At 65.5% G+C, this 57,042-nt stretch carries 50 protein-coding genes, 1 tRNA gene and 1 riboswitch (1 of these 52 only partly in view); of the genes, 23 read left to right on the plus strand and 28 right to left on the minus strand.

Annotation, left to right across the window (positions count from 1 at the left end):
• Both LDO54_RS31045 and bamC read left to right on the plus strand, forming a co-directional pair.
• A partial coding sequence (locus LDO54_RS31045) for a hypothetical protein (RefSeq protein ID WP_224015282.1) occupies positions 1-296 on the plus strand: 296 nt, incomplete at its 5' end.
• A gap of 184 nt (positions 297-480) precedes the next feature.
• Entirely contained in the window at positions 481-1,710 is a 1,230-nt protein-coding gene (gene bamC, locus LDO54_RS31050) for an outer membrane protein assembly factor BamC (RefSeq protein WP_224015284.1), read from the plus strand.
• Between the two features lie 130 nt (positions 1,711-1,840).
• Here bamC and LDO54_RS31055 read toward each other — a convergent pair whose 3' ends face one another.
• The 5 genes from LDO54_RS31055 to LDO54_RS31075 all read right to left on the minus strand — a co-directional run bounded on the left by LDO54_RS31055 (position 1,841) and on the right by LDO54_RS31075 (position 7,698).
• Positions 1,841-3,442 carry an L-lactate permease gene (locus LDO54_RS31055; protein ID WP_224015286.1) on the minus strand — a complete coding sequence of 534 codons (1,602 nt, stop codon included), beginning with the start codon at positions 3,440-3,442 and terminating at the stop codon, positions 1,841-1,843.
• 275 nt (positions 3,443-3,717) lie between these two features.
• The gene (locus tag LDO54_RS31060; protein WP_224015288.1) at positions 3,718-4,176 is read right to left on the minus strand and encodes a hypothetical protein; all 459 of its coding nucleotides are present in this window, start codon (positions 4,174-4,176) and stop codon (positions 3,718-3,720) included.
• A 270-nt stretch (positions 4,177-4,446) separates the two neighbouring features.
• The gene (locus LDO54_RS31065; RefSeq protein WP_224015290.1) at positions 4,447-4,668 is read right to left on the minus strand and encodes a glycine zipper 2TM domain-containing protein; all 222 of its coding nucleotides are present in this window, start codon (positions 4,666-4,668) and stop codon (positions 4,447-4,449) included.
• A gap of 239 nt (positions 4,669-4,907) precedes the next feature.
• A complete protein-coding gene (gene thiC, locus LDO54_RS31070; RefSeq protein WP_224015292.1) occupies positions 4,908-6,839 on the minus strand; it encodes a phosphomethylpyrimidine synthase ThiC in 1,932 nt (643 codons plus the stop codon).
• Positions 6,840-6,941: 102 nt separating this feature from the next.
• Positions 6,942-7,081, minus strand: a riboswitch (TPP riboswitch).
• Positions 7,082-7,290: 209 nt separating this feature from the next.
• Positions 7,291-7,698 carry a GreA/GreB family elongation factor gene (locus LDO54_RS31075; protein ID WP_224015294.1) on the minus strand — a complete coding sequence of 136 codons (408 nt, stop codon included), beginning with the start codon at positions 7,696-7,698 and terminating at the stop codon, positions 7,291-7,293.
• Positions 7,699-8,431: 733 nt separating this feature from the next.
• Here LDO54_RS31075 and LDO54_RS31080 point away from each other — a divergent pair.
• On the plus strand, positions 8,432-9,355 hold the full coding sequence (locus LDO54_RS31080) for an EamA family transporter (RefSeq protein WP_224015369.1): 924 nt from the start codon (positions 8,432-8,434) through the stop codon (positions 9,353-9,355).
• Positions 9,356-9,508: 153 nt separating this feature from the next.
• Here the strand turns inward: LDO54_RS31080 and LDO54_RS31085 are convergent, their stop codons facing one another.
• The gene (locus tag LDO54_RS31085; protein ID WP_074984383.1) at positions 9,509-9,646 is read right to left on the minus strand and encodes an entericidin A/B family lipoprotein; all 138 of its coding nucleotides are present in this window, start codon (positions 9,644-9,646) and stop codon (positions 9,509-9,511) included.
• 296 nt (positions 9,647-9,942) lie between these two features.
• Here LDO54_RS31085 and LDO54_RS31090 point away from each other — a divergent pair, with 296 nt between their 5' ends.
• A complete protein-coding gene (locus LDO54_RS31090) occupies positions 9,943-10,485 on the plus strand; it encodes a ferritin-like domain-containing protein (RefSeq protein ID WP_224015296.1) in 543 nt (180 codons plus the stop codon).
• A 35-nt stretch (positions 10,486-10,520) separates the two neighbouring features.
• Here the strand turns inward: LDO54_RS31090 and LDO54_RS31095 are convergent, their stop codons facing one another.
• From LDO54_RS31095 to LDO54_RS31125, 7 genes are all read right to left on the minus strand, one after another.
• Positions 10,521-11,732, minus strand: coding sequence for an MFS transporter (locus tag LDO54_RS31095; protein ID WP_224015298.1), 1,212 nt, complete (start codon positions 11,730-11,732; stop codon positions 10,521-10,523).
• 130 nt (positions 11,733-11,862) lie between these two features.
• On the minus strand, positions 11,863-12,696 hold the full coding sequence (locus LDO54_RS31100; protein ID WP_224015300.1) for a phosphodiesterase: 834 nt from the start codon (positions 12,694-12,696) through the stop codon (positions 11,863-11,865).
• Positions 12,697-12,717: 21 nt separating this feature from the next.
• Entirely contained in the window at positions 12,718-13,758 is a 1,041-nt protein-coding gene (locus LDO54_RS31105) for an ABC transporter ATP-binding protein (protein WP_224015302.1), read from the minus strand.
• Positions 13,755-14,660, minus strand: coding sequence for an ABC transporter permease (locus tag LDO54_RS31110; protein WP_224015304.1), 906 nt, complete (start codon positions 14,658-14,660; stop codon positions 13,755-13,757). The genes LDO54_RS31105 and LDO54_RS31110 overlap by 4 nt, the downstream gene beginning before the upstream one ends.
• Before the next feature lie 65 nt (positions 14,661-14,725).
• Positions 14,726-15,550: an ABC transporter permease gene (locus LDO54_RS31115; RefSeq protein WP_224015306.1), complete on the minus strand. Its 825-nt coding sequence runs from the start codon at positions 15,548-15,550 to the stop codon at positions 14,726-14,728.
• Between the two features lie 40 nt (positions 15,551-15,590).
• A complete protein-coding gene (locus LDO54_RS31120) occupies positions 15,591-16,652 on the minus strand; it encodes an ABC transporter substrate-binding protein (RefSeq protein WP_224015371.1) in 1,062 nt (353 codons plus the stop codon).
• Between the two features lie 236 nt (positions 16,653-16,888).
• Positions 16,889-17,944 (minus strand): substrate-binding domain-containing protein, encoded by a 1,056-nt coding sequence (locus LDO54_RS31125; RefSeq protein ID WP_224015308.1) that lies wholly within the window; start codon positions 17,942-17,944, stop codon positions 16,889-16,891.
• 584 nt (positions 17,945-18,528) lie between these two features.
• Between LDO54_RS31125 and LDO54_RS31130 the strand changes: the two genes are divergently transcribed.
• The gene (locus LDO54_RS31130; RefSeq protein WP_224015310.1) at positions 18,529-18,837 is read left to right on the plus strand and encodes a hypothetical protein; all 309 of its coding nucleotides are present in this window, start codon (positions 18,529-18,531) and stop codon (positions 18,835-18,837) included.
• A gap of 168 nt (positions 18,838-19,005) precedes the next feature.
• Here the strand turns inward: LDO54_RS31130 and LDO54_RS31135 are convergent, their stop codons facing one another.
• The 3 genes from LDO54_RS31135 to LDO54_RS31145 form a co-directional block, all read right to left on the minus strand.
• Positions 19,006-19,278: a hypothetical protein gene (locus tag LDO54_RS31135; protein ID WP_224015312.1), complete on the minus strand. Its 273-nt coding sequence runs from the start codon at positions 19,276-19,278 to the stop codon at positions 19,006-19,008.
• 382 nt (positions 19,279-19,660) lie between these two features.
• Positions 19,661-19,909, minus strand: a complete 249-nt coding sequence (locus LDO54_RS31140) for a hypothetical protein (protein WP_224015314.1) — start codon at positions 19,907-19,909, stop codon at positions 19,661-19,663.
• A 250-nt stretch (positions 19,910-20,159) separates the two neighbouring features.
• A complete protein-coding gene (locus tag LDO54_RS31145; protein WP_224015316.1) occupies positions 20,160-20,531 on the minus strand; it encodes a hypothetical protein in 372 nt (123 codons plus the stop codon).
• Here LDO54_RS31145 and LDO54_RS31150 point away from each other — a divergent pair.
• From LDO54_RS31150 to LDO54_RS31170, 5 genes are all read left to right on the plus strand, one after another.
• Positions 20,515-21,129, plus strand: a complete 615-nt coding sequence (locus LDO54_RS31150) for a glutathione S-transferase family protein (RefSeq protein WP_224015318.1) — start codon at positions 20,515-20,517, stop codon at positions 21,127-21,129. The genes LDO54_RS31145 and LDO54_RS31150 overlap by 17 nt on opposite strands.
• A 183-nt stretch (positions 21,130-21,312) precedes the next feature.
• The gene (locus LDO54_RS31155; protein ID WP_224015319.1) at positions 21,313-21,528 is read left to right on the plus strand and encodes a hypothetical protein; all 216 of its coding nucleotides are present in this window, start codon (positions 21,313-21,315) and stop codon (positions 21,526-21,528) included.
• Positions 21,529-21,811: 283 nt separating this feature from the next.
• On the plus strand, positions 21,812-23,230 hold the full coding sequence (locus LDO54_RS31160) for an FAD-containing oxidoreductase (RefSeq protein ID WP_224015322.1): 1,419 nt from the start codon (positions 21,812-21,814) through the stop codon (positions 23,228-23,230).
• Between the two features lie 32 nt (positions 23,231-23,262).
• A complete protein-coding gene (locus tag LDO54_RS31165) occupies positions 23,263-23,694 on the plus strand; it encodes a cupin domain-containing protein (protein ID WP_224015324.1) in 432 nt (143 codons plus the stop codon).
• 33 nt (positions 23,695-23,727) lie between these two features.
• A complete protein-coding gene (locus LDO54_RS31170) occupies positions 23,728-24,213 on the plus strand; it encodes a metallophosphoesterase family protein (RefSeq protein ID WP_224015326.1) in 486 nt (161 codons plus the stop codon).
• Between the two features lie 82 nt (positions 24,214-24,295).
• On the opposite strand, the gene proP is transcribed toward LDO54_RS31170, so the two are convergent.
• The 3 genes from proP to argA form a co-directional block, all read right to left on the minus strand.
• A complete protein-coding gene (gene proP, locus LDO54_RS31175) occupies positions 24,296-25,753 on the minus strand; it encodes a glycine betaine/L-proline transporter ProP (protein WP_405045035.1) in 1,458 nt (485 codons plus the stop codon).
• A gap of 665 nt (positions 25,754-26,418) precedes the next feature.
• Complete coding sequence (locus tag LDO54_RS31180; RefSeq protein ID WP_065060302.1) at positions 26,419-26,694, minus strand: oxidative damage protection protein; 276 nt, start codon at positions 26,692-26,694, stop codon at positions 26,419-26,421.
• A gap of 41 nt (positions 26,695-26,735) precedes the next feature.
• The gene (argA, locus tag LDO54_RS31185) at positions 26,736-28,139 is read right to left on the minus strand and encodes an amino-acid N-acetyltransferase (RefSeq protein ID WP_224015331.1); all 1,404 of its coding nucleotides are present in this window, start codon (positions 28,137-28,139) and stop codon (positions 26,736-26,738) included.
• Between the two features lie 23 nt (positions 28,140-28,162).
• Here argA and hrpA point away from each other — a divergent pair, with 23 nt between their 5' ends.
• From hrpA to LDO54_RS31210, 5 genes are all read left to right on the plus strand, one after another.
• Positions 28,163-32,950, plus strand: a complete 4,788-nt coding sequence (gene hrpA, locus LDO54_RS31190) for an ATP-dependent RNA helicase HrpA (RefSeq protein WP_224015333.1) — start codon at positions 28,163-28,165, stop codon at positions 32,948-32,950.
• Positions 32,951-33,156: 206 nt separating this feature from the next.
• On the plus strand, positions 33,157-34,197 hold the full coding sequence (locus LDO54_RS31195) for a beta-propeller fold lactonase family protein (RefSeq protein ID WP_356792140.1): 1,041 nt from the start codon (positions 33,157-33,159) through the stop codon (positions 34,195-34,197).
• Positions 34,198-34,227: 30 nt separating this feature from the next.
• On the plus strand, positions 34,228-35,253 hold the full coding sequence (locus LDO54_RS31200) for a sterol desaturase family protein (protein ID WP_224015335.1): 1,026 nt from the start codon (positions 34,228-34,230) through the stop codon (positions 35,251-35,253).
• 204 nt (positions 35,254-35,457) lie between these two features.
• The gene (locus tag LDO54_RS31205; protein WP_224015337.1) at positions 35,458-36,291 is read left to right on the plus strand and encodes an EI24 domain-containing protein; all 834 of its coding nucleotides are present in this window, start codon (positions 35,458-35,460) and stop codon (positions 36,289-36,291) included.
• Between the two features lie 34 nt (positions 36,292-36,325).
• Complete coding sequence (locus LDO54_RS31210; protein ID WP_224015339.1) at positions 36,326-37,183, plus strand: competence/damage-inducible protein A; 858 nt, start codon at positions 36,326-36,328, stop codon at positions 37,181-37,183.
• 185 nt (positions 37,184-37,368) lie between these two features.
• Here the strand turns inward: LDO54_RS31210 and LDO54_RS31215 are convergent, their stop codons facing one another.
• A complete protein-coding gene (locus tag LDO54_RS31215; RefSeq protein WP_224015341.1) occupies positions 37,369-37,836 on the minus strand; it encodes a rhodanese-like domain-containing protein in 468 nt (155 codons plus the stop codon).
• A 504-nt stretch (positions 37,837-38,340) separates the two neighbouring features.
• On the opposite strand from LDO54_RS31215, the gene glnA reads away from it, so the two are divergent.
• The 4 genes from glnA (at position 38,341) to LDO54_RS31235 (ending at position 44,906) form a co-directional block, all read left to right on the plus strand.
• Positions 38,341-39,756 carry a type I glutamate--ammonia ligase gene (glnA, locus tag LDO54_RS31220; protein WP_205994438.1) on the plus strand — a complete coding sequence of 472 codons (1,416 nt, stop codon included), beginning with the start codon at positions 38,341-38,343 and terminating at the stop codon, positions 39,754-39,756.
• 185 nt (positions 39,757-39,941) lie between these two features.
• Positions 39,942-41,084: a nitrogen regulation protein NR(II) gene (gene glnL / locus LDO54_RS31225; RefSeq protein ID WP_224015342.1), complete on the plus strand. Its 1,143-nt coding sequence runs from the start codon at positions 39,942-39,944 to the stop codon at positions 41,082-41,084.
• A 40-nt stretch (positions 41,085-41,124) separates the two neighbouring features.
• Positions 41,125-42,699 (plus strand): nitrogen regulation protein NR(I), encoded by a 1,575-nt coding sequence (gene ntrC, locus LDO54_RS31230; protein WP_224015344.1) that lies wholly within the window; start codon positions 41,125-41,127, stop codon positions 42,697-42,699.
• Between the two features lie 125 nt (positions 42,700-42,824).
• A complete protein-coding gene (locus tag LDO54_RS31235; RefSeq protein ID WP_224015346.1) occupies positions 42,825-44,906 on the plus strand; it encodes a prolyl oligopeptidase family serine peptidase in 2,082 nt (693 codons plus the stop codon).
• 100 nt (positions 44,907-45,006) lie between these two features.
• On the opposite strand, the gene xth is transcribed toward LDO54_RS31235, so the two are convergent.
• Positions 45,007-45,792 (minus strand): exodeoxyribonuclease III, encoded by a 786-nt coding sequence (xth, locus tag LDO54_RS31240; RefSeq protein WP_224015348.1) that lies wholly within the window; start codon positions 45,790-45,792, stop codon positions 45,007-45,009.
• Positions 45,793-45,964: 172 nt separating this feature from the next.
• The gene (locus LDO54_RS31245) at positions 45,965-46,693 is read right to left on the minus strand and encodes an SDR family oxidoreductase (RefSeq protein ID WP_224015350.1); all 729 of its coding nucleotides are present in this window, start codon (positions 46,691-46,693) and stop codon (positions 45,965-45,967) included.
• An 80-nt stretch (positions 46,694-46,773) separates the two neighbouring features.
• Between LDO54_RS31245 and LDO54_RS31250 the strand changes: the two genes are divergently transcribed.
• On the plus strand, positions 46,774-47,394 hold the full coding sequence (locus tag LDO54_RS31250) for a 2-hydroxychromene-2-carboxylate isomerase (protein WP_224015352.1): 621 nt from the start codon (positions 46,774-46,776) through the stop codon (positions 47,392-47,394).
• An 82-nt stretch (positions 47,395-47,476) separates the two neighbouring features.
• Here LDO54_RS31250 and LDO54_RS31255 read toward each other — a convergent pair whose 3' ends face one another.
• Entirely contained in the window at positions 47,477-48,466 is a 990-nt protein-coding gene (locus LDO54_RS31255) for an NAD(P)H-dependent flavin oxidoreductase (protein WP_224015354.1), read from the minus strand.
• A 213-nt stretch (positions 48,467-48,679) separates the two neighbouring features.
• On the opposite strand from LDO54_RS31255, the gene LDO54_RS31260 reads away from it, so the two are divergent.
• Both LDO54_RS31260 and LDO54_RS31265 read left to right on the plus strand, forming a co-directional pair.
• A complete protein-coding gene (locus LDO54_RS31260; protein ID WP_224015356.1) occupies positions 48,680-49,225 on the plus strand; it encodes a PadR family transcriptional regulator in 546 nt (181 codons plus the stop codon).
• A gap of 147 nt (positions 49,226-49,372) precedes the next feature.
• Positions 49,373-49,449 (plus strand) — tRNA-Met (locus tag LDO54_RS31265).
• Positions 49,450-49,571: 122 nt separating this feature from the next.
• Here LDO54_RS31265 and LDO54_RS31270 read toward each other — a convergent pair.
• Positions 49,572-50,270 carry an aspartate/glutamate racemase family protein gene (locus LDO54_RS31270; RefSeq protein ID WP_224015375.1) on the minus strand — a complete coding sequence of 233 codons (699 nt, stop codon included), beginning with the start codon at positions 50,268-50,270 and terminating at the stop codon, positions 49,572-49,574.
• A gap of 260 nt (positions 50,271-50,530) precedes the next feature.
• Between LDO54_RS31270 and LDO54_RS31275 the strand changes: the two genes are divergently transcribed.
• Positions 50,531-51,817 carry an amidohydrolase family protein gene (locus LDO54_RS31275; protein ID WP_224015358.1) on the plus strand — a complete coding sequence of 429 codons (1,287 nt, stop codon included), beginning with the start codon at positions 50,531-50,533 and terminating at the stop codon, positions 51,815-51,817.
• A 112-nt stretch (positions 51,818-51,929) separates the two neighbouring features.
• Here the strand turns inward: LDO54_RS31275 and LDO54_RS31280 are convergent, their stop codons facing one another.
• The 4 genes from LDO54_RS31280 to fixL all read right to left on the minus strand — a co-directional run.
• The gene (locus tag LDO54_RS31280; protein ID WP_224015360.1) at positions 51,930-54,029 is read right to left on the minus strand and encodes a M3 family metallopeptidase; all 2,100 of its coding nucleotides are present in this window, start codon (positions 54,027-54,029) and stop codon (positions 51,930-51,932) included.
• Positions 54,030-54,333: 304 nt separating this feature from the next.
• Positions 54,334-55,188 carry a bifunctional methylenetetrahydrofolate dehydrogenase/methenyltetrahydrofolate cyclohydrolase FolD gene (gene folD, locus LDO54_RS31285; RefSeq protein WP_224015362.1) on the minus strand — a complete coding sequence of 285 codons (855 nt, stop codon included), beginning with the start codon at positions 55,186-55,188 and terminating at the stop codon, positions 54,334-54,336.
• Between the two features lie 306 nt (positions 55,189-55,494).
• Positions 55,495-56,145, minus strand: coding sequence for an oxygen response regulator transcription factor FixJ (fixJ, locus tag LDO54_RS31290; protein WP_224015363.1), 651 nt, complete (start codon positions 56,143-56,145; stop codon positions 55,495-55,497).
• Positions 56,142-57,042, minus strand: partial view of an oxygen sensor histidine kinase FixL gene (gene fixL, locus LDO54_RS31295; protein ID WP_224015365.1) — the final stretch only. It continues 1,616 nt past the right edge of the window; 901 of the gene's 2,517 nt are visible here — the last part of the coding sequence; its start codon lies beyond the right edge, outside the window — the gene reads right to left on this strand; its stop codon occupies positions 56,142-56,144. The genes fixJ and fixL overlap by 4 nt, the downstream gene beginning before the upstream one ends.

The raw sequence follows: 57,042 nt of genomic DNA on the forward strand, positions 1-57,042 counted from the left end.
GCGGCGCGCGCCGCGCCGGGCAGAGCGGCAACGCACGCGACGACGCAGGCGGCGGCCGCGGCGCGACCCGCCTGGTTGAGGCTGCAAATTGTCATGATTCTCTCCGTTTGACTCTTTTTCGAGATGTTTTTCTTATTTTTGGGAAAAGTAGCACCGAGCCGTTCCGGGCAAGCCTGCCGCGCAGGCGACACCGCAGCGCGCAAACTCGAATCAATCTCGATAGGCGCCGCAGGCGATTGATTCGTAAGGAAAAGTCGACCGAATTGCGCGGATCGGCAAGCCTTACCGAATGTTGAGAAACGTTAATTTGATCGCACGAATGGCTCGCGCAGCCCGCGCGGACGGGCCGTGGCACGCGCAGAAAGCTTGTCGCGCGGCGTAGCCGCCTCCGGCTTTTTGCACAGCACGGCGACTCGCCGGTAAAATGTTTGGTTGATCCACGAAACCGGACGTGGCCTAAGCCGAAGGGATTACCCGAACATGAGTGATTTTCATCAACGTCTTGCCGCACGCGCCTTTGCGCTCCTGATGGCGGGCGGGTTGGTCGCCGGCTGCAGTTCGCCGTCGCCGAACAAGATCGATTACCGCAGCGACGCCAAGGCGAAGCAGGCGTCGCTGGCTGTACCGCCGAATCTGCTGGACGAAACGTCCGACCAGCGTTCGGTGCCGCCGCAGGGCGGCGAGGCCTCGCTGTCCACGCTCAAGCAGGTCCAGAGCGATGCGCCCGCGGCCGACCAGCAGACCCAGGTGCTGCCGCAGGTGCCGGGCATGCACATCCAGCGCGACGGTACGGAAAGCTGGCTCGTCATCGACAGCCGCACGCCCGCCGACGTCTGGGCCCAGGTGCGCCGCTTCTGGCAGGAACAGGGCTTCCTGCTGGTGGTCGACCAGCGCGACAAGGGCGTGATGGAAACGGACTGGAACGAAACCCATCCGAAGATCAACGACGGCCTGATCCGCAACACGCTGTCGTGGGCCACGGGCAACTCGTATGTCACGGCCGAGCGCAACAAGTACCGCACGCGTCTCGAAACGTCGCCCACCGGCGGCACCTACGTGTTCATCAGCCAGAAGGGCTTGAGCGAGCAGCTGTCGGGTACCAACAACGAGACCAGCAAGTGGGTGCCGAAGCCCAACGATCCGGCGCTCGAGCAGGAATACCTGAAGCGCCTGATGATGACGCTCGCCAACGCGAAGCCGGGCGTGCCCGACGCGCAGGTCGCGAAGGACGTCGACGCCAAGGCCAACGCCAAGGACGCGAAGTCGAAGGCGCCGGACGCGGCAGCGGCCGCCATCGCCGCGCAGAACGTGGCAGCGGTGGGCCAGAGCCAGCCGGGCAAGTCGTCGGCGAACACGTCGGGTCAGTACACGTCGACCGAGCTTACGCTCGGCGAGCCGTATGACCGCGCGTGGCTGCGTGTGGGCATCGCGCTCGACCGCGCCAACTTCACCGTGGACGACCGCGACCGCGCGAAGGGCATGTACTACGTGCGTTACGTCGATCCGCAGGATATGACGTCGGCGGAACAGGGCTTCTGGAACCAGATCTTCCATGGCCGCAAGGAAAAGATCGCCAAGCAGTACAAGGTGAACGTGCGCGCCGTGACCGAGAACCAGACCCGCATCGCCGTGGTCGACGACAACGGTCAGATCGACTCGTCGCGCCCGGCGCGCGAGATCATGGGCCTGATGGTCGAAGAACTGCACTAAGCCGCACGAAGGCGGATATTCGCCGCCTTCTGCTCACTGCCTTCGCCCGACGCGAATGCATTAAAAAAGCCCGCCTGCATCCAGCAGGCGGGCTTTTTCTTTGCTCCGCGATATCACGCAGAGGGCGCGCTCAATGCGGCGGAATCATCCACGTGAAGACGTTCTGCTGGAGCCACACGAGCAGGCCGAGCAGCACCGTCATCAGGATCGAATGCTTGAAGGTGCGCGCGAACACGTGGCCTTCCTTGCCCTTGAGTTCGGTGGTCGCGACGCCCGTCGCGATGTTTTGCGGCGAGATCATCTTGCCCATCACGCCGCCCGACGAGTTGGTCGCCGCCATCAGCACGGGATTGAGGTTGAGCTGCTGCGCGGCCACCACCTGCAGATTGCCGAACAGCGCGTTGCCCGACGTGTCGCTGCCCGAGAGGAACACGGCGACCCAGCCGAGGAACGCGGACACGAGCGGAAAGAACGCGCCCACTGACGCCACGCCCAGGCCGAGCGTGTAGGTGAGGCCCGAGTAGTTCATCAGAAACGCGAGCCCGACGATGGTCGCCACCGTGAGAATGGCGATGCGCGTCTGCACCCAGGTATCGACGATCGCGCCGCCGAAGTCCGCGGGCTTCAGGCGCACGACGAAGGCCGTGATGATCGCCGCGACCAGAATGGCGGTGCCCGTGGCGAGCGGCTGGAAGTCCCAGATCGCGCCGTACGGCGTCTTGTAGAGCGTGATGAAGACCGCCTTGTCGAGGCCCGGCCACGGCACCTTCACGTCGCCGATCGCGAACACCTTGGCGACGGTCCAGAGGATCACCACGACGGCCACGATGATCCACGGATACCAGCCCTGCGCGCCCGAGATGTCGCCGCGCACTTCCTTCGCGCGGTCGACCTTGATCTCGAAGGCAGGGTCGGGCGCGGGCTTCCAGACGCGCAGAAACACGATGGTGAGGATCAGCGAGACGAGCGAGGACAGCACGTCGGTCAGGCTGTAGTTGATGAAGTTGGCCGTGATGAACTGCGTGATCGCAAAGCTGCCGCCCGAGACCAGCAGCACCGGCCAGATGCGCAGCATGCCGCCCACACCCGCGTAGATGGCGATCACATAGAACGGCAGCAGCAGCGCGAAGAACGGCAGCTGGCGGCCGACCATCTGGCCGAGCACGTCGGCGGGCAGGTGCGTGACCGCGCCGAGCACCGTGATCGGCACGCCGAGCGCGCCGAACGCCACCGGCGCGGTGTTGAAGATCAGCGTGAAGGTGAGCGCTTCGAGCGTCGGGAAGCCGAGCATGATCAGCAGCGAACTCGTGATCGCGATCGGTGTGCCGAAGCCCGAAATGCCTTCGAACAGCGCGCCGAACGAGAAGCCCACCACCACGAGCACGATGCGCCGGTCGTTCGGCAGATTGTCGAGCAGCCACATGCGGAAGGCCGCGAAGCGCCCCGAGCGCAGCGCGATGTTGTAGAGCAGGATCGCCGTGACGACGATCCACATGACCGGCCACAGCGCGAACACCACGCCGTTGAGCACCGCGCTGACCGCCAGATTGACCGGGAACTGCCAGCCCGCGATGGCCACGATCAGCCCGACCACGAGGCCCGCGAGCGAAGCCTGCCACGCGGGGCGGCGCGCCCAGCCGAGCAGGACGAGCACCACGGCGATCGGCAGGACAGCCACGATGAACGACAGGAACAGCGAGTTGCCGATGGGTGTCAACAGCTGATGAAACATGACGTCTCCTTTGTGCTGGTTCGTATCGGCGCATCGATGCGCGGGCGCAAAGGTGGGCCGGGCGTGGCGTCGGCGGGGCGGGCGGCGCGCGGGCGTCGTCGCGGGTATCGTCGCGGAGGCGGGCGAATTTAGTAAGGCAGTGCTTCAATCCCCGATGCCCATAAGCAGGATAGAAAATGGGCGCGGAGCGTCAAGGAGGGAAAGTACGGTCGTGCGCGGGCGGGGCGGCGCGGGCCGGGCGGTGATGCCGGTCGGTGACGGGCGTTGCTGAGCGATCAGCGATGCCGGTGCCCGCTGCCGCCGCTCCAGTAGCCGAAGCCGAACGAGATCGCTGGCGCGCCCCAGCCCCAGGCGGGATACGGGTAGTACGCGGGATAGGCCGGGTAGGCAGGGTAATACGCCGGCCAGACCGGCCACACGGGCGCGGTGGCCGTGAGCGAACCCGGATACTGCGCGTCGGGAATCGCGGCGGGCGCGGGGTTGGGCGGCGCGGCGTAGGCTGCTTGAGCCGCATGTGTCGCTTGTGGCGATTGCGCGGTGGGATAGGGCGAGGTTTCCTGCTGCGTCCCTGCGGCGGGTACCGCGCCGTAGTAGTAAGGCGAGTACGGCGCATAGCCATACGGCGCGTAGTAATAGCAGCCCGACAGCGCGAGCAGCGCGGCGGCCGCACATGCCGCAGCGGCGGCGCGGCACAACGAAGACGAGTTCGAGGCGGATGCGGACGTGCGTGGCATGGCGGACTCCGTGCCGGTGCGGATCGCGGCGTAGTCGATTGAGCTTACTCGCGTTGTCCGCGTGGCGTATTGCACGCGCGTCACCGATTATTTCGGGCGATTGCTTCCACGATTGAATCCGCAATTGCCCCCGCGCATCACATCGCCCAAAACCAGCGCGGCGCATGCCCCGATGGGAACATGCGCCGCGCATCCTCTCTGAAACCGGCACTGCCGGCGTTTTGCCTGTCGATGGTGTTTTTGTTGTGGGCGTCCGCGGATTACACGCGCTTACTTGCCGACCTGATTGCCGATAATGCCGCCGACCGCCGCGCCGCCCACCGTCGACAGCGCGCTGCCACCGATCACGGCGCCCGCCGCGCCGCCGACACCCGCGCCGATGGCGGTGTCGCGATCGCGTCGGGACATGTTGTCGCAAGCGCTGAGGCTGCCGATCACGGCGACCAGCGCGGCGGCCGTGAGCAGGGTGCGGGTATGGGCGAACGTGTTCATTTTTCGACTCCCTGAGATCGCTGAGATCAGCTATGCGATGCCGATCTCGCCGCACATCCCAGGCCCGATCCGCACCTCCAGTACACCCATCCTAGCCACGCGCCGCGTATCAGGGTGTGTGCGCTTGTCAGCGAGTTGTCGGAGTCGTTAGAAAATGTATCGATGCGCCGCACGACGGTTGTGACGATCAATCGTCATCGTGCGGCGCAGCGAAGCAACGAACGTCGCTTCGATGGGGCTTACTGACGCTGATAAATCTCCGCGCCTTGCTTCACGAACTCGACGGCCTTCACTTCCATGCCTTTTTTCAGGGCCTCGTCGTCGCTCATGCCTTGCTTGGCCGCGAAGTCGCGCACGTCCTGCGTGATCTTCATCGAGCAGAAATGCGGGCCGCACATCGAGCAGAAATGCGCGACCTTCGCCGAGTCCTTCGGCAGCGTTTCGTCGTGGAATTCACGCGCCTTGTCCGGGTCGAGACCGAGATTGAACTGGTCTTCCCAACGGAACTCGAAACGCGCCTTCGAGAGCGCGTTGTCGCGCACCTGCGCGCCCGGATGACCCTTCGCGAGATCGGCCGCGTGCGCCGCGAGCTTGTACGTGATGATGCCTTCCTTCACGTCGTCCTTGTTCGGCAGGCCGAGGTGCTCCTTCGGCGTGACGTAGCAGAGCATCGCCGTGCCGAACCAGCCGATCATCGCCGCGCCGATGCCCGAGGTGATGTGGTCGTAGCCCGGCGCGATGTCGGTGGTCAGCGGCCCGAGCGTGTAGAAGGGCGCTTCCTTGCACCAGTCGAGCTGGAGATCCATGTTCTCCTTGATGAGCTGCATCGGCACGTGGCCGGGGCCTTCGATCATCACCTGCACGTCGTGCTTCCACGCGATCTGCGTGAGTTCGCCGAGCGTCTTCAGTTCGCCGAGCTGCGCTTCGTCGTTGGCGTCGTAGATCGAGCCCGGACGCAGGCCGTCGCCGAGCGAGAAGCTCACGTCGTATTCCTTCATGATTTCGCAGATCTCTTCGAAATGCTCATAAATGAAGGATTCCTTATGGTGTGCGAGGCACCACTTGGCCATGATCGAGCCGCCGCGCGAGACGATGCCCGTCATGCGGTTGGCCGTGAGCGGCACGTATTGCAGACGCACGCCCGCGTGAATCGTGAAGTAATCGACGCCCTGTTCGGCCTGCTCGATCAGCGTGTCGCGGAACATTTCCCACGTGAGGTCTTCGGCCTTGCCGTTGACCTTTTCGAGCGCCTGATAGATCGGCACCGTGCCGATCGGCACCGGCGAATTGCGGATGATCCACTCGCGCGTTTCGTGAATGTGCTTGCCCGTCGACAGATCCATGACCGTGTCGCCGCCCCAGCGAATCGCCCACGTCATTTTGTCGACTTCCTCGCCGATCGACGACGTGACCGCCGAATTGCCGATGTTCGCGTTGATCTTCACGAGGAAGTTGCGGCCGATGATCATCGGTTCGCTTTCCGGGTGGTTGATGTTCGCGGGGATGATCGCGCGGCCGCGTGCGATCTCGTCGCGCACGAATTCGGGCGTGATCTCCTTGAGCGCGTCGGCGCCGAATGCGGCTGCACCGAACGCCTGGCCCGGATGCTGGCGGCCCATCATCGCCGCGAGCTTCGCGCCGTTCGGGCCGCTCGACTTCAGGCTTTCGAGGTACTCGGCGCGGCGCTGGTTTTCGCGGATCGCGATGTACTCCATCTCGGGCGTGATGATGCCCTGACGCGCGTAGTGCATCTGCGTGACGTTCTTGCCGGCCTTGGCGCGGCGCGGCGTGCGGTGCAGGCCCGGGAAACGCAGTTCGGCCGTGGCCGGATCGGCGGCGCGCTCGCGGCCGAAGTCGGAGGAGAGGCCCGGCAGCGATTCGGTGTCGCCGCGCTTTTCGATCCATGCCTGGCGCAGCGCGGGCAGACCCGCGCGGATGTCGATCTTCGCTTCGGGATCGGTGTACGGACCCGAGGTGTCGTAGACATAGACCGGCGGATTCTTCTCGCCGCCGAAGCCCGTGGGCGTATCGGCCTGCGTGATCTCACGCATCGGCACGCGGATATCGGGCTGCGAGCCGGTGACGTAGATCTTGCGGGAATTGGGCAGCGGCGCGATCGCGGCTTCGTCGACGTGCGCGGTAGCGGAAATGAACTTGGGATTCGCGTTCATGCGTCTCTCTCTCCATGAAGCAGTGGGGGAACAACGGCTTAGCAGGAGACGAGACGGAACGTGGACGGACTTCGCTTTGATGGATGAAGCAAGGCGATGGTGCTGCGAAGTCCGGACGCTTCCCTGCGCTGGCATTATCCAGATCAGGTTCAAAGGGTATTTCTCACCCGCGAAATACGCAGCTCGACTCTTCGTATGAAGGATTCGAAGCGGCGCATGACGCAGGACCCCCGCGTAAGCAGGCCAAACGATACACCGCGCTGCGACGATCTGGCAAGTGCGAATTCGCACGCGATGCGCTAAGCGCGGCGGGTTTCGCGCGCGCGCTCATATAGCGATGCGCGCGCATTTCGCGTCGCGCGCAGTGGTGAAAAAGCAGCGAAAAAACGGTAAAAGGAACGACGGGAAGAGAGCGACGCGCCAGCGATGGACGGCAAAAATCCGTGCGCGATTACAGCGAAAAATTGTCGGCGGCTTCGGGCTGAAACAGGATGCGATCGATCTTGAGCGTTTCGACGGCGCCGCTCGGCGGCGTGAAGCGCACGGTGTCGCCGCGCTTCGCGCCGAGCAGCGCGAGACCGGCGGGCGAGAACACGTTCAGCCGTCCGGCTTCGACATTCGCGCCCGCCGGATAGACGACCGTGAACGTCACCGGCTCGCCCGTGCGTTCGCTCACGAGCGTGACCTGCGAGTTCATGGTGACGACGTTCGAGGCGACCTTGTGCGGGTCGACGATCTCGGCGCGTTCGAGCAGTTCGTCGAGCATCGCCTGGCGCGCGGGCGCGGCGCCCGGTTCGGCGGCGCATTTTTCGAGGCGGGCGAGATCGAGTTCGGTCAGGTAACGGATTTTCTTGGACATGGCGGTTCTCCCGGCGATCCGGAAAAGTGAAAGGATGAAGTCGAGGATCGTTCGGCCCGGAGCCTGGCCGAACGGCTCCAGAAGCGGAGGGGAGTTCAGCGCGGGCGCCGGGCGGTGGCGTGCGGGGCGCGGATGCCGGTGGGTTGACGCAGACGTCGTCGGGCCGATGGGCGGGCTTGCGCCGCATTGGCCTGCGCCGCCCGAACACGCGCGACCGCACCGCCCGCAGGGCGCGACGGCGGGCAGGCGGCGAGGATCGAGGGCGGCTGGCGCATCGGTTTCGACGAACAGAGAAAAGTGGATGAAAGTAAATCGAAAGGATTCATCATCCTAGCACGGTCTCAGAAAAGCGGGGCGAGGGCGGCCGGACCGATGCCGTTTTTCGCGCGGATACTCACACCGTTGCGCGCACGCAGCGCCCCCGCGCATAAAGCCGACGCGCGTCGTCCGCAATGAAGCACCTTGTTGCATAATGCGTGGCGCCCGTTCGAGCTTTCAATCGTGTTTCGGGCGCGTTCAGCTTCGCCCTCATCGGCACGCTCTCTCGCACTCTCGCTCCGTTCGCCGCCTCCATCATGCCGTCGCGCTTTGCTCGTCCCGTCCCACGTTCGGCGGGATGCCCGTGCTTCGTCCTTCCCCCCTTCAGCGCCGCCACGGAGCATTGACGATGATGCCCCGTTTGCCTTCCGGCCAGACTGCTTTGTCGCTCGCGCAAGGGCTCCTTCAGGCGTTGATGCGGGCCGGCGCCTGGTGCTGGCGCAGCGCGCGTGCCATGCGTCTGCCGCAGACGCGCAGCGGCCGCGTCGCGCTCTCGCTGGCCGTCGTCTACTTCGTCTGGGGTTCGACTTACCTCGGCGTGCATGTTGCGCTCGGCTCGTTTCCGCCGCTGCTGCTGTCGGGCCTGCGCAACCTGCTGGCGGGCATCGGCCTGTTCGTGTTCGCGATGCGGCGGCGTCCCGTCATGCCGACGCTCGCGCAGGTGCGCAACGCAGGCGTCGTCGGCACGCTGCTGGTCGGGCTGTCGAGCGGCATGCTGGCGTACGGCATGCGCACGGTCGGCACCGGCACGGCGGCTGTGATGGTCGCCACCGTTCCCTTGTTCGCCACGCTGATCGCCGCCGCAGCCGGACGGCGCGTCGCGAAAGGCGAGTGGGCGGCGGTCGCGCTCGGGCTCGTCGGCATCGCCATCCTGAGTCACGGCGGCGCCGCAAGCGGCACGGCGGGCGGCTCGCTCGCGATTCTCGGCGGCGCGTTGTTCTGGGCGGTCGGCGCGCATCTGGCGGGACGGCTCGAATTGCCGTCCGACCTGTTTATCGCCACGGCCTTGCAGATCGGCCTCGGCGGCGCGATTTCGACGCTGGTCGCGTGGATCACCGGCGAGCGCATGGGCACGCTGCATTTCCTGCCGTTCGTCGCCTTCGTCTATCTGATGCTGATCGGCACGATGGCCGCGTATGTCGCCTATGGCTATCTGATTCGCCAGACGAGCCCGCTCGTCGCGAGTAGCTGCATGTATGTGAATCCGGTGGTGGCGGTCGCGTTGGGCGCGGTGATGCTCGGCGAGCCGATCACCACGGGCACGATCGTCGCGACCGTGCTGATTCTTGGCAGCGTCGGGCTCTCGTTCATCTTCGACGACCGTCGCCGAACGAACTGAATCGGCCTGAATCGAAGCGGTTCAATCGGCGACGTAGATTGATCGTTCGGATTGCCAGGTTTTCGAATTTCTTCCGAAATCGGCCATAAAAAAGGATGAAAAACGGCGCGTGGTGAACGGAACCCGCAGCCGTTTTTCATCGCGGTCCGCCGCTTACTTCGCCTGCTCCGCGGTGTTCGAAATGGCGTGACCACCGGAAGAAATATCCTGGCCAGCGCCCGCCACGGTGTTGCAGGCGGCCAGTGCCGCAGCCGACGCGGCAACGAGAAGCAAGGCAATCAGGCGTTTCATGAGGGATTCCTCCACGATTAAGGGAATCCTCCTTCAGCACGCGGCGTGCCTGACGCCGTTTCTCCTCATCCCATCTTCATGCCGAGCCCTTGTTTCAAGGGCTTTTCTCGCATTTCGCGGCGACGCGCGCACGCGCTCGGGTCCGCTGCTTGCGCAATGCCTATCGCCGCATCAGTAACCCGTCAGTAACCCATGTCGAGAAGTTTGGGCAATTTGGGGGACACCAGCGAGGAGGGCGCGCAGAGTCACCGCGCACGAATGCTCGTCAGCCTGCCAACCGTTCGAAGGAGAGTCAGATGTCGAAGTCACACGCTTCGTTTGAGATCGATCTGAAACGCGTGCGCGAGGATGCGCGGCGCAATCTGGAGCAAGGCCCGGTCACGCCGGGCTACGGCGCGGACCGCGAAACCGTGCTCAAGCTCCTCAACGATTCGCTCGCCACCGAGCTTGTCTGCGTGCTGCGTTACAAGCGGCACTACTTCATGGCGAAGGGGATCGAATCGGAGTCGGTGGCGGCCGAGTTTCTCGAACACGCCACTCAGGAGGAACAGCACGCGGACATGCTGGCCGCGCGCATCGTGCAGCTCGGCGGCGCGCCGGATTTTTCGCCTTCGCACCTCGTCGAGCACTCGCATTCCGAGTACAAGGAGGGCAAGGATCTGCACGACATGATCCGCGAGAATCTGATCGCCGAGCGTATTGCGATCGAGAGTTATCGCGCGATCATTCATTACCTCGGCGACAGCGACACCACCACGCGGCGCATCTTCGAGGAGATTCTCGCCGTCGAGGAGGAACATGCCGACGACATGACCGATCTGCTCGATGCGGGCAAGTAGGCGCGTCGCCCGCCGGGGTCGTCAGGCAATGATCGTCAGGAAGTCTGCGCGCTCGCGTTCACGCGCGGGCGCGTGGCGTAATGCACCCACGCGGCCAGTGCGGTGAAGCCGAGGCCCGCCACGCACACGCCGATCCAGCCGAACGCATGCCACGTCGCCGCGCCCACGGCCGATCCCGTCGCGCCGCCGATGAAATAGCAGACCATGAACACGGTGTTCACGCGGCTGCGCGCCTCGGGCCGCAGCGCGTAGATGCGCGATTGGTTCGAGATCTGCGCGGCCTGCACGCCGACGTCGAGCACCACGACGCCGATCACGAGCCCGATCAGGCTCTTGCCCGAGAACGCGAAGATCACGAACGCGAGCGCCATCAAGCCGATCGACATCGTGATGACCGCGCGCGGCCCGCGCTTGTCCGCCGAGCGTCCGGCCCACGGCGCGGCCAGCGCGCCCGCGGCACCGACGATGCCGAACAGCCCCGCGACCTGCGGACCGAGATGGAACGGCTCGCCCGCGAGCAGCAGCGTGAGCACGGGCCAGAACAGGCTGAACGCGGCGAACAGGCAGGCGCCCGTCGCCGAGGCTTCGCGCAGCCCGCGCAATTCCACCGCGAGATGCCACATCGAACCGAGCAGCTTGCCGTAGCTGAGCGTCGAAGTCGGCTGACTTTTCGGCAGCTTCTTGACGATGACCACGGCGAGGCAGAGCAGCACCACGATCGACGCGCCGAACACCGAGCGCCAGCCGAAGTACTGTCCGACGAAACCGGCGGCGGTCCGCGCGAGCAGAATGCCGATCAGAAGGCCGCTCATGACGGTGCCGACCGCGTGGCCGCGTCCTTCGGGCGGCGCGAGTTCGGCGGCGAACGGCACGGCTTGCTGCGCGATCGTCGAGAGCACGCCCATGGCCAGGCTCGCGCCGATCAGCACGGGCAGCGTGGGCGCGGTCGTCGCGACGAGCAGCGCGCAGCAGAGCAGACCGGTCTGCATGAGGATGATGCGGCGGCGGTCGAAGCGGTCGCCGAGCGGCGCGAGCAGCAGCATGCCGGCGGCGTAGCCGAGCTGCGTCGCGGCGGGCACCGCGCCGATCCATGCCGCGCCGCCCGGGAAGGCTTGGCGGAAGTCGTCGAGCAGCGGCTGGTTGTAATAGATGTTCGCGACCGAAATGCCCGCGATGGTCGCGAGCAGAAGCAGGAGGCCGCGCAGCGACCGGCTTTCGCCGGCGGATGCGGATTCGGGTGTGGACATGGGCGCTGGGGCGGCCGTTCGCGGCGGAAGGGCCCGATACGTAAAGGGCAGACCGGCGCGGGGCCGGGCGTGCCGATCATACCGGAGCGCCGGGGTTTCTGCTGGCGCGGGTCCGGCGCGCTGACGGGGATCAGACGATCAGCGCGCCCGACGGCTCGTGGAACGGATACGGGCCGTCCGAGGCCTCGACATAGGCGTGATGCGTGACGATGCCGCGCGCGGCGTCGTAGCGGTGCAGCGCGAACGCGGGCGGTTCGAGCGTGAACGAGGAGGGCGCGTCGGGCGCGAGATCGAGCGTGACCTGATGCGCGGGCGCGGGCACCGCGCTCGCGATGGTGCCGCCGAAGCGCACGAACATCGGCCGGTGGACGTGGCCGCAGAGCACGCGCTCCACGTTCGGATGCTGCGCGATCAGCGCTTCGAGCGCGCGGGCCGCGGGTTCGTCGAGGCGGATCGCGTCCATGTGCGCGATGCCGCAATCGAACGGCGGATGATGGAGCGCGACGATCACCGGCCGGCCGCGCGCGGCGTCGAGCTGCTGTGCGAGCCAGCCGAGGCGCGCTTCGCAGAGCGTGCCGCCGCTGCGGCCCGGCTGCATCGAATCGAGCGCGATCACGCGCAGCGGACCGAGATCGACGGCGTATTGCACGAAATCGCCGGGTTGCTGCGCGTGCAGTTCGGTGCGATCGGCGAATACCTCGCGCAAGCCCTCACGGCCATCGTGATTGCCGATCAGCAGCCAGTACGGAATCTCCAGCGTGTCGAGCAGCGTTTTCAGGTGCCGATACTCGTCGGCGCTCCCGCAATCGACGAGATCGCCGGTGATGAGCACCGCGTCGGGACGCGGCGCGAGCGCGTTGAGTCGCGCAATGGTGCGCGCGAGCTGCGCGGCGGTATCGACGCGCCGGTAGGCGAGCGCGCCCGGCGGCTTGATGTGCAGATCGCTGATCTGGGCGAGCAGCATGGATGACCTCGGTTGTAAAAGTTACGCGAGCGCGATCAGCGCGTCGGGCGCGATGGCGATGCCGACAGGCGTGCCGCGCGCGAGTTCGATGCGGCCCGCCACGTCGATGAACAGCGCATCGGGCGCGGCGCCGCCGATCGTCAGGCGCGTGCGTTCGCCGAGAAACGTCGACTGCTCGATCGTGCCGCGCAGCGCGGCGGCAGCGGGATCGGCGAGCGTGGCGTCCTCGGGGCGGAAAAAGAGTTCGTTCGCGCCGTTCCGGGCGTTGCCCGGCGCGTGCACCGCGCCGCCCGTGGTGCGCAGCATGCCGTCGCGCCACTCGCCCGCGAGGCGATTGAGCGTGCCGATGAACTGCGCGACCGCGCGGCTCGCCGGGCGGTAGTAGATGTCGCGCGGCGTGCCGATCTGCTCGATGCGGCCGTGGCTCATCACGACGATGCGGTCGCCCAGCTCCATCGCCTCGGCCTGGTCGTGCGTGACGTAGACGGTCGTCACGCCGAGATCGCGCAACAGCGTGTTCATCTCGCCGCGCAAAGTGTCGCGCAGGCGCGCGTCGAGCGCGGTCAGCGGTTCGTCGAGCAGCAGCACGCGCGGGCGCGGCGCGAGTGCGCGAGCGAGCGCGACGCGCTGGCGCTGGCCGCCGGAAAGCTGCGAGATGGGTTTGTCGGCGTGCGCTTCGAGACGCATCATCGCGAGCAGTTCGTCGACGCGTTCGCGCGCGGCCGCGCCGCTCACGCGCTGAATCTTCAGACCGTAGCCGATGTTGCCGCGCACGTTGAGATTCGGGAACAGCGCGTAGTTCTGGAACACCATGCCGACCTTGCGGCGCTCGATGGGCAGGGCGGTGACGTCGTCGTCGCCGAATGCCACGCGGCCGCCCGCGTCGGGCGTTTCCAGTCCGGCGATCAGGCGCAGCGTCGTGGTCTTGCCGCAGCCCGACGGGCCGAGCAGCACGAGCGTCTCGCCCGCGCCGATGCTCAGGTCGAGCGGCTCCAGCACGCGCGTGCCGCGAAAGGTTTTCGCGCAGTGCGTGAGCGTGATGGGAATCGAGTCGAGTTTCATTCGGCATCCTCACTATGCGTGGATGGTGCGGCGGTCGCACGCTTTGTATTACCGCCGTTCGTGTCCACGCCGAGCCACTGCATCGCCACCAGCAGCGGCATCGTCATGATGAAAAACAGGATCGTGTAGGCGCTGCCCACTTCGATGCGCAGCGAGGCGTAGGTATCGGCGAGACCGACGGGCAGTGTCTTGGTGTCGGGCGTGTGCAGCATCCACGTGAGATTGAATTCGCCGATCGAGAGCGTGAGCACCGCGAGCGCGCCCGCGACGATGCCGGGCCGCGCGTTCGGCAGCACGATCGTGACGAAGCGCTGCACGAAGGTCGCGCCGAGGCTCGCCGCGCCTTCTTCGAGCGTGCGCAGATCGCTGGACGCGCACACGGCCGCCACGGGCCGCACCATGAAGGGCAGCGTGAACACCACGTGGCCGACCACGATGAAGGCCGCGCTCATGCGGAACGCGGAAAAGCCGCTGTAGACCACCAGCAGCGCGAGCGCCGAAGCGAGGCCGGGCAGCGCGACGGGCATCACGAGCAGTTCCTCGATCACGCGCGAGAGGCGCGTGCGGCTGCGCGCGAGCGCGTAGCCGGCAGGCACGCCCGCGACGAGCGTGACGGCGAGCGTGGCGGCCGCGACTTCGAGCGAGAGGAATACCGAGTCGTGATACTGCGTCCAGACCTGATCGAGCCAGCGCAACGTGAGGCCGCTCGCCACGCCGCGAAAATAGTTGACGGTGAGGCCCGCGAGGATCGACATCACGACGGGCACCACGAGGAACGCGCAGGTGGCGAGCGTGACGGCCCATTGCGCGGCGGCGAGCCACGCGCGCGCGCCGGGCCACGCGAGGCGTTTGCGCCGCGTGGCGGGCGGCAAGGAGGAAGCGGGCGTGGCGATCGCGTTCATGCGTCGTTCGATGCGTCTTTCGGATGGTGTCGATGACGTGCTGAGGGCGGCTCGATGCAAACGGCTCATGCGGTCGCCGCCACCGAGGCGCCCGTGAGGCTGCGCGCGAGCGTCAGCACGGCCCACGTCACGGCGCCGAGCACGATCGACAGACCCGCCGCCGTCACCATGTTCGCGTTGAGCGTGAACTCGGTGTAGATCGTCATCGGCAGCACGTCGATGTCGGTGGCGAGCGTGAACGCGGTGCCGAAGGCGCCCATCGCCGTCGCGAAGCACACCGCGCCGGCTGCGATCAGGCCTGGCGCGAGCGCGGGCAGGATCACGTCGCGCATCACGCGCCACGGCGACGCGCCGAGCGAACGCGCGGCCTCTTCGAGCGAGGCGTCGAGCTGGCCCGCGACCGCCATCACCGTGACGATCACGCGCGGAATCGAGAAGTAGAGATAGCCTGCGAAGAGGCCCGCCATCGAATAGGCGAACACCCAGCGCTCGCCCGTGAAGCGCAGCGCGAGTGCGCCGATCAGGCCCTGGCGGCCCGCGAGCATGATCACCATGAAGCCGACCACCACGCCCGGAAACGCGAGCGGAAACGTCAGCAGCGCGACCAGCGCGCGGCGTCCCGCGAAACGTCGGCGCGCGAGCAGCAGGCCGCAGATCGTCGAGATCGCGAGTGTCGCCGCCGTGACCGCCGCGGAGAGCAGCACGGTCGAGAGCAGCGCGCTCATGTAGCGGCCGTTGCTCAGCAGCGCGGCGTAGGTGGCGAACAGATGGCCGTCGGCGCTGACCTGGACGAGCGCGACCATCGGCAGCAGCCAGAACGCGAGAAAGATCGCGAGCGCGGGCGCGACGAGCGCCACGCGCCAGCGCAGGGGAAACGTGAGATCGTGCATGACAGGGCGAATGGGGACGAACGTGTTGGCTACGGCGCGCTCAGTGCATGACCTGCAGATAGCGCTCGCCGAAACGCTGCTGCTGCGCGGCCATCTTCGCGAAATCGACCGGTTTGGCGCGCGCGTAATCGCTCGCGGGCAGGAACTTCGCGGCCGCTTCAGGCGACAGCGCGTTCGCGCGCACGGGGCGCAGATACGCGTCGGCCCAGAGCTTCTGGCCTTCGTCGGAGAGCACGAAATCGAGCACCTTCTTGCCGTTGTCGGCGTGCGGCGCGTTCTTCACGAGGCTCATCACGTAGGGCACCGAGATCGTGCCTTCCTTCGGAATCACGAATTCGACGTTGGCGTGATCCTTGTACTTCGCGCGATAGGCGTCGAAGTCGTAGTCGAGCAGGATCGGAATCTCGCCCGAGAGCACGCGCGCGTAGGCAGTCTGCTTCGGCACGATCGGCTGGTTGGCCTTGAGCTTGCTGAACCACTCGATGGCGGGCTGGAAGTTGTCGAGCGTGCCCCCGAGCGCGAGATTCACGGCCACGGCGCCCGCATAGCCCACGAAGGCGCTCGACGGATCGAGGTAGCCGATCATGCCTTTGTATTCGGGCTTGAGCAGGTCGGCCCACGAGCGCGGCACCGGCTTGCCGTCGAGCGCGTCCTTGTTGACGAAGAAGCCGAGCGTGCCCGAGTGGATCGCGAACCAGTAGCCTTGCGGGTCTTTGAGGTTGGCCGGAATGTCGTCCCAGTGCGCGGGCTTGTACGGCGCGATCACGCCTTTGTCCTTCGCCTGGAACGCCGACGACACGCCGAGATACACCACGTCGGCGACCGGGCTTTTCTGCTCGGCCATCAACTGGGCGATCGACTGGCCCGAGTTCTTGTTGTCGAACGGCACGCGGATGCCGGTCTTGCGCTGGATCGCCTGGATCTGGCCGGCCCAGTCGGCCCATTCGGGCGGGCAGTTGTAGCAGATCGCGGTGGCGTCGGCGTGCGCGAGCGTCGGCGCGGCCAGGCCTGCCGCGAGCGTGAGCGCGAGGCCGAGCGTGGCCGCGGCGCGGCGGGCGAGGGCGGCGAGCGTGCCGATCGGCGTGGGCTGCGTTGGCCGCATGGCCGAGGAAAGCGGACTGGCGAAAGCGAAGCGGCGAGTCACGTCGGGTCTCCGGGTCGGAAGGGCGTGGATAAGCGTTAGTGGGTGGGCGTTCGGGCCGCGCGCGTGAATGCGTCGTGCGGCCCGCTGGCCGTGTGGGTGTCGTGTGCTTCGGGTACGTCCCGTACGTTCCTTACGTGCCGGACGTCGGCTACGAAAAGCGACGGCGGACGAAGACCGATCGATGCCGAACCGGATTACGACACGATGCTGCCGCGCGCGCGCTGCAGCGAACCCGAGTGCGTCACGTTGGCGATGGCCGCGATCGTGCCGCCCTCGCGCAGCGTGTGCGGCAGCGTGAGCCCGAGCGACGGACCCGCATATTCGCCGCCGATGCGCGCCATCAGACGCTGCCACGCCGAGCGGCCGATCTCGCCATTGGGCGTGCCGATGCTCGCGAGCGGCGGCGCGAGCAGCTCGCTCACCGCGAGGCCGTCGAAGCCGAGAATCGACATGTCTTGCGGCACGCGCATGCGCGCGCGGCGCAGGCCGCGCATCACCACCATCGCGAGCAGGTCGTTGCTGCAAAAGAGCGCAGTGGGCCGCGACGGGCCGCTCGTCAGATGCGCGAGCACCGAAGGCGCAAGTTCCGCCGTGTTGAAATCGATTTCGAGCGCGGGTGCGGGCGTGAGGCCCGCCTGTTCCATCGCCTGCGCGTAACCGGCGTGGCGCTGGCGCGCGCGGTCGGAGGCGGCGAGCGTGCCCGCGAGCATCAGGATGCGCCGATGCCCATGCGCGATCAGCGTGCGCACGCCGTCGAACGCGGCCTGATGATTGTCGACCGAGACCGACGGACGGCGCTTCGTGTCGTTGTGCATGAGCACGTAGAGCGGGCCGTCGGCGTCGAGTTCGTCGAGGAGCGGATGCGTGTCCGCGTCGGCGACGGTCAGAATCAGGCCCTCGACGCGTTGCGCGCGCAACGTTTCGATCGCGTGGCGCTCGCGCTGGGCGTCGTATTGCGTCGTCATCAGCATGAGACGGAAGCCTTGCGCGGACGCCAGTTCGTCGATGCCTTGCAGACACTCCGCGAACACCGGATTCGCGAGCGTCGGCAGCACCACGCCGATCAGGCGTGTGCGCTCGCCGCGCAACTGGCGGCCGAGCGGGCTGGGGATGAACTTGAGCGCGTCGATCGCCTCGCGCACGCGGGCGAGCGTGACCGGATTGACCGTGTGCGGCGCGTTGATCGCCCGCGAAACCGTGGCGATCGAGAAGCCGGCGTGTGCGGCGACATCCTTGATGGTTGGCGTCATGCGGGAGGCCCGGGCGATGTAAACGTTTTCGACGGGCCGATTATGGGAAGCGCGTATGACGGCGCGATGACGGGCGCGCGCTTGGGAGGGGCGCGGCGCAATGGTAGAATCGCGTCCGCCCTGCCGGGGTGATGAAATTGGTAAACATAGCGGACTTAAAAATAAATTGAGTGCCCAGCCGGAAACGGCCGGTGCAGAACCCCTCAAATTCGGCGAACCCCCTGGGCCTGCGGGCACCGAGGCAACGCCGAGCCAAGCCGGTTGGCGCGTGATGCGCCGGCGCGGAAGGTGTAGAGACTAGACGGGGGGCGCCTAAGGTTGGCGCGGCGTGTCACGCGAAAGCGGCACGCGGCGCACGGCGACGGCGAAGGCATAGTCCAGCGCACGAACGCCCGCTACGATGAGCGGGTGGCGTCGAAAGACGTAGTGTGACGAAAATCCGCCGCCTCACGGCTTGCCGGTTCGAGTCCGGTCCCCGGCACCAGATGTTGTTCCAGTGGATTCCGCTGGAATCATGAAACCCGCGATAGCGTCACGCTTCGCGGGTTTTTTGTTTGCGCGCGCGAAAAGTCGGCGGGAAGTCGATGAGAAGGAAACTGGCCTACCGGCGAACGGGCGCAAACGCAGGAAGATCGAGCGAAGCGCCCCTTGGCGCCCGGCGCGCTGCGGCATCGAAAACCGCGTCATTGCAGAAATCGCGAAATCGCCGGATCGTCGGGCCGCGCGCCAGCGCGATCCCCCATCCCGACGCAAGCCGCCGGGCGAACGATCCAGAGCGATCAGCGGTTGCCGATCTGACCGGTGTGCGGATTCACGAGCCGCGCAAAACCGAACAAAGCGGCAATGGCGAGCGGCGACGCGATGAAAAAGGCGGTAAGCATGATACGAGTTAAGACAAACCGTAACAAAGTGTTAGGTAAGTGTACCCCGGGCATGCGCTTTGAATATGAGGGAGAACGACAACAAACTATTGCACGCGCGCAAGAACCTGCGGAAAAAACCGCGTGCTTACCAGCGGAAAGGCTTGTGGGACGGGGCTTTGAGGCGGAAGGGAGGCGATTTCAGATGCAGTCGAAGATTACTTCTACTGATTGAGTGGTAAGGCCTCGTAGCCCCTCGCTATGGACTTCGACGGCATGCATTTCCTTCTTGCGCTTCTGGCAATAGGCCTGCGCTTCCTTGAGGCTGGCGCTTCGCACGTGGTTCCAGGAGACGAAATCCCAGCGCGCGCGGCTCGTGACAGAAAGATGACCATCCTGACGCGAATTGACGCCGGTGACTGACGTACACGCCGTCAGCATGCTGACGCCAAGCAGCAGGATCCTTCCTTTCATGAACTTCCTCCAGATTGCGCACCATTGTCGCTGCCATCCGCGCGCATTGGCAACCCGAAAGAAAGGTTCTCTAACATGCGGCATGAGCGCGCGCCGAAGCGAGCGGTACGCGTAACTGGGCAAGCGGGCGGAATTAAGGGAGTGAGCGAGGGGCGATGCTGCGCGGCGCGCGCAAACGCCGCGGGAGAGGGGAGGCGCGAGCGCGCCGACTGCTAGCAAGCGGGCACGGCGAGCGCTTAAGCCGGACCGTCACGAAACGTTTCGCGCGGTTTGGCCCGGACGAGAGCGCAGCGCGCCAGCCGCTCGCCGCCAGGCGCCCGATCCAGCGGGGTGATCCGCTGGACGGTTCCGGCAGCAAGCAGACCGTGTCGTGCGTGAAGCGTCAGTCGCGCGCGACGACCTTGCCGACCTGAGCCTGACCGGACACGAGGCACGACGAGAGGAAGTTTTCTCCCTGACTGCGCGCGCCGAGGGACGTGAAGCCGCGCGCGAGCGCTTCGAGCCGCACGAGCTCGGAGCCCTTCGAGCAGCTGACCGTGCTGCCCTCGTGCGCCTGCACGCGAGTCAGAACGCGGTTCCCGAGGAGGAGCGCGAGGACGATGACGATGCCAACATTGAATGCTTGTCTCATGATTTCGTCTCCTAGTGCAATCAGACTAGCTCAGGCTTACGACGTACGAATCCAGGAGTTTCCCGGCGATGCACTGCAACACATGCGGCGTGCGAAAAGCCCTGTAAATGCAGGGTGATTAATGGTTCGGCATCCTGCGGTTGCGGCGTGCGAGCCGGTGCGCCTTGATGGGCGCGGACTCGCGCCTGGCGGGCGTTCCGGCGGCGCCGTCATTGCGCCGCAACATTGCCGCGTCGCGTCACGTGCAACGTCAGCTAACGAATCTTGCGCCTTGCGGACATCCGGCGCGCGCGACACGTCGACACGGCAGTTTGCGTGCCTGTTTTCGCGCGACGGGCACGCTAAAAATGCAAAATCCTCCGCGCCTTTCCGCCACGTAATCGACGCTATCGACACATTCGGCACCTGATTTCCTACGGAAAATCGGAATCAAGCTGAAGGGATAATCAGATGGCCTGAGCAATTTCGACGAAAAATCGAGCGGCTGACAAGCCGGCTTCGCCCCGATTTGATCCAGTGCTTTGCGCGCCGTCAATCCGGCTTGAAAACAGGCGCTCGATGCTGCACCATCGATGGTCCGGTCCTTTTTTCGAGCGAGGTGAACAATGCAGTTGATTGGCATGATGGATTCCCCCTACGTGCGCCGCGTGGCGATCTCGCTGCATGTGCTCGGGCTGCCGTTCGAGCATCAGAGCGTGTCGGTGTTCCGGCACTACGACGCGTTCGCGAAGATCAATCCGGTCGTCAAGGCGCCGACTTTCATCGACGACGACGGCACGATGCTGATCGACTCGACGCTGATCCTCGATTTCCTCGATCACAAGGTGCCGGCTGCGCGCCGCCTGATGCCGCAGGAGACGCAGGAGCGCACGTTCGCGCTGCGCGTGAACGGTTTCGCGCTGGCGGCGATGGAAAAGACCGTGCAGCAGGTGTACGAGCGCCAGTTGCGTCCCGGGGAACGTCAGCACGAGCCGTGGTTCGAGCGTGTCCACGCGCAGATGCACGCGGCTTACGCGGAGCTGGAGCGCCTCGTGAGCGGCCGCGAGGGCTGGCTGTGCGCGGGCCGGATCACCCAGGCCGATATCACGGCGGCGGTCGCGTGGCGTTTCACGCAGCACATCCTGCCGGGCACGGCCGATCCGGCGCGCTATCCGGCGCTGGCTGCGCTGTCGTTGCGCGCCGAGGCGCTGCCGGAATTCGTGGCGACGCCGCTGGAGTGAGCACGCGGGCGGATGGAGCGGGGTGCGCGCGGTGCGCCCTGCAACCGCTGCGACGATTGTTCGCGTTTGACGACAAGTGACTTCGCGTCCAGCCCATTTATCGGCGGACGCTACATTCCTAGAATGGCATCCATGGAATCGCCGCTGCGTCATGCAGACGCGGCGGCTACAGCGGGAGCCGTCATGAAATCCTTTATCGAACGACAACTTTATCAGCCAGCCCTGGTCCTGCCGATGGTGGACCTCATGCAGCTGATGGTGTCGCTCGACTTCAACATGAGCCAGGTCGGCTTCATGGTCGCCACGCGCGGCGCGCGCGCCGCCGTGCAGCGTTCGCGCGAACTCTGGTGCGCGAGCCGCGGCTGCGTCGCGACCGTCGAGGTCGAGCGCGTGCACTGACCCCCCCTGCATCGACATAGCCCTGCGTCGACGTCCCTTGGTTTCCCCCCCCGACGTGCAGCGGCATCGCCCGTTTGCTGTTGTGACGTCACCCTGTGAGCCGCCTCATGTTCCGAGGCGGCTCTTTTTTTGCCCGATTTCCGCGATTTCCGCGATTTTCGCTACGCCGCGTCGCCGGCCGCGCTCGCGCGGCGCAGGCGAGCCGCGGCGTAAGATGGCGCGAGCGCGGCATGCGCCGTGCGCGTCCTGGACCCTTCACACGAAGCACACGAAGGAGAGCGGCATGGCACAGCGATTCGATGCGATCGTGATCGGCACCGGGCAGAGCGGTCCGCCGCTGGCGGTGCGTCTCGGCGCGAGCGGGCGCAAGACGGCGATCGTTGAGCGCGCGCAGTTCGGCGGCACCTGCGTGAACGTCGGCTGCACGCCGACGAAAGCCTACGTGGCCTGTGCGCGCGCGGCGCACGTGGCGCGTCACGCGGACGAGTACGGCGTGCGTATCGGCAGCGGCGCACTGGGCGCGTATCGCGACGACGTGAGCGTCGATCTGGCTTTCATCAAGGCGCGCAAGGATCGCATCATCGGTGCGTCGCGCGACGGCGTGGAGCGCTGGCTGCGCGACGCGGACAACGTCACCGTGCTGCAAGGGCACGCGCGTTTCACCGGGCCGCATTCGCTGAGCGTGACGTCCGCGAACGGCGAATCGGAATCGCTCGAAGCCGGCGAAATCTTCATCAACACTGGCACGCGCGCCGCCGTGCCGCCCGTGCCGGGGCTCGAGCGCATCTGGTACGAAACCAACACCGGCATCCTCGACCTCACGGAATTGCCCGCGCATCTCGCGATCTGCGGCGGCAGCTACGTCGCGCTCGAATTCGCGCAGATGTTCCGCCGCTTCGGCAGCGAGGTGACGGTGCTGGTGCGCGGCGAGCGCATTCTCACGCGCGAGGACGACGACGTCGCGAAGGCCGTGCAGGACGTGCTCGCGCGCGAAGGCGTGGTGTTCCGCTTCGGCGCGTCGCCGCAGCGCGTGGCGCCGCTCGGCGCGACGCCCGCGGACGGCATCCGCATCGAATTCGGCGGCAGCGTGCTCGACGTTTCGCATCTGCTGTTCGCGACCGGCCGCATTCCGAATACCGATGATCTCGGCCTCGACGCCGCGGGCATCCAGCGCGACGCCCACGGCATCATCGCCGTCGACGGGCAGTTGCGCACCAACGTCGACGGCGTGTGGGCGCTCGGCGACGTGAACGGGCGCGGCGCGTTCACGCACACCTCGTACGACGATTACCAGATCGTGGCGGCGAACCTGCTCGACGGCGCGCATCGCAGCGTCGACACGCGCATTCCGGCCTACGCCGTGTTCGTCGATCCGCCGCTCGCGCGCGTGGGCGCGAGCGAGCGCGAAGTCCGCGAATCGAAACGCCCCGCCTTGATCGCGACGATGCCGATGTCGCGTGTCGGGCGCGCGCGCGAGCGTGGCGAGACGGCGGGTTTCATGAAGGCGCTGGTCGATGCGCAAACGCACAAGATCCTCGGCGCGACGATCTTCGGCATCGAGGGCGACGAGGCGATTCATACCTTCATCGACATCATGACGGCCGATGTGCCCTATACGACGTTGCAATATGCGATGCACGTGCATCCCACGGTGAGCGAACTCGTGCCGACCTTGCTCGACGGGCTGAGGCCGCTCGAATGAGCACGAGCGCGAATCTGAAAACGAGCGTGAACATGAGTGTGAACTCGAGCGAGAGCGCGGCCGCGCCGCAGCCGCGTTGCGGCAAGACCGGCAATCTCTTTTCGGCGATCGACGTCTATGCGGGCGACGAGCGCTTCGACGCGCTGCTCAAGCAGGACGGCGTGCTGATCGAGCGCATCGTCTCGACCGGGCAGACGAGTCCCGAGGGCTTCTGGTACGACGATCCGCGCGACGAATGGGTCGTGCTGCTCGCGGGCGCGGCGGCGCTGGAGTTCGAGGCGCAGGGCAGCGTGCGGCATGGCATGTTGCCCGGCGACTACGTGCATATTCCGCCGCATTGCCGGCATCGCGTCGCGTGGACCGATCCGGCGCTGCCGACGGTCTGGCTCGCGGTTTATTTCGATGCGTGCGCCGATGCGCGCAGCGACGGCCAGGCGGCTGCGCAAACGTCCACGAACAGGTAAGGTGCGGGTGTTCCGCCACTCGATCCGCTTTCCATGTCTGCCTCGTCACGTCCGACACCGCTGCGCATCGCGCTCGTTTCCGACACGCACAATCTGCTGCGCCCCGAATTGCTGAGCTTCGTCGCCGGTTGCGATGCGATCGTGCACGCGGGCGATATCTGCGAATCGGGCGTGCTCGATACGCTTGCGCGCATCGCGCCGCTGACCGCCGTGCGCGGCAACAACGATCGCGGCGCGTGGGCCGAGGCGCTGCCGGTGCAGACGCGGCTCGACATCGGCGGGATCGCGATCGCGGTCGTGCATGAGTTGCCCGATCTGCGCGGCGATCCGCGTGCGGAGGGCGTGGCGGTCGTCGTCAGCGGGCATTCGCACAAGCCTGCGCTCGACACGCGCGACGGCGTGATCTATGTGAATCCCGGCAGCGCGGGGCCGCGCCGCTTTACGTTGCCGATCTCGGCGGCCATGCTGACGATCGATGGCGGCGTGCCGCATATCGAGCACACGCGCCTGATCGGCTGATTCATCGATCGGCCCGGATTCCAGACGCAAAAAAGGCCAGCGCGAAGCTGGCCTTTTTCATGGCATGACGGAGTCGTGTGGCTTACACGCGTGCGGGCATGGCCGTCGCGTAGTCGTCGTCCATTTCGCGGGCGAGACGCACGCCGCGCAGCACTGCATGCGCTTCGGCCTTGCTGCTCACGCTGGGCGCCGAGCCCGGCAGCGGACGGCGCGCCGTTTCGTGCAGCGCCAGCACCGAGATGATGCCGACCACAGCCGCGCCCATCAGATAGTACGCGGGCATCATGAGGTTCTGCGTGTGCTCGACGAGCCAGGCGGCGACCAGCGGCGTCGTGCCGCCGAACAGCGAGACCGACACGTTGAAGCCGATGGCGAGCGCGCCGTAGCGGATCGCGGTCGGGAACAGCGCGGGCAGCGCCGACGGCATCACACCCGTGAAGCACGACAGCAGCGTGCCGAGAATCATCAGGCCGAGGAACACCGGCACCAGTGCGCCCGTCTGGATCAGCGTGAGCGACGGAATCGCCAGCACGATCAGGCCCACACAGCCCGCGAGCATCACCGGCTTGCGGCCGATGGCATCCGAGAGGCGGCCGAACGCGATCGTCATCGGCACCATCAGCACCATCACGGCGAGCACGACGAAAAGACCGTGCGTTTCGTCGAAGTGCAGCGTCGCCGACAGATAGCTCGGCAGATACGACAGCGCCATGTAATCGGTCACGTTGAAGATCAGCACGAGGCCCACGCACAGCAGGAAGGGGCGCAGATGCTGGGTCAGCAGAGATTGAATCGTGAGCTTCGGACGCGCGACTTCTTCCGCTTCGCGCAGTTCGGCTTCGCGCTTGAACGCCGGCGTTTCTTCGAGCTTCGTACGGATGTACAGGCCCACGATCCCGAGCGGACCCGCGATCATGAACGGCACGCGCCAGCCCCAGTCGAGCAGTTGCTGATGCGAGAGCAGGGCGGTCAGCACCGCGACCGTGCCCGCGCCGAAGATGTAGCCCACCATCGTGCCGCATTCGAGGAAGCTGCCCATGAAGCCGCGGCGCTTGTCGGTGGCGAATTCGGCGATGAAGGTCGCCGCACCGCCGTACTCGCCGCCGGTCGAGAAACCCTGCACCAGACGCGCGACCAGCAGCAGCACGGGCGCCGCGATGCCGATCGAGTGGTACGACGGAATCAGGCCGATGGCGAAAGTGCCGCAGGCCATCATGATCATCGTCATCGCGAGCACGCGCTGACGGCCGATACGGTCGCCGAGCGGGCCGAACACCATGCCGCCGATCGGGCGCACGAGGAAGGCGGCCGCGAACGTGCCGAAGGTGGCGATCAGCTGGGCCGACGGGCTGCTCGACGGGAAGAATACCTGGCCGAGCGTGACGGCGATGTAGCTGTACACGCCGAAGTCGAACCATTCCATGGCGTTGCCAAGGGCCATGGCGCCGACGGCGCGTTTGAGGAGGCTGTTGTCGACGATCGTAATGTCGTCGAGGGTGAGGTCGGATTGGGCCGACGAGCCGGAAGTGGAAGCGGTCAAGGTCTGCATCTCCAATGACTGCGACGAACTCCAGGGGAGCTCGCCACGGTTGCCGGAGAGTGCCGTTTCGCGATAGCGGCAGCCGTTCGTGCGCGGCGCGCGATGCGCATGGGGGTCGCCATGGGCGAGACCCGAGCCTGGCCGGACGCGCGATGACGCGCAAGTCCGGCGGCGCACGAAAGTGCATGCTGAAGTGTCGCGAAACGACACTCGAACGAATTGTGATTAAGCGTGGCGCCTGCGTGGCCGTAGAGGGGGGGCAGGACGCTTGAGGACACTGGGCTGTCACGGAGTGTGACTGCAAAGTGCCGCTGAACGAAAAAGAATCACCGCGTGGCGGCGCGTTCTTTTTGTGCGAGCGCATTCAGCTGGAAAGGCGTTTTCGGGCGCCGAACTGAATGCAATTGATGGCTAATGCCTGTTGAACGAAGCGACATGATAGCACGATAACGGAAGATCGTGCAAACTGGCCTGTCCGCGAGGGCGCCGGGGAGGCGCGTCAGCCCTTGTGTGGCAAGGGATTGCGGCGATTTGGCGGCGCAGCAAAAAACGCTGGCCGCGATGACGAAACGCATAAAAAAACCGCGCGGGAGGCGCGGTTTTTGCAGTGCTTTCCGCTGCTTCGATCGGCAAAGGGGCAGATCGAAACGCGGATCGGCGAGCGATCAGCCTTGCGTCGGCGGCACGAAGCCCGATGCCTGATCGGCGCCTTCGCCGAAGAAGTACTTTTCCGTCTGCTTCATCAGGTACTGACGCGCGCGCGGATCGGCCATGTTCAGGCGGTTCTCGTTGATCAGCATGGTCTGCTGCTTGAGCCAGCCCTGCCAGGCTTCCTTCGAGACGCTTTCATAGATGCGCTTGCCGAGTTCGCCCGGCAGCGGCGGGAAATCGAGACCTTCGGCTTCCTTGCCGAGCTTCGCGCATTGAATCATACGGGCCATGCTGTGCTTCTCCTGTAGTCGTATGGGGGAGGGCGGCGCGCTCAGAGCTGCTTCATCAGCACGAGCGACTTGCGCTGCCAGTTATAGAGGCGGCGGCGGTCTTCGGGCAGGTCGTCGACCGTGGCCTTGACGAAACCGCGCTTGAGAAACCAGTGTTCCGTGCGCGTGGTGAGCACGAAGATGCGCGTGAGGCCGCGCGCGCGGGCGCGCTGCTCGATGCGGCGCAACAGGCGTTCGCCGTCGCCGGAACCTTGCGCTTCGGGCGAGACCGTGAGGCAGGCCATTTCGCCGATGCGTTCCTGCGAATACGCGTAGAGCGCGGCGCAGCCGAACAGCACGCCATCGTGCTCGATCACCGAGAAATGGTCGATGTCGCGTTCGATCTGGTGACGGCCGCGGCGCACCAGCGTACCGTCGCTTTCGAGCGGCTCGATCAGCGTGAGGATACCGCCGACGTCGTCCGGCGTGGCTTCGCGCAGACTTTCCAGATTCTCGTACGAGATCATGGTGCCGACGCCGTCGTGCAGGAACAGTTCGAGCAGCAGGCCGCCGTCGAGCGCGTAGGGAATGATGTGCGCGCGGCCCACGCCGCCGCGGCAGGCGCGAATCGAGTGCTTCAGATAGAAGCCCGCGTCGCCGAGCACGGTGCCGCCTTCCTGGAGGCGATAGGCGTCGTCGAGCGACATTTCGCGGATCAGCACGCCTTCCTCGTCGATGAGACCCTGCGTTTCCGTGAGGAACACGATCTTGTCGGCGCGCAGCGCGATGGCCGCCGCCGAGGCGACGTCTTCCATCGACAGATTGAACGCCTCGCCCGTGGGCGAGAAGCCGAGCGGCGAGAGCAGCACGAGCTTGCGGCTCGAGAGCGAATGGCGGATCGAATCCGCGTCGATCTTGCGCACCACGCCGGTGTGCTGGAAATCGACGCCGTCGAGAATGCCGACCGGGCGCGCGGTCACGAAGTTGCCCGAGACCACGCTGATGTGCGCGTGCGCCATCGGCGTGTTCGGCAGGCCCTGGCTGATCGCGGCCTCGATGTCGAGACGCACTTCGCCGGCCGCTTCCTTCGCCGATTCGAGCGCGCGGGCATTCGTGATGCGCATGCCGTGCGAGAACTCCGACTCCACGCCGTGCAGGCTCATCTGCTCCTCGACCTGCGGGCGCGAACCGTGCACGAGCACGATCTGGATGCCCATGGCCTGAAGCAGCGCGATGTCGGCGACGAGCGCGTTGAGCAGGTTCTGGTGCACGACCTCGCCGCCGAAACCGACGACGAAAGTCTTGCCCTGAAACGCGTGGATGTAGGGCGCGACCGATCGCATCCAGTCGACGAACTGCGCGTGCTGCGCCATCTGCTGCGCGGCTTGCTGGGACGCGGGGTCCGAGGCGGCGGCAGTGGCCGGCGCGCCTTGGGCGGCGGGGACGAGGTCGGTTTGGGAATTCATGCCCGGGATTATAATGCGCCCCCATGTCGAATGTACCCAAAAGACCTGCCTCGGGGCAGGGCAGCAACACCCCTTCCGGCGATGACGCCGCACACGGCGGCGCGCGCGAAAAGCGCGGCGCGCAGAAGTATGGCGGTGCGCAGGCCGATGCGCAGAAACCGGCGTCGCTGGACCGGCTCGCCGCGCTGATGGGCAGCGGCGCGCTCGGCGGCGCGCGCGTGCAGGATCAGCGTGCGAAGGCTGCCCCGGCGTCGAAGCCGGCGCAGGCCGCCGTGCAGCGCGAGACGCCTGAAGACAAGGCTGTGGCGCCGCAAACGCCGGCTGTGAAAGCGCAGACGCAGGCGCAACGTGCGCCGGAGGTTTCGTCGCCGGTTTCTCAGCACGCTTCGCAGCTTGCTTCGCAACCCGCCGCGCCGCAAAAGCCGCAGAAAACCGAAACGCGTCCGGAAGCGCCGCGCGAAAACCGGCCGACGCCTCGCGCGCCCGCGCGTGATCAATCTCAGCGGGAGACGCCGCGCGAGTCCCAACGTGCGCCCCAGGGCGGGCAGCGAACCGGCGAAGCGCGCAATGTGCCGCAAGCGCCATCGCAAGCGCCGCAATCGGGCGATGCCTCGCGCGGCGGCGATCGCAAGCCACGCGAAGCACGTGAGCCGTGCGAATCACGCGAACCGCGTGCGCCCCGCGAACCGCGCGCCGAGCGCCCCGCGCGCACGGAAACCCAGCGCGAGCCGCAAGCCGCCCCGCGCCAGCCCGCCGACGCGCCGCGCGCCGCGAAACCGCAAAGCGAACGCCCGCAGACCGCACGCGAGGACCGTCCGCCGCGTCCCGAAGGCGAGCGCAAGGAGCGTCGTGAACGCGCGCCGCGCGCGAACGTCATCCCGAACCCGATCCCGCCGATCACCTTCCCCGAAGCGCTGCCGGTCTCCGGCCGCCGCGAGGAAATCGCGCGCGCGATCGCCAACAATCAGGTCGTGATCGTCAGCGGCGAAACCGGCTCGGGCAAGACCACGCAGCTGCCGAAGATCGCGCTGTCGCTCGGGCGAGGTCTCGGCGCGGGCGGTTCGGGCCTGATCGGCCATACGCAGCCGCGCCGGATCGCGGCATCGGCGACCGGTCGGCGTATCGCCGAGGAACTGGGCACGCCGTTCGGCGAAGTGGTCGGCTACAAGGTGCGCTTCACGGACAATCTCGCGGCGGGCGCGTCGGTCAAGCTGATGACCGACGGCATCCTGCTCGCCGAGACGCAGACCGATCCGCTGCTCAAGGCCTACGACACGATCATCATCGACGAGGCGCACGAGCGCAGCCTCAACATCGACTTCCTGCTCGGCTATCTGAAAGAGATTCTGCCGCGCCGGCCCGATCTCAAGCTGATCGTGACCTCGGCGACCATCGACGCGGATCGCTTCGCGCGCCATTTCGGCAGCGACGAAAAGCCTGCGCCGGTGATCGAGGTGAGCGGGCGTCTGTATCCGGTCGAGGTGCGCTATCGCCCGGTGCAGGAAGACAGCCCGGCTGTGAAGAATGCGCAGGGCAACGCTCCGACGAAGAAATCGCAGCGCGACACCGACCGCGATCTGATGGACGCGATCGTCGACGCCGTCGACGAACTCTGCCGCGAAGGTTCGGGCGACGTGCTCGTGTTCCTGCCCGGCGAGCGCGAGATTCGCGACGCCGCCGAAGCGCTGCGCAAGCATCATCCGCCGCACACGGAGATCCTGCCGCTGTTCGCGCGGCTCTCGGCGCAGGAGCAGGAGCGCGTGTTCAAGGCGTCGAACGCGCGCCGCATCGTGCTCGCGACCAACGTGGCCGAAACCTCGCTGACGGTGCCCGGCATCCGCTATGTGGTGGACACGGGCCTCGCGCGCGTGAAGCGCTATTCGTACCGCAACAAGGTCGAGCAACTGCAGATCGAGTCGATTTCGCAGGCCGCCGCGAACCAGCGCGCGGGCCGTTGCGGCCGCGTCGCCGACGGTATCTGCATCCGGCTTTACGAAGAGTCCGATTACGTCGCGCGCCCGCGTTTTTCCGACCCGGAAATCCTGCGCTCGTCGCTGGCGGCCGTGATTCTGCGCATGAAGTCGTTGCATCTCACGGCGATCGAAACCTTCCCGTTCATCGAGCCGCCGCCGGGCCGCGCGATCGCGGACGGTTATCAGCTGCTCAACGAACTCGGTGCCGTCGACGACGACAACGCGCTGACCACGCTCGGCCGCGAGCTGTCGCGCCTGCCGCTCGATCCGCGCGTCGGCCGCATGATTCTGGCCGCGCGCGATGAGCAGTCGCTGCGCGAAGTGCTCGTCATCGCGAGTGCGCTTTCGGTGCAGGATCCGCGTGACCGGCCGATCGAAGCGCAGGAGCAGGCCGATCAGGCGCATCGCCGTTTCGCCGACGAGCGCTCCGAATTCCTTCAGTGGCTCAAGATCTGGGCGTGGTTCGAAGACGCCGTCGCGCACAAGAAGTCGAACAAGCAACTCGTCGATTCGTGCCGGGCGAACTTCCTTTCGCATCTGCGTCTGCGCGAATGGCGCGATGTGCACTCGCAATTGCTGACGGTCGTGCGCGAGCACGGCTGGCGCATCAACCAGTCCGATGCGACCTACGAGCAGATCCATCACGCGCTGCTGACGGGCTTGCTTGGCAACATCGGTCTCAAGGCCGACGACGAGCCGCATTACCTCGGCGCGCGCAGCATCAAGTTCCATCTGTGGCCCGGTTCGGCGCTCGTGAAGAAGGCGGGGCGCTGGGTCGTGGCGGCGGAACTCGTGGAAACGAGCCGTCTGTACGCGCGCTGCATCGCGAAGATCGAGCCCGAATGGCTCGAAAAAGTGGGCGCGCATCTGCTGAAGAAGTCGCTGTCCGAGCCGCATTGGGAGAAGCGCGCGGCGCAGGTCAGCGCGTTCGAGCGCGGCGTGCTCTATGGCCTGCCGGTGTATCAGCGACGCCGCGTGGCGTTTGGCAAGCAGGACCCGGCGCGCGCGCGCGAGTTGTTCATTCGCGGCGCGCTGGTGGAGGGCGAGTTCGACACCAAGCTGCCGTTCTTCGCGCACAACCGCAAGCTGCTCGCCGATATCGAGCAGCTCGAACACAAGTCGCGCCGCCAGGACGTGCTCGTCGACGACGAACTGATCTTCGGTTTCTACGATCAGGCGATTCCCGAGGGCATGTATTCGGGCGCGTCCTTCGAGCGCTGGTATCGCGACGAGGTGAAAAAGAGCGGTCAGTCCGAGGACAAGCTGCGTCTGCTGTATCTCTCGCGCGACGACCTGATGCGCCACGAGGCGGCGGGCGTGACGACCGATCTGTTCCCGAAGCGCATGACGATGTCGGGCGTGGCGATGGCGCTCACGTATCACTTCGAGCCCGGTTCGCCGCGCGACGGCGTGACGCTCGCGGTGCCGCTCTACGCGCTCAATCAGGTCGACGCGCGCCGCTGTGAATGGCTCGTGCCCGGCATGCTCAAGGAGAAGGCGCAACTGCTCCTGAAGTCCTTGCCGCAGAAGCTGCGCCGCCATTGCGTGCCGCTGCCCGAATACGCGGCCGGTTTCGCCGATCGCGTGAGCGGTGAGCGCTTCGGCGCGGGCGGGCTGCTGGAGGCGCTGATCATCGACGTGCGCGAGCAGAAGCAGATTCAGTTGAAGTCGGCGGATTTCAAGCTGGAGACGCTGGCCGCGCATCTGTTCATGAACTTCAAGGTGATCGACGAGCACGGTCGCCAGCTCGCGATGGGCCGCAATCTCGCGCAGTTGCGCGCGGAACTCGGCGCGCAGGCGCAGCAGCAGTTCCAGAAGCTCGCGAGCGCGACCGCGCTGGCGGCGCTGGAAACGCACGCGCAAGGCGGGGCGAGCGAGAAGGGCGGCGGCGTTGAGCCGCAGCCGAACGCGAGCGCGCCGAAGCGGACCAATCCGGCCAACGCGCCCCACACGCCTGCCGCGAGCGACGCCGCGCCCGCCACGGCGCTCTACGAAAACCTTACGACCTGGAATTTCGGCAAGCTGCCTGAACTGCTCGAAATCCGCCGGGGCGGCCAGACGCTGTTCGGCTATCCGGCGCTCGTCGATCGCGCCACGCATTGCGACGTGGAGGTGTTCGATTCGCCCGAGGAAGCGGCGCGCATTCATCGCGCGGGGCTGCGTCGTCTGTTCGCGCTGCAGTTGCGCGAGCCGATTCGCTATCTGGAGAGGAATCTGCCGGGTCTGCGCGAAATGGCGATGCAGTTCATGGCGCGCGCCACGCAGGAGGAATTGCGCGATCAGCTCGTCGAACTCGCGCTCGATCGCGCCTGCCTGCAAGACCCGCTCCCCGACGACGACGCGAGTTTCCACGCGCGCAAGGACGAAGGGCGCGGGCGTCTCTCGCTGCTCGCGCAGGAAATCGCGCGGCTCGTTGGGCAGATCCTGGCGGAATTTGCGTCGGTGTCGAAGAAGCTGGTGGCGGCGAAGGCGTTCGGCGCGCCGGCCGCCGACATGCAGGCGCAGCTCGACGCGCTCATCGGCAAGCGCTTCATTCTGGAGACGCCGTACGCGCAGCTCGTGCATTTTCCGCGCTACCTGAAGGGCATCGCGCTGCGCATCGACAAGCTGCGCGCCGATCCCGCCCGCGACGCGCGTCAGGCCTCGGAATTCCTGCCGCTCGCGCAGCAGTATCAGCGCGCGCTTTCGCAGCGCGGCGGCGTGTTCGACGCACGTCTCGCGGAGTTCCGCTGGCTGCTCGAGGAACTGCGGATTTCGCTGTTCGCTCAGGAGTTGCGTACGCCGATGCCGGTTTCGGTGAAACGGCTCTACAAAGTGTGGGAATCGATGCAGCGATGAGCTTTCACGCGTTGTCGATGCGCTGATATTTGCGGGCCACGTATGCTGGCCACTTATGCGGGTCACAACAGCGGACTTAAGAAAGCTTCGAAAATGACCGGAAAGGGGCGCGAAATTCGCGCCCCTTTCTATTTCATCGGCCCTACGTCAACCTTGCGAAGCGGTAAGCGTTCTACAATCACGGATCTGCCTGGGAACGACTCTTCATGCGTAAAAACGAATTCCGCCGTGCCGCCGGACGCTTTGCCAAACGCGCCGTTGTGTTTGCCTCCTCCGCGCTCGTCGGCGCCGTGCTGGCCACGGCGATGCCAAGCATCGCTCACGCGAACAACATCATCGTGCTCAACTCCGGTGAAGCCACGCTGAGCCTCATCGACGACAAGACGCATGAAGTCGTCGGCACCGTGCCCACGGGCAAGGAGCCGCATCACCTGTTTCCCACGCCCGACAATACTTCGCTGATCGTCGCGAATTCGGTGTCGAACAACCTGCTGTTCGTCGATCCGAAAACCGGCAAGCCGCAGCGCTGGATCGAGAACGTCGAAGACCCGTATCAGCTCGGTTTCTCGCCGGACAACAAGTGGTTCGTGACCACGGGTCTGCGCCTCGACCGTCTGGATATCTACCACTACGGCGGCGCGGGCAATTTCACGGTCGCGAAGCGCCTGCCGCTTTCGGCCATGCCCAGCCACCTCGCGTTCACGAAGGACAGCAATATCGTGTTCGTGTCGCTGCAAGTCTCGGGCGAAATCGCGGCGGTCGACCTGCCCACGCAGAAAGTGCTCTGGAAGATGAAGGTGGGCGCCGCGCCCGCCGGCCTGTGGCTTACGCCCGGCGAAAAATACCTGCTCGTCGGCATGACGGGCGCCGACTACGTGGCGGTGGTGGACTGGCGCAACCAGAAGGTCATCAAGACCATCCAGGTGGGCAAGGCCGCGCACAATTTCCGCTCGATGGTGGATGGGCGTCACGTGCTGGTGTCGAGCCGCGTGTCGAACGTCATCAGCATCATCGACGAGGAGTCGCTGGAGAAAGTGGGCGAGATCAACGGCCTGCTGCCCGGGCCGGACGACATGGAACTGACCGCCGACAAGCGCTATCTGTGGGTCACGTTCCGCTTCGCGAAGCGCATCGGCGTGATCGACATGCAGACGAAGAAGCTCATCAAGACGATCGACGTGGGCCGCTCGCCGCACGGCATCTATTTCTTCGACCGCGCGCCGGTCATGTCGCCGAACGGCGCGTGATATCCGGCGCGAACTGCTAGCGGTTTTGCCATGCTCACGTTGCTGAATTCCGGTATTCACTGGCTCGCGTCCGGCGCCGACGACTGCGTGTCGTGGCTCCAGACGCTGGTCTACGTGAACGTCCTGCAGCCGCTGCTGTTCCGCTTCGGCCTGATGAACGTGGACGAAGACACGTTCGACGCGCTGTACTGGGTGATCGTCGGCGTGCTGGAGGTGGGCGTGATGTACGCGATCCTGCGTCCGCTCGAAGCGCTCATGCCCGCGGAAAAGTGGCCCGACCGCAAGGGCGTGGCCGTGGACGCCATCTACACATGGATCACGCGGCTCGGCATTCTCAATCTGCTGTTCTTCTTCGCCATGCAGCCGGTGTTCGACCGTGCTCAGGGCTGGCTGCGCCTGCATGGCGTGATGAGCGTCGATATCGACAATCTCTGGCCCGGCGTGACCACGCAGCCCATCGTGGCGTTCGCGATCTATCTGATCGTGCTCGACTTCTTCGGCTACTGGTATCACCGGCTGTCGCACCGCTTCGGCATCTGGTGGGAACTGCACGCGGTGCATCACAGCCAGCGCCGGATGTCGTTCTGGTGCGATAACCGCAACCATCTGCTCGACGTGCTGATGCAGTCGTGCATGTTCGCCGGCATCGCGCTCGTGATCGGCGTGCCGCCCGCGCAGTTCGTGGTGCTCGTCGCGCTCACGAATTTCGTGCAGAACGTCCAGCACGCCAATATCCGCGCGCATTTCGGCTGGCTCGGCGAGCGGCTGATCGTGAGCCCGCGCTTTCATCGCCGCCATCACGCCATCGGTTATGGGCACGAAGGCACCACGTATGGCTGCAACTTCGGCGTGCTGTTTCCGTGGTGGGACATGCTGTTCGGCAGCGCGTCGTTCAATCGCGAGCTCGAACCTACGGGCATTCGCGACCAGCTCGACGGCGTGCGCTATGGCGAAGGTTTCTGGGCGCAGCAGGGGCTCGCGTTCCTGCGCATCGCACGCCGGCTTGGCGCACGCGGGCGCAAGGCCGCCGCGCGCGACGACACGTTCGCTGCGTAGACCTTTTTGCCGCGCTTTCTCGTGCGCATCGTTTCGCCGGGCGCTTCTTGCGCCCGTCTGCGCCTGCGCCTGTTCTTCCGTCTCAACCTCCGCCTGTGCCTCGTTTCGCCCGACCGGCGCGCCGTGGTTTATGCTGTCGTTTTGTCGCAGTGAATCCACCGGTTTCGTGACGCTTCACCGTCTTCCCGCTATTTTCCCGCTCGCATGAACGATTTGCTGCGCTCGCTCGGCCGCGCGCTTTCCGGCGTGTTCCATCCCGCCATGCTGCTCCTGACCTTCGTGCCGTTCGTCGTGGCGGCGGGGGCGTGGGGCGTCCTGCTCTATATCTTCTGGCAGCCGCTCATCGACGCGGTGCGCATCACCTTCGAAAACTGGCCGGCCATGTCCTGGCTCTATCACGCGTTCGACGCGCTCGGCTTCGGGGCGCTGCGCAGCATGATCGGGCCGTTCGTGATCATCATCCTGACGATTCCGCTGATCGTCATCACGGTGCTGCTGCTGATCGTCGCCGTGGCGATGCCGCGCGTGATCCGCCATCTCACGGCGCGGCAGTACGCCGGGCTGGAGGCGCGGCGCGGCGGCAGCTGGTTCGGCAGCATGGCGCATTCGCTCTGGACCACGCTGCTGTGCATCGTGCTGCTGATCGTGACGCTGCCGTTCTGGTTCATTCCGCCGTTCTGCGTGCTCGTGCCGCCGCTGTTGTGGGGCTGGCTCACGTATCGCGTGATGACCTACGACGCGCTCGCGCTGCACGCGAGCCCCGAGGAGCGCCGCGAACTCGTGCGCCGCCACCGCCTGCCGCTGCTCGCGATCGGCGTGGCGAGCGGTCTGCTCGGCTCGCTGCCCACGGCGATCTGGGTGGCCTCCGCGTGGCTCGTGCTGCTGTTCCCGGTGGTCGCCGCGCTGACCATCTGGATCTACGCTTTCATTCTGGTGTTCACGGCGCTCTGGTTCGGCCAGTACTGCCTGCGCGCGTTGCAGCGCCTGCGTCACGAAGAGGCGCAGCATAGCGGGCACGACGTCACCATCGTCCACTGAACTCCATCACTTCATTTCCTCGACGAGGCAACTCATGGCATTTGGCGTCATCATCATCGGCGACGAGATTCTGTCCGGCCGCCGCACCGACAAGCATCTGCCGAAGGTCATCGAACTGCTCGGCGCGCGCGGTCTCACGCTCGACTGGGCCGAATACGTTGGCGACGATCCGGCGCGTATCACCGCCACGCTCAAGCGTTCGTTCGAATCGGGCGACATCGTGTTCTCCACGGGCGGCATCGGCGCGACGCCCGACGACCACACGCGTCAGTGTGCGGCGGCCGCGCTGGGCGTGCCGCTCGCGCTGCACCCGGACGCCGAAGCGGCGATCAGTGAGCGCATCCGCGACATGCATACGGGCGCCGATCCGGTCGACTTCGCGTCGCCGGAGAATCTGCATCGCTTTCAGATGGGCACCTTCCCGCAGGGCTGCGAGATCATTCCGAACGGCTATAACAAGATTCCGGGTTTTTCGATCCGCGATCACCATTTCGTGCCGGGCTTTCCGGTGATGGCCTGGCCGATGATCGAATGGGTGCTCGATACGAAGTACGCGCATCTGCATCATCAGACGCCGCATGCGGAGAAGTCGCTGCTGGTGTTCGAGCTGCCGGAGTCGACGCTCACGCCGCTGATGGAGCGCATCGAGCACGATTTTCCGGGCGTGCGCGTGTTCAGCCTGCCGAGCGTCGGCGACACGGAGCGCGGCGGCATTTACGCGCGCCGGCATATCGATCTGGGCGTGAAGGGCGAGCCCGAGGCGGTGGCGGCGGCCTTCGTGAAGCTGCGCGAAGGCGTGCACCTGCTGGGCGGCGATGTCGTGGAACCGCCCGCGCCCGGCGAGGGATCGCCGGACCGCGAGCGCCGCAGCGGCCCGCGCGCGGGGTTCTGAGGCTGTTCGCCGATGCGCATGCGGCCGGGTTAATCGGTGCAAGCGTCGATGCAAGCGTTGACGCAAAGCCGATGCAAGCACCGCCGAAAACGCACAGTAAGCGCGCCGCGCCCGATCATCGGCGTGTCACATGCGGCGCTCAGAGTGGCCTGCTGGGCGGGCGGCGGGCGCCGCCCCGTCGCAGGTCAGGCGCCGAGCCAGGGCAGGCCGCGGAAGCACCAGCCCGTGACCGACTTGCGGTGACCTTCGGCGTTCTTGTCGCCTTCGAAGCCTTCGAGCAGGTCGTAGGCGCGCGTGAAGCCGGCCTTGGCCGCTTCGATGGCCGCGAGCTTCGAGCGGGCCGCGCTGCGGCAGAGGAACAGCACGGGGGCGTCGGTGTCGCCGACCGCGCTCCTGAGCTGGGCGACGAAGTCGGTGTTCGGCACGCCGCCAGGATAGCGGGTCCATTCGACGTGGGCGTACTGGCCATCGCCGATCACGGGGCGGCCGACCCAGTCGAGTTCGGCGCGCGTGCGCACGTCGACGAGGCGGGTGCGCGGATCGAGTTGCAGAAGCTCGAACGCCTCGGCGGGCGAGAGCGCGCCCGCGTAGGGCAGCTGGTTCTCGACGCGTCGCTGGTCGGCCTGGGCGTGCAACTGTTCGAGCGTACTCATGACAGCGGATCTCCTCGGATGTAGGGTGGGTCCAAAAGATCATTCTAGCGCGCTGCATGGGTGCGGGAACCCCGCATTGCGGGGCATACTCGCGCAATGACGGCGCGCGCATGACCGCTTGCGGGGCGGCGTCAAGGCAAGTCAGGTCGGCCGCATGCGGGCCGTCAGAAGCCGCGAGGTAATTTTGCGCAAGCGTGGTGCATGATTGACGTTATGCACCATAATGAAGTGAGTTTCACGCGCCAAATCCGGGATTGCACGGATGTGGTGCATGAAGGCGCTTCGGCCGGCGGGCCCGCTCGCCGACGAGGCGCGGATTTTTCGTCCAGGTGCGCGTCAGCATTGGGTTTGTTCCAGGTTGGCGCATACTTGGCACGGAAGCTGCTTTATCTGTCGCGATCGTTCGCAGCCGGTCTGCGCAAGCGGGCCGGGCAGCAACCGGCGACTAACAAGGATTGGGACGGCGGCAGCGTTCGCCGAAATCGTTAATCAGGAGAATAGGTTATGAGTAAATCCGTGGCCGACGTCATGCAACTCGTCAAGGACGAAGACGTCAAGTTTGTCGACTTCCGCTTTACCGACACGCGCGGCAAAGAGCAACACGTCTCGGTTCCGCTGTCGCACTTCGACGAAGACAAGTTCGAGTCGGGTCATGCATTTGACGGTTCGTCGATCGCCGGCTGGAAGGGCATCGAAGCCTCGGACATGCTGCTCGTTCCGGACGCGAACACGGCCTTCATCGACCCGTTCTACGAAGAACCGACGCTGGTCCTGACCTGCGACGTGGTCGAACCGGCTGACGGCAAGGGCTACGAGCGCGACCCGCGCTCGCTCGCGAAGCGCGCTGAAGCGTACCTCAAGAGCACGGGCCTCGGCGACACGGCCTTCTTCGGCCCGGAACCCGAATTCTTCATTTTCGACTCGGTCCAGTGGAACACGGACATGTCGGGCTCGTTCGTCAAGATCGGCTCGGAAGAAGCACCGTGGTCGTCGAGCAAGGAATTCGAAGGCGGCAACACGGGTCACCGTCCGGGCGTCAAGGGCGGCTACTTCCCGGTCGCGCCGGTCGACACGTTCCAGGACATCCGTTCGGAAATGTGTCTGCTGCTCGAACAGATCGGCATCCCGGTCGAAGTGCACCACCACGAAGTCGCTGGTCAAGGCCAGAACGAAATCGGCACGAAGTTCTCGACGCTGGTTCAGCGCGCGGACTGGACGCAGCAGATGAAGTACATCATCCATAACGTGGCGCACACGTATGGCAAGACGGCTACGTTCATGCCGAAGCCGATCGTTGGCGACAACGGTTCGGGCATGCACGTTCACCAGTCGATCTGGAAGGACGGCCAGAACCTGTTCGCAGGCAACGGCTACGCAGGTCTGTCGGAATTCGCGCTGTTCTACATCGGCGGCATCATCAAGCACGCTCGCGCGCTGAACGCCATCACGAACCCGTCGACGAACTCGTACAAGCGTCTGGTTCCGCACTTCGAAGCACCGGTCAAGCTGGCTTACTCGGCACGCAACCGTTCGGCATCGATCCGTATTCCGCACGTCTCGAACCCGAAGGGCCGCCGTATCGAAACGCGCTTCCCGGACCCGATGGCCAACCCGTACCTGTGCTTCTCGGCACTGATGATGGCAGGTCTGGACGGCGTGCAGAACAAGATCCATCCGGGCGAAGCCGCCGACAAGAACCTGTACGACCTGCCGCCGGAAGAGGATGCAAAGATCCCGACCGTCTGCGCCGGCCTCGACCAGGCTCTGGAAGCGCTCGACAAGGATCGCGAATTCCTGACGCGCGGTGGCGTGTTCACGGATTCGATGATCGACGCCTACCTCGCACTGAAGGAAGGCGAACTGCAACGCGTGCGCATGACGACGCACCCGGTCGAGTTCGAACTGTACTACTCGCTGTAAAGCGCGCTGTAATCGACGATGGCGCTTCGCTCGCAGCCGCGTAGCGAAGTGTCCATCCGACATCGGCGATCGGTCATGAAGGGACGGCGGTGCCGTCCCTTTTTCGTTGGTCCGCTCGCCGCGTTGCCGTCATTCAACGACAGGGACAGGGAGCCGGTGCGCCGCGTGGCGGCCGGCCATGCAAGATGGTGCTCAAGAATCTGATCAAGGCAAGAAAGGGCCATGCGGAGCCGCTCTCGGACGACGCGCCGCTCGTCGAGTCGGGTCTCTTGCCCGGCTTCGAGGCGCTGCCCACCGTCGTGCTCGTGCTCGAGAAGCGCAGCCTGCGCGTGGCGTTTGCGAATCCCTCGGCCGAGGCGATGCTCGACCTCTCGCGCCGGCAGCTCTCGCAGATGGTGTGGTCCGATCTGTTCTCGAATGCCGACGAACTGCTCGAAACCATTGCGTCGATCGCCGCGCACCGCTTTCACGCGACGCGCCTCGACGCCTCGCTCGAACGGCCGGGCCGCGAGTCGCTGCATGTGCATGCGATCGTCGGCTTTCTGGAGAGCGCGCCCGACTACGTGCTGCTCGAACTGTTCGAGAACGAGCGGCATATCCGTACCGACCGCGAGGAGCGCATTCACGACCTCGCGACGGTCAACAAACATCTGATCCGCAATCTCGCGCACGAGATCAAGAATCCGCTCGGCGGCATTCGCGGCGCGGCGCAGTTGCTCGAATTCGAACTCGGCACGCTCGAGCGCGGCGAGTTGCGCGAGTACACGCAGGTGGTCATCAAGGAGTCGGACCGTCTGCAAACGCTGGTCGACCGGCTGCTCGAACCGCATCGTCATCCGCATATCGTCGGCGACGTGAATATTCACGAAGTCTGCGAGCGCGTGCGCGCCGTGATTCTCGCGGAGTTTCCGCGCGGTCTCACGATCGAGCGCGATTACGACGTGAGCGTGCCCGACCTGCGAGGCGACAAGGAGCAGCTGATTCAGGCGCTGCTCAACATCGTGCGCAACGCGGCGCAGGCGCTGCGCGAACGCATTTCGCAAGGCGACGCGCGCATCGAATTGCGCACGCGCATCGCGCGCAAGATCACGATTTCAAAACGCCTGTGCAAGCTGGCATTGGACTTGCATATCATCGACAACGGCCCCGGCATTCCCGAGGACATCCGCGATCGCATCTTCTATCCGCTCGTCTCCGGACGCGAGGATGGCAGCGGTCTCGGCCTCACGCTCGCGCAGACCTTCGTGCAACAGCACGACGGCCTGATCGAAGTGGAAAGCCGGCCCGGTCATACCGAGTTTCAGATTTTGCTGCCGCTCGACAACTGATCTCACGACCCGCAAGCCACCAAGACTTCTGACCGACCTTATGAAGCCGATCTGGATAGTTGACGACGACCAATCAATTCGCTGGGTGCTCGAAAAAGCACTCGCACGCGAAAATTTCGCCACCCGCAGCTTCTCGAACGTGCGTGAGGCCGCGAGCGCGCTCGACCACGACAGCCCGCAGGTGCTCGTCTCCGATATCCGCATGCCTGGCGGCTCGGGGCTCGAACTGCTGCAGACCGTGCGCGAGCGTCTGCCGGGACTGCCCGTCATCATCATGACCGCGTTCTCCGACCTCGACAGCGCGGTGGCCGCGTTCCAGGGCGGTGCATTCGAATATCTCGCCAAGCCCTTCGATGTCGACAAGGCCGTCGAGCTGATCCGCCGCGCCGTCGACGAAAGCATGCGCGGCGAACAGCAGTGGGACGACCGTCCCGCCGAAGCGCCCGAGATGCTGGGCCAGGCGCCCGCGATGCAGGACATGTTCCGCGCGATCGGCCGTCTCTCGCATTCGGCGGCGACTGTGCTCATCACGGGCGAGTCGGGCACCGGAAAGGAGCTTGTTGCGCGCGCCTTGCACCGACATAGCCCACGCGCGAACGGTCCGTTCATCGCGCTGAACACCGCGGCCATTCCGAAAGATCTTCTGGAATCCGAACTGTTCGGCCATGAGCGCGGCGCGTTCACGGGCGCGCAGGCGATGCGTCAAGGCCGCTTCGAGCAAGCTGAGAACGGCACGCTGTTTCTCGACGAAATCGGCGACATGCCGTTCGATCTGCAAACGCGTCTGCTGCGTGTGCTCTCCGACGGCCAGTTCTATCGCGTGGGCGGCCACAATCCGCTGCGCGCGAACGTGCGCGTGATCGCGGCCACGCACCAGAATCTGGAAACGCGCGTGCGTCAGGGTTTGTTCCGCGAGGACTTGTATCACCGCCTCAACGTGATCCGGCTGCGTCTGCCCGCGTTGCGCGAGCGTAGCGAGGATATCCCGCTGCTCACGCGCCACTTCCTGCAAAAGAGCGCGCGCGAACTGGGCGTGGAACCCAAGCGCGTCTCCGATGAAGCGCTTGCGTATATGTCGTCGTTGCCGTTCCAGGGCAATGTGCGCCAGCTCGAGAATCTCGCGAACTGGCTCACGGTGATGGCGCCCGCGCAGACCATCGAAATCAAGGATCTGCCGCCCGATCTGCTGCCGTCGCATGTCGCGACGGGCGAGGGCGCGGCGGTGGCGAGCGAGCTGGCTAACGGCGCCGGGTCGTACGAGGGCGCGGCGGCGGGTGCAGCGGGGGCCGTGAGCGGCGCGCCGGGCACGGCAAGCGTGTCCGGTTTCGGTGGCGCGGTGGGCGGCGCGGCAGGCGGATTCTCCGCGGCCAACGGCGTGGCCGCTGCGGCCGCGCTGGCGGTCAGCGTCTGGGAAAGCGGCTTACGCACGGAAGTCGCCCGCCTGCTGCGAGAAAACAGCGCCGACGTCATGGACGAACTCTCGCGCCGTTTCGAGGCCGCCGTGATTCGCGAGGCGCTCGACTTCACGCGCGGCCGCAAGGTCGAGGCGGCAGAGCGCCTCGGCATTGGCCGCAACACCATCACGCGCAAGATCCAGGAACTCAATCTGGAATAAGCGCTGAAATGAGCGCTGAAGTTAGCGCGCAGGGTGCATCGGCTCCGCGCGAGCCGATGCACCCTGCGCGTGCCCGTTCACGCGCTGGGGCATAATCGACGCTGGTTTCTTGCAGACGATCGAACATGCCCGTGACTTCTCCCTGGCCCGCCGAGGCCGATCCCTTTCTCTCCCTTGAATCGCTCGACGATCCCGCCGCCATGACGTGGGTCGAGGCGCAGAACGCGCGCACGCGTGCCGCGTGGCAAGGCGGCGCGCGTTTCGACGCGCTGGAGAAGCGTCTCGCGCAGGCGTACTTGCCGCGCGAGCGGCCCGTGATTCCGAGCCGCTGGCTCGAGTGGGCCTACGATCTCTGGGAGGACGAGGACAACCCGAAGGGCCTGTGGCGCCGCGCGAAATGGGCCGACTGGCGCGCGCATCGTCCCGAGTGGCAAACGCTGCTCGACTTCGACGCGCTCGGCGCGGCCGAAGGCATGCCGTGGGTTTGCGCGGGCATCGACATTCTGTATCCCGATGGCGATCGCGCGCTGATCCAGCTGTCCGATGGCGGCGCCGACGCCGTCACGGTGCGCGAGTTCGATCTCGAACGGCGCGTGTTCGTCGATGGCGGTTTCTGCATCGAGAAGGAAGGCAAGCACACGATTTCGTGGATCGATCGCGACACGGTTTACGTCGGCTGGGATCACGGCAAGAAGACGCTCACGCGCTCGGGTTATCCGCGTGAAGTACGGCGCTGGACGCGCGGTACGCGTCTCGTCGATGCGCCCGTGGTGTTTCGCGGCGAGTTCGACGACATCAGCGTCGAAGGCGATTACGATCCGGTCGAGCAGCGGCACGACGTGGTGCGCGCCGTCGACTTCTTCGATTCATATACGTATCGTCTCGATGCGCGCGGCGAGTGGCAGCTCTACGACGTGCCGTCGCATGTGGCCGTGGGCGCGTGGCACGGCTGGCTCATGCTCGAACCGCGTCTCGACTGGACCCTCGGCGCGCAGACGTATGCGGGCGGTTCGCTGCTCGCGATACGCGAGGACGCGTTCGTGGCCGGCGATCGCAATTTCACGGCGCTCTTCACGCCCACGCCCGTGACCTCCGCGTGCGACTGGACCAATACGAAAAACGTCTTGATCGTCTCCTGGCTCGACGACGTGCAAAGCCGCACGATGCTCTGGCAACCGTCCGAACGCGACGGCGTGTGGACGTGGCATTCGCGCAGCTTTCCGGGGCGCGCGAGTTCGCAGGTCGATGTCTCGCCGATCGAAGATACGCTCAACGACGAAGTGTTCGTCGACGTCGACGACTATTTGCTGCCGCCCGAATACTGGCTCGCCGATCTCGCGCAGCAGGATTTACAGAACTGGGAACTGCTCGATCGCTGGCCCACGCAGTTCGACGCCGGTCCGTTCACCGTGATCCGCTCGCATGCGCGTTCGGCGGACGGCACGATGGTGCCGTTCACCGTGGTCGGCCCGCGCGACGCGCTTCAGGGCGAGGCGCGCAAGCCGCTGCCGTGTCTGCTCACGGGTTATGGCGGCTTTTCGATCGCGCTGACGCCGCAATACCTGGTGGGATCGGGCATCGGCTGGCTGGAGCAGGGCGGCATCGTGGCGATCGCGCATATCCGCGGTGGCGGCGAATACGGCACGGCGTGGCACGTGCAGGCGCAGCGCGAACATCGGCAGCGTTCGTTCGACGACTTCATCGCCGTCTCGCAGGCCCTGGTTTCGCAGGGCTATACGAGCGCGCCGCAACTCGGCATCAAGGGCGGCAGCAACGGCGGCCTGCTCGTGGGCGTGTGCATGGTGCAGCGTCCCGAGCTGTTCGGCGCGGTGGTCTGCGAAGTGCCGCTGCTCGACATGGAGCGGTATCCCCTGCTGCACGCGGGCGCTTCGTGGATCGACGAATACGGCGATCCTGAGGATTCCGAAGAAGGCGCTGCGCTCGCCGCGTACTCGCCGTATCAGCGCGTGCAGCCGGGCGTGCTGTACCCGCCGGTGCTGTTCACGACCTCGACCAGCGACGACCGCGTGCACCCCGCGCACGCGCGCAAGATGGTCGCGCGCATGCAGGAGCAGGGGCACGCGAACGTCTGGTATCTGGAGAACACGGAAGGCGGCCATGGGCCGGGCAGCGACTCGCTGGAACGCGCGCAGTACGATGCGCTCGTGTACCGCTTCCTGTGGACCACGCTCGGCGGAACGTGGTGAGAGCCGTGAGGCGCGCGTGCGCCTCGCATGGCTTGAGCCGCGAGCGGGCCGCCCGTGCGCCCGCTCGCTGCGTTCAGGGCGCCTGGCCTGCTTAACCCGCTTATCCCGCGAACGTGACTTCCGCGATCACCGGCGTGTGATCGGAAGGCTGCTCCCATTTGCGCGGCACCTTGTCGACTTCACACGCGGTGAGCGTGGCCGCGAGCGCGGGCGACAGCAGGATGTGATCGATGCGCAGCCCCGCATTGCGGCGGAACGCGAACATGCGGTAATCCCACCACGTGAACAGTTTTTCGGGCTGCTCGAACTGGCGGAACGCATCGACGAAACCGAGCGCGATGAGGCGCTGGAACTGCGCGCGCTCCTCGGGCGACACGAGATTCTGGCCTTCCCACGCTTTCGGGTCGTGCACATCGCGGTCTTCGGGCGCGATGTTGTAGTCGCCGAGCAGCGCGAGCTTCGGATACTGCTGCATTTCAGCCGCGAGCCAGTCGTGCATCGCGTTGAGCCAGTCGAGCTTGTACGCGAACTTCTCGCTGCCGGGCGCCTGACCGTTCGGGAAATACGCACAGACGATGCGCGTGCCTTCGACCGTCACGGCGACCACGCGCTGCTGCGGATCTTCGAAACCGGGAATGTTGCGCACGACGGTGCTCTCGTCGACGTTCAGGCCGTCGCGCACGAGAATAGCCACGCCGTTATAGGTCTTCTGGCCCGTGAACCAGCTGCGGTAGCCTTGCGCTTCGAGTTCGGCGCGCGGGTATTTATCGTCGGTGAGCTTCAGTTCCTGAAGACAGAGCACGTCGACCTTGCTCTCGCCGAGCCAGTCGATGACGTGCTGCAAGCGGACCTTCAGGGAATTGACGTTCCAGGTGGCGATTTTCATGAGTTGCTGAACAGGTAATGAGCGCGATGAAGCGGGCGCGACAGATCGGGCCGGCGGCCGCGCACGCGCGTGTCGAACGCGTGCCGCGAACCGGCGTTTCCCGCATCATACCTGGCCTCGCGCGATCATGAGCAAACTCGTGAGCCGACCCGGCGCTTGCGCCGCGCTTTTTTCACCATTCCTCGAGCCACGGACGCAGATCGAGTTCGTGTGTCCACGCATCGCGCGGCTGCTGATGCAGCATCCAGTAAGCGTCGGCGATATGCTCGGGATTGAGGATGCCGTCGCGCTCCTTGAGCTTGTAGCGCTCTGGAAAATTCTCGCGGATGAATTCGGTATCGATCGCGCCGTCGACGATGATCTGCGCGACGTGCACACCTTCCGGCCCCAACTCGCGCGCCATCGATTGCGCGAGCGCGCGCAACGCGTGCTTCGCGCCCGCGAAAGCGGAGAAGCCCGCGCGTCCGCGTACGCTCGCCGTGGCACCCGTGAAAAAGATCGAGCCGCGCGCGCGTGGCAGCATGACTTTCGCCGCCTCGCGGCCCATCAGAAAGCCTGCGAAACAGGCCATTTCCCAGACCTTGTGATACACGCGCGCCGTGGTTTCGGTAATGCCGAAACGCACGTTTGCGCCGATATTGAAGATCGCGACTTCGACCGGCGCGATATTCTTCTCGATCTCGGCGAATAGCGCGATCATGTCCTCTTCCTTGCGCGCGTCCGAGCCGAACGCGTACGCGACGCCGCCTTCGGCTTCGATCTGCGCAACGAGCGGCGCAAGCTTGTCCGCGTGGCGGCGCGTGACACAAGCGATATACCCTTCGCGCGCGAAACGGCGTGCAATCGCGCCGCCCGTTGCATCACCTGCGCCGATCACGAGTACGGCTTTCTTTTGCGTCATGGTGGTTTGTCTCCTTGTCATGTTTGCCTGCATGGAGGAATATGCGTCGAACGAATTCACACACGCATGGAGGAGCGGCAATGCAGAAAATCAGCGTGCAGTTTCTTTTCGACTTTGGCAGTCCTAATGCTTATTTGAGCCATAAGGTCATTCCCTCGATCGAAGCGCGTCATGGCGTGCGTTTCGAGTATGTGCCCATTCTGCTCGGCGGCCTGTTCAAGATGACCGGTAATCGCTCGCCGGCCGAAAGCACGGCGCAAATCGCAAACAAGCGCAAGTATATGTTTCTGGAGATGCAGCGCTTTATCGCGAAGCACGGCCTCAGCGCGTATCGGATGAATCCGCATTTTCCGGTGAATACACTGCAGATCATGCGAGGCGCGGTGGCGGCGCAGCGCGAGGGCGTGGTCGAACATTACGTCGATCGCATGTTCGCGCATATGTGGGAAGGCGGCCTCAAGCTCGATGATCCCGAAGTGCTGCGCGCGACCTTGCAAGCCGATGGTTTCGACGTGGCGTGTTTTGAAACGCTGCTCGCGGACGCCGATGTGAAAGCCACGTTGCTCGCCAATACGCAGGACGCATTCGAGCGCGGCGCGTTTGGCGCGCCGACGTTTTTCGTCGGCGAGGAGATGTTCTTCGGGAAGGATCAGTTGCGCGATGTCGAAGACGAAATCGTGCGTGTGAAAGGCGGCGCGTGACGCTTGCGCCGCAGCAGGGTGGGGAGCGCCGATGCCTTGCAGGCGCTCCCTCGTTTTCATCGCGTGAGTCGCGTGTCGTGATTTAGACGGCGGCGGGCGCTTCGGCTTCGCTCGCCGACATCACGCCGATTCGCGCCCGCGCCGCGTCGTATTCGCGCTTCAGACGCGCGATCAGTTCGGCGGCGGGCACGATGCTCTTGACCGCGCCGATGCCCTGGCCCGAGCCCCAGATGTCCTTCCAGGGCTTCACGCGGTTGGAGCCGAAATTCATCGCCGTGGGATCCGATTCCGGCAGCGCGTTCGGGTCGAGGCCGCTCGCGACGATACTCGAACGCAGATAGTTGCCGTGCACGCCGGTGAACAGATTCGAGTAGACGATATCGGCCGCGTTGCTATCGACGATCATCTGCTTGTAGGCCTCGACGGCGTTCGCTTCCTGCGTGGCGATAAAGGCCGAGCCGATGTACGCGAGGTCCGCGCCCGCCGCCTGCGCGGCGAGAATCGCATTGCCGTTGCCGATCGCGCCCGAGAGCAGCAGCGGGCCGTCGAACCATTCGCGGATCTCGTGAATGAGCGCGAACGGCGACAGCGTGCCCGCATGGCCGCCCGCACCGGCGGCGACGGCGATCAGGCCGTCCGCGCCTTTCTCGATGGCCTTCTTCGCGAACGTGTTGTTGATCACGTCGTGCAGCACGATGCCGCCCCAGCTATGCACCGCCTGATTCACTTCCTCGCGCGCGCCCAGCGAGGTGATGACGATCGGCACCTTGTATTGCGCGCACACGCCCAGATCGTGCTGCAGCCGGTCGTTGGACTTGTGGACGATCTGGTTCACCGCGAACGGCGCGGCGGGGCGGTCGGGATGCTTCGCGTTGTACTCGGCGAGTTCGGTGGTGATGCGGTCGAGCCATTCGCCGAGCACGTGTTCGGGACGGGCGTTGAGCGCCGGGAAGGAACCGACCACGCCGGCCTTGCACTGCGCGATCACGAGATCGGGATTCGAAATGATGAAAAGCGGCGAGCCGACGACCGGAATCGACAGGCCACGGCGCAGCACGGCGGGCAGGGACATCCCATATCTCCTTGATGATGACGGCGGCCCGCAGCGGGCGCTGTCGTGTTGTTCGTGATGGTTTGTGCTCGTGCGTGATGCTTCACGGGCCGACAGCGCTAAACATAGCAAAGGCGACAGCACTATGCAACCAGTTGCATAGTGCTGTAATTCGAGGCTTATTCGGGACGGAACCAGGGCGGCGAGGCAGGGGGCGTGGTTTAGAATCGCCGCATGTCGACTCCGCACGCCATCCTCATTGCCCTGCTCGAAAAGCCGTCGTCGGGCTACGACCTCGCCCGGCGCTTCGACCGGGCCATCGGCTATTTCTGGCAGGCCACGCATCAGCAGATCTACCGCGAGCTGGGCCGCATGGTCTCGGCGGGCTGGGTGGCGGTGGTCGAGGAAGGCGAGGAGGGCGCGGCCGCGTCGCGCAAAAAGATCTATCGCGTGTTGCCCGTGGGACGCGAGGAAGTCATGCGCTGGGCACGCGACACGCGGCTCAGCGTGGACGATCGCAATGTGTTCCTGCTCAAGCTGCGCGCCGATGCGGTGATTGGTCCGCTCGGTCTCGGCGAAGAGTTGCGGCGTTTGATCGATGAGGCGCGTGCGCGTCTGGAGACGTATCGCGAGATCGAGCGGCGCGACTTCGGCGCGGCGCACCTCACGCGCGCCCAGCAATTGCAGTATGCGATTCTCAAGGCCGGTATTCACACGCAGACAACATGGCTCGCGTGGGCCGAGGAATTGCGCGAGATCGTAGACGACGAGGCGGCTTGAAACGCTGTTCGTTCATCGCGCCAATTTGATTCGGATGCCGAATCAAATTGCGCTCAAAGATTGCCGCGAGATTCGACGCTCAACACGATGATGAAAAAAGTGTTGACGTAACGGGATCATGGTCCTATAATTCTTTTCTCTGACGGACGCGGGGTGGAGCAGTCTGGCAGCTCGTCGGGCTCATAACCCGAAGGTCACAGGTTCAAATCCTGTCCCCGCAACCAAGGATTCTCAAAGCCCGCACGATGCAAATCGTGCGGGCTTTATCCTTTGTGGCTTCCGTTTTGCATTCCTCTTTTGGGTTCCTTTTTGGCGCCGCATCAGTACGGCGCCAAGTGTCTTCCGATCAAGCTTCCTTTAACGCCCAATCCACCGCCGCCTGCGCATGCAGCGCCGTGGTGTCGAACACGGGCAGCGCGGAATCTTCAGCACGTATCAGCAGAGTGATCTCGGTGCAGCCGAGTATCACTGCCTGCGCGCCCGCTTGGGCCAGCGCGTCGATCGTGCGCTGATAAACCCGCCTCGATTCCGCCTTCACATTCCCGTGGCACAACTCGTCGTAGATGATGCGATGCACGTCCGCGCGCGCCGCCTCGTCGGGCACGATGGCCTCGATGCCGTGCACGTCGCGCAGCCGCCCCGCGTAGAAGTCGTGCTCCATCGTATAGCGCGTGCCCAGCAGGCCGACGCGCGTCACGCCCGCCGCGCGCAGCGCCGCGCCGGTCGGGTCCGCGATATGCAGGAAGGGAATCGAAATGGCCGCTTCGATCGACGCGCACACGCGATGCATCGTGTTGGTCGCGAGCAGCACGATGCCTGCACCGCCGCGTTCGAGTTGCGTGGCCGCTTGCGCCATCTGCACGCCGAGTGCATCCCAGTCGCCGGCGCGCTGAAGTGCCTCGATATCCGCGAAATCGACGGTCGCCATCAGGCTGCGCGCGTTGTGATGGCCGCCGAGCCGCGCCTTCGTATAGCTGTTGAGCAGGCGGTAATACTCCGCCGACGACTCCCAGCTCATGCCGCCAATCACGCCGATCGTTTTCATCATCTGCCATTGAGAAAGAGGTAAGGTCCGAACGAGTATAGGCGTGTGTACCGTGCTGTACAGGTACGGTGCGGCGCAAGTGTCACGATACGGATCGGGCACAGCGCGCGGACAGTTGTCGCAAAAATGGATCACTTCAGTACAGTTGTGCGCGAGTGTACGGATGGCACCGCATTTCTGGCGCCGATAGAATCGGGACACATGCCGCGATGCGCAGGCCGCATCGGGCTCACAACAAGACGCCACCCAGGAGCCTCACCATGGACCTGATCGTTCGCCGCGCGGTGCTCGCGCACGCGCATCCCGCCGGCCATGCCACGGTCGATATCGGCATCGAGTCGGCGCGCATCGTGGCCGTCGAGCCGCGTATCGATGCACAGGCGCGCGAGGAAATCGACGCAGCCGGGATGCTCGTGAGCGCGCCGTTCATCGACGCGCATTTCCACATGGACGCCACGCTGTCTTACGGGCTGCCGCGCGTGAATGCGTCGGGCACGCTGCTCGAAGGCATCGCGCTGTGGGGCGAGCTGAAGCCGCATCTCACTCAGGAAGCGCTGGTCGAGCGCGCGTTGCAGTACTGCGATTGGGCCGTCGCGCGCGGCTTGCTGGCGATCCGTTCGCATGTCGACGTCTGCGACGAGCGGCTGCTGGCGGTCGAGGCGCTGCTCGAAGTGAAGCGTCGCGTCGCACCGTATCTCGATCTGCAACTCGTGGCGTTTCCGCAAGACGGCGTGCTGCGCAGCGCGGGCGCGTTCGACAATCTCAAGCGCGCGATTGCGATGGGCGTCGATGTGGTCGGCGGCATTCCGCACTTCGAGCGCACGATGGCCGATGGCGCGGAATCCGTGCGCCTGCTCTGCGAATTCGCTGCGGAAAAAGGCCTGCGCGTCGATATGCATTGCGACGAATCCGACGATCCGCTCTCGCGTCACATCGAAACGCTCGCGGCGCAGACGCACCGCCTCCGCCTGCAAGGGCGCGTGACCGGCTCGCATCTGACGTCGATGCATTCGATGGACAACTACTACGTGAGCAAGCTGATTCCGCTGATCCGCGATTCGGGCGTGGCGGCGATTGCGAATCCGCTGATCAACATCACGTTGCAGGGGCGCGCCGACACCTATCCGAAGCGGCGCGGCATGACGCGCGTGCCCGAGTTGATGGCGGCGGGCGTGACGGTGGCGTTCGGCCACGATTGCGTGATGGACCCGTGGTACAGCTTCGGCTCGGGCGACATGCTCGAAGTCGCGCACATGGGCCTGCACGTCGCGCAGATGACGGGCGTGGAGGCGACGCGCGCGTGTTTCGACGCGGTGACGGTCAACCCCGCGAAGATTCTCGGGCTCGAAGGTTATGGCATCGCGCCCGGTTGCGCCGCGAATCTCGTCGTGCTCGATGCGCGCGATCCGATCGAGGCGATTCGCCTGCGCGCCGCGCGGCTCGCGGTCGTGAGCCGGGGCAGGGTGGTGAGCCGGCAACCCGCGCAGCGCGCGTCGCTCACGCTCGAAGGGCGGCCTGAAAGCGTCGATTTCAAACTGCATCGCTGAACTCCGTAGGGCAACGCAGCCGCGCGAGTGTCTCCATCGAGCGCCCATAAAAAAACCGCGCACCGAAGTGCGCGGTTTTGCTTTTCAGCGCTGAGCGCCGCGAAGCTTCGGCTTAATGCTGCGCCGGCGGCTGCTCCATGCCGTTGTGGCGCAGCAGGGCGTCGATGCTCGGCTCGCGGCCGCGGAACGCCTTGAACGATTCCATCGCCGGGCGGCTGCCGCCCACTTCCAGAATCTCCTTGCGATAGCGCGTGCCGGTGGCCGCGTCGAGCACGCTCGACTTCGCGGCTTGCGCGGCTTCCTCGAACGCCGCGTAGGCGTCGGCGGACAGCACTTCGGCCCATTTGTAGCTGTAGTAGCCCGCCGCGTAGCCGCCCGCGAAGATATGGCTGAAGGTGTTCGGCCAGCGCGAGAACGGCGCCTGCGGAATCACGTGATAACGCTCGTTGATCTCGCGTGCGAGCTCGTTCACGGTCTTGCCCTTCGAGGCGTCGAAGTCCACGTGCAGCGCCATGTCGAACATCGAGAACACGATCTGGCGCAGCGTGCCCAGACCGCTCTGGAAGTTCTTGGCGGCGAGCATCTTGTCGAAGAGTTCGCGCGGCAGCGGCTTGGCCGTGTCGACGTGCGAAGTCATCTCCGTGAGCACGTCCCACTCCCAGCAGAAGTTCTCCATGAACTGCGAGGGCAGTTCGACCGCGTCCCATTCCACGCCGTTGATACCCGACACCGAGAGTTCATCGACGCGCGTGAGCATGTGATGCAGACCGTGGCCGAACTCGTGGAACAGCGTGATGACTTCGTCGTGCGTGAAGCAGGCCGGACGGCCACCCACGGGCGCCGAGAAGTTGCAGGTGAGATAAGCGACCGGTGTCTGCACGCCGTTCGCTTCGAGCTTGCGGCGCGAGCGCGCGTCGTCCATCCATGCGCCGCCGCGTTTGCCTTCGCGCGCGTAGAGGTCGAGATAGAACTGCGCGACCAGCGTGCCGTCGGTGTTTTCGACGCGGAAGAAGCGCACGTCGCTGTTCCAGACCGGCGCGCTGTCGTCGCGGATGCGCACGCCGAACAGCGTCTCCGTGACCTTGAACAGGCCCTGGAGCACGAAGTCTTCGGGGAAGTACTGCTTCACTTCGTTCTCGGAGAACGAGTAGCGGTTCTGGCGCAGACGCTCGGCGGCGAACGCCATGTCCCACGGCTCGAGTTGCGTGAGGCCGAACTCGCTGGCGGCGAATTCGCGCAGCTCCGCCCAGTCCTTTTCCGCGTGCGGACGCGCGCGCGTGGCGAGGTCTTCGAGGAAGCTCATGACCTGTGCCGGCGATTCGGCCATCTTCGGCGTGAGCGAGACTTCGGCGAAGTTGTTGTAGCCGAGCATCTTCGCTTCTTCGGCGCGCAGCTTGAGCTGTTCGTCGACGATCGCGGTGTTGTCCCATTCGGGCTTGCCGCCGCCGTAGACCGCCCCGAGTTCCGAGGCGCGCGTCACGTAGGCGCGGTACATCGTTTCGCGCATCGCGCGGTTTTCCGAGTACTGCAGCACCGGGAAATACGAGGGGAAATGCAGCGTGAACTTCCAGCCTTCCTGGTTATCGCGCTCGGCGGCTTCGCGTGCGGCGGCGATCACATCGTCGGGCAGGCCGGCCAGCTCGCTCTCGTCCTTCGCGTAGAACGCGTAGGCGTTGGTGGCGTCGAGCACGTGATCCGAGAACGACTTCGAGAGCGCGGCCTGACGTTCCTGCAGCTCGGCGAAACGCGGCTTCTGGTCTTCGGGCAGCTCCGCGCCCGAGAGGCGGAAGTCGCGCAGCGCGTTGTCGAGAATCTTCTTGCGCTCGCTCGTGAGCAGCTGGAACGAGTTGTGATTCGTGATGGCCTTGTACTTCTCGTACAGCGCGAGATTCTGGCCGACGCTCGACCAGAACTCGGTCACGCGCGGCAGGTTCTCGCCGTAGACGGCGCGCAGCTCGGGCGTGTCGGCGACGGCGTTCAGGTGGCCGATCACGCCCCAGGCGCGCGAGAGCGGCTCGGTGACGCGCTCGACGGGTTCGACCACGTCGCTCCATTGCGCAGGCGTCATCGGTTGCGCGGCGCGTTCGACGGCGGCGTTCGCGTTCGCGAGTAGCACGTCGAGGGCGGGCGTGACGTGTTCAGGGCGGATTTCGCCGAAGCGCGGCAGGCCGGAGAAGTCGAGCAGCGGATTATCGGAGGATGTCGTTGCCATGGTGCGTCCTGTTCCTTCTGTCGCGGTTAATCGATTCGGGGCGCCGCGCGATGTCGCGCGCCCCGGCTGTGGGTTCGATAGATCGGTTATTGGGGCGCAGTGCGCGCTTTCCAACCGGGTCATGCGAGCAAATTAGCAGAAGTCGGTGCGCGGCGGCGTAATCCCGACTCGCCAAACGGCGCGCAGCCGGGCGCAGACGGGCGCCGGGCGTAAAAAAGCCCCGGATTTCCGGGGCTTTTTAAGTCTCGATGCGTGCGGCGTCGTGTTGTAACGCGCAATGCCAACGTCGTCGCCAACAGCAGCCTTACACGCCGGCCGCGCGCTCCGCGGCTTCGATCGTGTTGACGAGCAGCATGGTGATCGTCATCGGGCCGACGCCGCCGGGCACCGGCGTGATGAAGCCGGCCTTGTCCTTCAGACCCGCGAAGTCGACGTCGCCGCACAGCTTGCCGTTGTCGTCGCGGTTCATGCCCACGTCGATCACGGTCGCGCCGGGCTTGATCATGTCGGCGGTCAGCACGTTGCGCTTGCCCACGGCGGCCACGACGATGTCGGCGTCGAGCGTGTGCTTCGCGAGGTCGCGCGTCTTGCTGTGGCAGATCGTGACCGTCGCGCCCTTTTCGAGCAGCAGCAGCGCCATCGGCTTGCCGACGATGTTCGAGCGGCCGATCACCACGGCGTTCGCGCCTTCGAGCGGAATCTCGTATTCCTCGAACATCTTCATCACGCCGTAGGGCGTGCAGGGGCGGAACAGCGGCTGGCCGGTCATGAGCGCGCCGGCGTTGGCGACGTGGAAGCCGTCGACGTCCTTCTCGGGCGCGATCGCTTCGAGCACCTTGTGGCTGTCGATGTGCTTGGGCAGCGGCAGTTGGACGAGGATGCCGTGGATCTTCGGGTCGTTGTTCAGCTCGTCGATGCGCTTGAGCAGATCGGCTTCCGGGAGCGTTTCTGCATAACGGTCGTACGACGAATAGAGGCCGTTGTCCTCGCACGCCTTGATCTTGTTGCGCACGTAGACCTCGCTCGCCGGATTGTCGCCGACCAGCACGACCGCGAGGCCCGGCTGATGGCCGCGTGCGGCGAGGGCGGCGGCGCGCGTGGCGACGTCGGCGCGCAGTTTCTTGGAGAGGGCGAGGCCGTCGATGAGAGTGGCAGTCATGGTCGGTCGAGAATCGATTAGGGCAAGGCGAGGAGCGTGACCGCCGGGGCGAGCGGCGGGGCGCAAACGAGGCGAATCCTGCGTCGCGGCGTTCGAACGAACTTTCGTCTGAAAGATCGTGCGAAAACGGGCGCCGCTGCGGAGGCCGACATTATACCCGCGCGACGGGCGTGACTTGTCGCGGCAGGACGGATCGCCGGCCGATTCTGGAAGGAAAAACGCGGAGAAATAGACTCGCGCGCCGCGCGGCGCCGCATGAGCGGGGCCGGTGCGGCGCGCCGTGGGGATCAGTGCTGCCGCTTGTTCTTACTGCTGCGGCGCCTGTTGCGGCTTGTTGGAGAGCGCGAGACGGAGCAGGTCGGCGACCGTGTTCACGTTGAGCTTTTCCATGATGTTCGCGCGGTGCGCTTCGACGGTCTTGATGCTGATGCCCAGATCGTCGGCGATCTGCTTGTTCAGGCGGCCCGCGATGATGCGTTCGAGCACCTGATGCTCGCGCGCCGTGAGCTTGCCCAGGCGTTCGGCCGCCGCGCGCTGCTGCTGCACGTTGGTGCTTTCGCTGCGCGCCTTTTCGAGCATGCGCTCGACCAGCTTGCGCAGTTCGGCTTCGTCGAACGGCTTCTCGATGAAATCCATCGCGCCTTTCTTCATCGTGGAAACGGCCATCGGCACGTCGCCGTGGCCCGTCACGAAGATGATCGGCAGCGAGGCGTTGTCGGCGATCAGGCGCTCCTGAAGCTCGAGCCCGCTCATGCCCTGCATGCGCACGTCCAGAATCAGACAGGCGATCTGTCCGGCTTGCTGCGCGGGCTGGTACGCCTCGAGGAATTCTTCCGCGCTCGTGAAGCATTGAACGCGGTAGCCGTTCGCTTCGAGCAGCCAGCGCAGGGAGTCTCGTACGGCCTCGTCGTCGTCGACGACAAAGACGGTTTCCTGGGTGGTGACTGGGCTGTTCATGGCTCTCCCGTAACGGTTTGTGGAGTCGGCTCGTCACGTCCGTCCCGCGAGGGATGGTCGGATTCGCCGATGGGCAGACTGCAATGGAACGTGGCGCCGCTGATGTGGCCGTCCGCTTCGACGTTGTTGACCACCCAAAGACGCCCGCGATGCGATTCGATAATCGAGCGGCAAATATTCAGCCCCATGCCCATGCCGTCGGACTTGGTGCTGTAGAACGGTTCGAACAGGCGCTCGGCGGTGGCTTCGTCCACGCCCGGGCCCTGGTCGATCACGCTGATGCAGACGTGGCCGCCTTCGCGCTTCACGATCACGCGGATCACCGGGTCGATCGCGTTCGGACGCGCGTCGGCCATGGCTTCGGCGGCGTTCTTCAAAAGGTTGACGAGCACCTGCTCGATCAGCACCGGATCGACGTAGATCACGGGCATGCGCGAGCGCATGTCGGTCACGATGCGGATGCGGCGCTTGCGCGCTTCGATCTCGGCGAGCCCCACGGCGTCGGCGACGATGTCGGCGACACGCGCGGCCTGGCGCTTCGGTTCGGAGCGCTTCACGAATTCGCGGATGCGCTTGATGATCATGCCAGCACGCACGGCTTGCTGCGCGGTTTTTTCGAGCGCGGGCAGCAGGTTCTCCGGCGCGCCGCGGCCCGATTTCACCAGCGCGACGGTGCCGGAAGCATAGTTGTTGATCGCGGCGAGCGGCTGGTTCAGCTCGTGCGCGAGCGACGAGGCCATTTCGCCCATCGTCATCAGGCGGCTCGTGAACTGCAGCTTTTCGTCCTGCTGGCGGGCCAGTTCCTGGGCCTGCTTGCGCGTGGTGATGTCGGTCGCGATCTGCATCTGCGCGAGGTGGCCGTCGACCCACTGAATGTACTGGCGGCGCACTTCGAAC

Origin of the sequence: Paraburkholderia tropica (assembly GCF_914484835.1) — a bacterium.
Classification (GTDB): Bacteria; Pseudomonadota; Gammaproteobacteria; order Burkholderiales; family Burkholderiaceae; genus Paraburkholderia; species Paraburkholderia tropica_A.

Coding starts and splice junctions, on each gene's coding strand:
- LDO54_RS31065 (WP_224015290.1), bottom strand. CDS start 4,668: ATGAACACGTTCGCCCATACCCGCACCCTGCTCACGGCCGCCGCGCTG.
- LDO54_RS31245 (WP_224015350.1), bottom strand. CDS start 46,693: ATGACGCAAAAGAAAGCCGTACTCGTGATCGGCGCAGGTGATGCAACG.
- LDO54_RS31210 (WP_224015339.1), top strand. CDS start 36,326: ATGGCATTTGGCGTCATCATCATCGGCGACGAGATTCTGTCCGGCCGC.
- LDO54_RS31235 (WP_224015346.1), top strand. CDS start 42,825: ATGCCCGTGACTTCTCCCTGGCCCGCCGAGGCCGATCCCTTTCTCTCC.
- LDO54_RS31200 (WP_224015335.1), top strand. CDS start 34,228: ATGCTCACGTTGCTGAATTCCGGTATTCACTGGCTCGCGTCCGGCGCC.
- LDO54_RS31055 (WP_224015286.1), bottom strand. CDS start 3,442: ATGTTTCATCAGCTGTTGACACCCATCGGCAACTCGCTGTTCCTGTCG.
- LDO54_RS31255 (WP_224015354.1), bottom strand. CDS start 48,466: ATGTCCCTGCCCGCCGTGCTGCGCCGTGGCCTGTCGATTCCGGTCGTC.
- LDO54_RS31110 (WP_224015304.1), bottom strand. CDS start 14,660: ATGAACGCGATCGCCACGCCCGCTTCCTCCTTGCCGCCCGCCACGCGG.
- LDO54_RS31275 (WP_224015358.1), top strand. CDS start 50,531: ATGGACCTGATCGTTCGCCGCGCGGTGCTCGCGCACGCGCATCCCGCC.
- ntrC (WP_224015344.1), top strand. CDS start 41,125: ATGAAGCCGATCTGGATAGTTGACGACGACCAATCAATTCGCTGGGTG.
- LDO54_RS31075 (WP_224015294.1), bottom strand. CDS start 7,698: ATGTCCAAGAAAATCCGTTACCTGACCGAACTCGATCTCGCCCGCCTC.
- LDO54_RS31280 (WP_224015360.1), bottom strand. CDS start 54,029: ATGGCAACGACATCCTCCGATAATCCGCTGCTCGACTTCTCCGGCCTG.
- argA (WP_224015331.1), bottom strand. CDS start 28,139: ATGAATTCCCAAACCGACCTCGTCCCCGCCGCCCAAGGCGCGCCGGCC.
- LDO54_RS31180 (WP_065060302.1), bottom strand. CDS start 26,694: ATGGCCCGTATGATTCAATGCGCGAAGCTCGGCAAGGAAGCCGAAGGT.
- LDO54_RS31115 (WP_224015306.1), bottom strand. CDS start 15,550: ATGCACGATCTCACGTTTCCCCTGCGCTGGCGCGTGGCGCTCGTCGCG.
- LDO54_RS31160 (WP_224015322.1), top strand. CDS start 21,812: ATGGCACAGCGATTCGATGCGATCGTGATCGGCACCGGGCAGAGCGGT.
- bamC (WP_224015284.1), top strand. CDS start 481: ATGAGTGATTTTCATCAACGTCTTGCCGCACGCGCCTTTGCGCTCCTG.
- LDO54_RS31260 (WP_224015356.1), top strand. CDS start 48,680: ATGTCGACTCCGCACGCCATCCTCATTGCCCTGCTCGAAAAGCCGTCG.
- LDO54_RS31140 (WP_224015314.1), bottom strand. CDS start 19,909: ATGAGACAAGCATTCAATGTTGGCATCGTCATCGTCCTCGCGCTCCTC.
- LDO54_RS31145 (WP_224015316.1), bottom strand. CDS start 20,531: ATGCCAATCAACTGCATTGTTCACCTCGCTCGAAAAAAGGACCGGACC.
- LDO54_RS31120 (WP_224015371.1), bottom strand. CDS start 16,652: ATGCGGCCAACGCAGCCCACGCCGATCGGCACGCTCGCCGCCCTCGCC.
- LDO54_RS31085 (WP_074984383.1), bottom strand. CDS start 9,646: ATGAAACGCCTGATTGCCTTGCTTCTCGTTGCCGCGTCGGCTGCGGCA.
- LDO54_RS31100 (WP_224015300.1), bottom strand. CDS start 12,696: ATGCTGCTCGCCCAGATCAGCGATCTGCACATCAAGCCGCCGGGCGCG.
- LDO54_RS31205 (WP_224015337.1), top strand. CDS start 35,458: ATGAACGATTTGCTGCGCTCGCTCGGCCGCGCGCTTTCCGGCGTGTTC.
- LDO54_RS31135 (WP_224015312.1), bottom strand. CDS start 19,278: ATGAAAGGAAGGATCCTGCTGCTTGGCGTCAGCATGCTGACGGCGTGT.
- fixJ (WP_224015363.1), bottom strand. CDS start 56,145: ATGAACAGCCCAGTCACCACCCAGGAAACCGTCTTTGTCGTCGACGAC.
- LDO54_RS31125 (WP_224015308.1), bottom strand. CDS start 17,944: ATGACGCCAACCATCAAGGATGTCGCCGCACACGCCGGCTTCTCGATC.
- LDO54_RS31155 (WP_224015319.1), top strand. CDS start 21,313: ATGAAATCCTTTATCGAACGACAACTTTATCAGCCAGCCCTGGTCCTG.
- thiC (WP_224015292.1), bottom strand. CDS start 6,839: ATGAACGCGAATCCCAAGTTCATTTCCGCTACCGCGCACGTCGACGAA.
- glnL (WP_224015342.1), top strand. CDS start 39,942: ATGGTGCTCAAGAATCTGATCAAGGCAAGAAAGGGCCATGCGGAGCCG.
- LDO54_RS31170 (WP_224015326.1), top strand. CDS start 23,728: ATGTCTGCCTCGTCACGTCCGACACCGCTGCGCATCGCGCTCGTTTCC.
- folD (WP_224015362.1), bottom strand. CDS start 55,188: ATGACTGCCACTCTCATCGACGGCCTCGCCCTCTCCAAGAAACTGCGC.
- LDO54_RS31215 (WP_224015341.1), bottom strand. CDS start 37,836: ATGAGTACGCTCGAACAGTTGCACGCCCAGGCCGACCAGCGACGCGTC.
- LDO54_RS31080 (WP_224015369.1), top strand. CDS start 8,432: ATGCGGGCCGGCGCCTGGTGCTGGCGCAGCGCGCGTGCCATGCGTCTG.
- LDO54_RS31095 (WP_224015298.1), bottom strand. CDS start 11,732: ATGTCCACACCCGAATCCGCATCCGCCGGCGAAAGCCGGTCGCTGCGC.
- LDO54_RS31165 (WP_224015324.1), top strand. CDS start 23,263: ATGAGTGTGAACTCGAGCGAGAGCGCGGCCGCGCCGCAGCCGCGTTGC.
- LDO54_RS31090 (WP_224015296.1), top strand. CDS start 9,943: ATGTCGAAGTCACACGCTTCGTTTGAGATCGATCTGAAACGCGTGCGC.
- LDO54_RS31130 (WP_224015310.1), top strand. CDS start 18,529: ATGAGAAGGAAACTGGCCTACCGGCGAACGGGCGCAAACGCAGGAAGA.
- LDO54_RS31195 (WP_356792140.1), top strand. CDS start 33,157: ATGCGTAAAAACGAATTCCGCCGTGCCGCCGGACGCTTTGCCAAACGC.
- LDO54_RS31105 (WP_224015302.1), bottom strand. CDS start 13,758: ATGAAACTCGACTCGATTCCCATCACGCTCACGCACTGCGCGAAAACC.
- LDO54_RS31250 (WP_224015352.1), top strand. CDS start 46,774: ATGCAGAAAATCAGCGTGCAGTTTCTTTTCGACTTTGGCAGTCCTAAT.
- hrpA (WP_224015333.1), top strand. CDS start 28,163: ATGTCGAATGTACCCAAAAGACCTGCCTCGGGGCAGGGCAGCAACACC.
- LDO54_RS31270 (WP_224015375.1), bottom strand. CDS start 50,270: ATGAAAACGATCGGCGTGATTGGCGGCATGAGCTGGGAGTCGTCGGCG.
- LDO54_RS31150 (WP_224015318.1), top strand. CDS start 20,515: ATGCAGTTGATTGGCATGATGGATTCCCCCTACGTGCGCCGCGTGGCG.
- xth (WP_224015348.1), bottom strand. CDS start 45,792: ATGAAAATCGCCACCTGGAACGTCAATTCCCTGAAGGTCCGCTTGCAG.
- glnA (WP_205994438.1), top strand. CDS start 38,341: ATGAGTAAATCCGTGGCCGACGTCATGCAACTCGTCAAGGACGAAGAC.
- LDO54_RS31060 (WP_224015288.1), bottom strand. CDS start 4,176: ATGCCACGCACGTCCGCATCCGCCTCGAACTCGTCTTCGTTGTGCCGC.